General features: G+C 67.8%; 36 protein-coding genes and 1 pseudogene (1 of these 37 only partly in view). 21 read left to right on the top strand and 16 right to left on the bottom strand.

Annotated features, from left to right (window positions below):
• From ACZYX4_RS07300 to ACZYX4_RS07280, 5 genes are all read right to left on the bottom strand, one after another.
• The coding region (locus tag ACZYX4_RS07300; RefSeq protein WP_463874832.1) for a hypothetical protein at positions 1-238 on the bottom strand (238 nt) is incomplete at its 3' end.
• A gap of 172 nt (positions 239-410) precedes the next feature.
• The gene (locus ACZYX4_RS07295) at positions 411-1757 is read right to left on the bottom strand and encodes an adenylate/guanylate cyclase domain-containing protein (protein ID WP_463874817.1); all 1347 of its coding nucleotides are present in this window, start codon (positions 1755-1757) and stop codon (positions 411-413) included.
• Entirely contained in the window at positions 1747-2355 is a 609-nt protein-coding gene (locus tag ACZYX4_RS07290) for a PH domain-containing protein (protein ID WP_463874816.1), read from the bottom strand. Before ACZYX4_RS07290 ends, ACZYX4_RS07295 begins: the two co-directional genes overlap by 11 nt.
• Positions 2348-3268, bottom strand: coding sequence for a biotin--[acetyl-CoA-carboxylase] ligase (locus tag ACZYX4_RS07285; RefSeq protein WP_463874815.1), 921 nt, complete (start codon positions 3266-3268; stop codon positions 2348-2350). The genes ACZYX4_RS07290 and ACZYX4_RS07285 overlap by 8 nt, the downstream gene beginning before the upstream one ends.
• Positions 3269-3453: 185 nt before the next feature.
• On the bottom strand, positions 3454-4344 hold the full coding sequence (locus ACZYX4_RS07280; protein ID WP_463874814.1) for an SDR family oxidoreductase: 891 nt from the start codon (positions 4342-4344) through the stop codon (positions 3454-3456).
• Between the two features lie 283 nt (positions 4345-4627).
• Between ACZYX4_RS07280 and ACZYX4_RS07275 the strand changes: the two genes are divergently transcribed.
• The 4 genes from ACZYX4_RS07275 (at position 4628) to ACZYX4_RS07260 (ending at position 10001) form a co-directional block, all read left to right on the top strand.
• Positions 4628-6211, top strand: coding sequence for an acyl-CoA carboxylase subunit beta (locus ACZYX4_RS07275; RefSeq protein ID WP_463874813.1), 1584 nt, complete (start codon positions 4628-4630; stop codon positions 6209-6211).
• Positions 6211-6453, top strand: a complete 243-nt coding sequence (locus tag ACZYX4_RS07270; RefSeq protein WP_463874812.1) for an acyl-CoA carboxylase subunit epsilon — start codon at positions 6211-6213, stop codon at positions 6451-6453. Before ACZYX4_RS07275 ends, ACZYX4_RS07270 begins: the two co-directional genes overlap by 1 nt.
• An 84-nt stretch (positions 6454-6537) precedes the next feature.
• Entirely contained in the window at positions 6538-8247 is a 1710-nt protein-coding gene (locus tag ACZYX4_RS07265) for a DUF885 domain-containing protein (RefSeq protein WP_463874810.1), read from the top strand.
• Positions 8248-8516: 269 nt separating this feature from the next.
• Positions 8517-10001 (top strand): dicarboxylate/amino acid:cation symporter, encoded by a 1485-nt coding sequence (locus ACZYX4_RS07260; RefSeq protein WP_463874809.1) that lies wholly within the window; start codon positions 8517-8519, stop codon positions 9999-10001.
• Positions 10002-10095: 94 nt separating this feature from the next.
• Here the strand turns inward: ACZYX4_RS07260 and ACZYX4_RS07255 are convergent, their stop codons facing one another.
• Complete coding sequence (locus ACZYX4_RS07255) at positions 10096-10668, bottom strand: hypothetical protein (RefSeq protein ID WP_463874808.1); 573 nt, start codon at positions 10666-10668, stop codon at positions 10096-10098.
• Between the two features lie 213 nt (positions 10669-10881).
• Here ACZYX4_RS07255 and ACZYX4_RS07250 point away from each other — a divergent pair, with 213 nt between their 5' ends.
• From ACZYX4_RS07250 to ACZYX4_RS07225, 6 genes are all read left to right on the top strand, one after another.
• On the top strand, positions 10882-11274 hold the full coding sequence (locus ACZYX4_RS07250) for a YbjQ family protein (RefSeq protein WP_463874807.1): 393 nt from the start codon (positions 10882-10884) through the stop codon (positions 11272-11274).
• A 27-nt stretch (positions 11275-11301) separates the two neighbouring features.
• Entirely contained in the window at positions 11302-12039 is a 738-nt protein-coding gene (locus tag ACZYX4_RS07245) for a TetR/AcrR family transcriptional regulator (RefSeq protein ID WP_463874806.1), read from the top strand.
• A gap of 1 nt (position 12040) precedes the next feature.
• Positions 12041-14581 carry an MMPL family transporter gene (locus tag ACZYX4_RS07240; RefSeq protein ID WP_463874805.1) on the top strand — a complete coding sequence of 847 codons (2541 nt, stop codon included), beginning with the start codon at positions 12041-12043 and terminating at the stop codon, positions 14579-14581.
• A gap of 114 nt (positions 14582-14695) precedes the next feature.
• Positions 14696-15373 (top strand): Maf family protein, encoded by a 678-nt coding sequence (locus ACZYX4_RS07235; protein ID WP_463874804.1) that lies wholly within the window; start codon positions 14696-14698, stop codon positions 15371-15373.
• A 124-nt stretch (positions 15374-15497) separates the two neighbouring features.
• Positions 15498-17348, top strand: coding sequence for an acetyl/propionyl/methylcrotonyl-CoA carboxylase subunit alpha (locus ACZYX4_RS07230; RefSeq protein ID WP_463874803.1), 1851 nt, complete (start codon positions 15498-15500; stop codon positions 17346-17348).
• A 67-nt stretch (positions 17349-17415) separates the two neighbouring features.
• Positions 17416-18147: a glutamine amidotransferase gene (locus ACZYX4_RS07225; RefSeq protein WP_463874802.1), complete on the top strand. Its 732-nt coding sequence runs from the start codon at positions 17416-17418 to the stop codon at positions 18145-18147.
• A 156-nt stretch (positions 18148-18303) separates the two neighbouring features.
• Here the strand turns inward: ACZYX4_RS07225 and ACZYX4_RS07220 are convergent, their stop codons facing one another.
• The 3 genes from ACZYX4_RS07220 to ACZYX4_RS07210 form a co-directional block, all read right to left on the bottom strand.
• Positions 18304-19716: an MFS transporter gene (locus ACZYX4_RS07220; protein WP_463874801.1), complete on the bottom strand. Its 1413-nt coding sequence runs from the start codon at positions 19714-19716 to the stop codon at positions 18304-18306.
• Between the two features lie 249 nt (positions 19717-19965).
• The gene (locus ACZYX4_RS07215; protein WP_463874800.1) at positions 19966-21042 is read right to left on the bottom strand and encodes a hypothetical protein; all 1077 of its coding nucleotides are present in this window, start codon (positions 21040-21042) and stop codon (positions 19966-19968) included.
• Complete coding sequence (locus tag ACZYX4_RS07210) at positions 21035-21751, bottom strand: Pr6Pr family membrane protein (protein WP_463874799.1); 717 nt, start codon at positions 21749-21751, stop codon at positions 21035-21037. The genes ACZYX4_RS07215 and ACZYX4_RS07210 overlap by 8 nt, the downstream gene beginning before the upstream one ends.
• Before the next feature lie 145 nt (positions 21752-21896).
• Here ACZYX4_RS07210 and ACZYX4_RS07205 point away from each other — a divergent pair, with 145 nt between their 5' ends.
• Together ACZYX4_RS07205 and ACZYX4_RS07200 are read left to right on the top strand one after the other, a co-directional pair.
• The gene (locus ACZYX4_RS07205; protein WP_463874798.1) at positions 21897-22535 is read left to right on the top strand and encodes a hypothetical protein; all 639 of its coding nucleotides are present in this window, start codon (positions 21897-21899) and stop codon (positions 22533-22535) included.
• Between the two features lie 66 nt (positions 22536-22601).
• Entirely contained in the window at positions 22602-23294 is a 693-nt protein-coding gene (locus tag ACZYX4_RS07200) for a hypothetical protein (RefSeq protein WP_463874797.1), read from the top strand.
• Between the two features lie 14 nt (positions 23295-23308).
• Here the strand turns inward: ACZYX4_RS07200 and ACZYX4_RS07195 are convergent, their stop codons facing one another.
• The gene (locus tag ACZYX4_RS07195) at positions 23309-23848 is read right to left on the bottom strand and encodes a flavodoxin domain-containing protein (protein WP_463874796.1); all 540 of its coding nucleotides are present in this window, start codon (positions 23846-23848) and stop codon (positions 23309-23311) included.
• 8 nt (positions 23849-23856) lie between these two features.
• Here ACZYX4_RS07195 and ACZYX4_RS07190 point away from each other — a divergent pair, with 8 nt between their 5' ends.
• Entirely contained in the window at positions 23857-24849 is a 993-nt protein-coding gene (locus tag ACZYX4_RS07190) for an aldehyde dehydrogenase family protein (RefSeq protein WP_463874795.1), read from the top strand.
• Positions 24850-25041: 192 nt separating this feature from the next.
• Here ACZYX4_RS07190 and ACZYX4_RS07185 read toward each other — a convergent pair whose 3' ends face one another.
• Entirely contained in the window at positions 25042-26457 is a 1416-nt protein-coding gene (locus ACZYX4_RS07185) for an NAD(P)H-quinone dehydrogenase (RefSeq protein ID WP_463874793.1), read from the bottom strand.
• A 142-nt stretch (positions 26458-26599) separates the two neighbouring features.
• Here ACZYX4_RS07185 and ACZYX4_RS07180 point away from each other — a divergent pair, with 142 nt between their 5' ends.
• Positions 26600-27418, top strand: a complete 819-nt coding sequence (locus ACZYX4_RS07180) for a purine-nucleoside phosphorylase (protein WP_463874792.1) — start codon at positions 26600-26602, stop codon at positions 27416-27418.
• Between the two features lie 4 nt (positions 27419-27422).
• Here the strand turns inward: ACZYX4_RS07180 and ACZYX4_RS07175 are convergent, their stop codons facing one another.
• Positions 27423-27905: an RrF2 family transcriptional regulator gene (locus ACZYX4_RS07175; protein ID WP_463874791.1), complete on the bottom strand. Its 483-nt coding sequence runs from the start codon at positions 27903-27905 to the stop codon at positions 27423-27425.
• A 131-nt stretch (positions 27906-28036) separates the two neighbouring features.
• Between ACZYX4_RS07175 and ACZYX4_RS07170 the strand changes: the two genes are divergently transcribed.
• The 4 genes from ACZYX4_RS07170 to ACZYX4_RS07155 all read left to right on the top strand — a co-directional run bounded on the left by ACZYX4_RS07170 (position 28037) and on the right by ACZYX4_RS07155 (position 32005).
• Positions 28037-29791 (top strand): phospho-sugar mutase, encoded by a 1755-nt coding sequence (locus tag ACZYX4_RS07170; RefSeq protein ID WP_463874790.1) that lies wholly within the window; start codon positions 28037-28039, stop codon positions 29789-29791.
• A 250-nt stretch (positions 29792-30041) separates the two neighbouring features.
• A complete protein-coding gene (locus tag ACZYX4_RS07165; RefSeq protein ID WP_463874788.1) occupies positions 30042-30902 on the top strand; it encodes an FAD-dependent oxidoreductase in 861 nt (286 codons plus the stop codon).
• A 75-nt stretch (positions 30903-30977) separates the two neighbouring features.
• Entirely contained in the window at positions 30978-31712 is a 735-nt protein-coding gene (gene deoC, locus ACZYX4_RS07160) for a deoxyribose-phosphate aldolase (RefSeq protein ID WP_463874786.1), read from the top strand.
• Positions 31713-31774: 62 nt separating this feature from the next.
• On the top strand, positions 31775-32005 hold the full coding sequence (locus tag ACZYX4_RS07155) for a hypothetical protein (RefSeq protein WP_463874785.1): 231 nt from the start codon (positions 31775-31777) through the stop codon (positions 32003-32005).
• 52 nt (positions 32006-32057) lie between these two features.
• Here the strand turns inward: ACZYX4_RS07155 and ACZYX4_RS07150 are convergent, their stop codons facing one another.
• The 3 genes from ACZYX4_RS07150 to ACZYX4_RS07140 all read right to left on the bottom strand — a co-directional run bounded on the left by ACZYX4_RS07150 (position 32058) and on the right by ACZYX4_RS07140 (position 41436).
• Positions 32058-32891 carry a metal-dependent hydrolase gene (locus ACZYX4_RS07150; protein WP_463874784.1) on the bottom strand — a complete coding sequence of 278 codons (834 nt, stop codon included), beginning with the start codon at positions 32889-32891 and terminating at the stop codon, positions 32058-32060.
• Between the two features lie 3 nt (positions 32892-32894).
• Positions 32895-36611, bottom strand: a complete 3717-nt coding sequence (mfd, locus tag ACZYX4_RS07145) for a transcription-repair coupling factor (RefSeq protein ID WP_463874783.1) — start codon at positions 36609-36611, stop codon at positions 32895-32897.
• A 160-nt stretch (positions 36612-36771) separates the two neighbouring features.
• A complete protein-coding gene (locus ACZYX4_RS07140) occupies positions 36772-41436 on the bottom strand; it encodes a peroxidase family protein (RefSeq protein ID WP_463874782.1) in 4665 nt (1554 codons plus the stop codon).
• 536 nt (positions 41437-41972) lie between these two features.
• Between ACZYX4_RS07140 and ACZYX4_RS07135 the strand changes: the two genes are divergently transcribed.
• Genes ACZYX4_RS07135 through ACZYX4_RS07125 form a run of 3 tightly spaced genes read left to right on the top strand, consistent with a single transcriptional unit; the run spans position 41973 to position 44279 of the window.
• The gene (locus ACZYX4_RS07135; protein WP_463874781.1) at positions 41973-43508 is read left to right on the top strand and encodes an SDR family oxidoreductase; all 1536 of its coding nucleotides are present in this window, start codon (positions 41973-41975) and stop codon (positions 43506-43508) included.
• Between the two features lie 48 nt (positions 43509-43556).
• Positions 43557-44054 carry a DUF2505 domain-containing protein gene (locus tag ACZYX4_RS07130; protein WP_463874779.1) on the top strand — a complete coding sequence of 166 codons (498 nt, stop codon included), beginning with the start codon at positions 43557-43559 and terminating at the stop codon, positions 44052-44054.
• A gap of 3 nt (positions 44055-44057) precedes the next feature.
• A complete protein-coding gene (locus ACZYX4_RS07125; protein WP_463874778.1) occupies positions 44058-44279 on the top strand; it encodes an SCO4848 family membrane protein in 222 nt (73 codons plus the stop codon).
• Positions 44280-44437: 158 nt separating this feature from the next.
• Here ACZYX4_RS07125 and ACZYX4_RS07120 read toward each other — a convergent pair.
• A pseudogene (locus ACZYX4_RS07120) lies at positions 44438-45041 on the bottom strand (IS1380 family transposase) (it continues 605 nt past the right edge of the window).

Genomic DNA, 45041 nt, shown 5'->3' with positions numbered 1-45041 from the left:
CCGCCCCGTCCAGAACACGCGACGGATAATTCAACCGCCCCACCGCATTCTTCGACTTCGACACCACCCACACCCCACCATCATTCAACTCCACCTCAGTGGTCTTAAAACCCGGATAGATGATGGCGCCCGTAATGAGGACGGCGGAGGCAGCGGCAAGGCCGGTTCCAGCCATCAAACGTCGTCGGCGGTCAGTGAGAGGGCGTGCCGCACCCGGTCGGCGGGTTTTTGGCCGCAGGGCGTCCAGAAAGGTCTTCACGTGCGCGGTGTCCCCCAGAGTCACGGCATCCAGGCATGGGGCACGGGCCCCGGCTGGTGCCGGATAGCTTTGACTATCGCATATTAGCTATCGATTAGAGAAACCGCGGGATCACACCCGGCAGGAACGGTGTCGACGCAGCTGAGGGCGCCTAATCCAGGACCAGTCCGCGGCCGCTGCCGCGTTGCAGCTGCACCGGGTGGATTTCGCCGAAGCCCCGGACATCCTCCGCCGGCCGAGGGTGCAGGACGAACCGGTCGTCCTGTTCCAGCGCGGCCGCGGTCATGGAATCCACCAGCACCGTTCCCGGGTCCGCCAGCGCGGTGAGCCGCGCCGCCAGGTTCACCGTCGGACCATAGATGTCGCCCAGCCGGGAGAGGATCCGGCCCCACACCATGGCGACCCGGGCCTGCGGCAGGATCTCGTCGTCGGTGAAGGCCTGGCACAGGGCCAGGGAGATTTCGGCGCCGGCCGCGGGTGTCTCGGCGATGTACAGGACTTCGTCGCCGACCGTCTTCACCAGGCGCCCGCCGCCCACCGAGATGATCTCCGCGCACTTGTTCTCAAAGCGCTGCACCAGCTGCGCGAGGGTCTTTTCGTTCATCCGGCGGGACAGGCTCGTGTAGGAAACCAGGTCCGCGAATCCGACGGCCCGCGCCAGCGGCAGCGGGGCGTCATCCTCGTCGCCTTCGCGGCCTTCCTCGCTGGACGCCAGCCCGGCTTCGGCGCGCACGGCCAGGCGCTGGACGCCGGCGTTGAGCTGGCGGCGCCAGGAGTAGAGCAGCATTTCCTCGAGCGTGTCCACGAGGGACGGCAGTTCGCTGACCAGCCGCTTGCGGGCCACGGCGTCGGTGAGGCCCTGGTTCTGGACCATGTCCTCGACGAGGGCCTCGACCTGCCAGACCACCATGCGGTCGGTCATCTGGCCGATGGCGCGGGTCACGGAGATGGCGGCTTCCTCGGTGAGCTTGCCGGCGCGGACCAGGTCCACGATGGTGTTCAGCGCGGTCTGGTCGCGCTCGGTGAAGGCAACGTCCTCGTCACCGATGTTGGGGAAGCCCAGGGCCCGCCAGAGTTTCCGGGCGGAGAGCAGGGACAGTCCTGCGCCGGACGCGACTTCACGGCGCCGGAGCTTGCGTTCCCCGCCGAGCAGCCGCTGCTCGAGGGCTTTCAAGGCAAGGCGTTCGTCGGACATGGTTGCGGTGGGCGGCGTGGCGGCATCGGTCCCTGCGTCGCTTTCGGGTCCGGCGCCGGCCCCGGTATCGGGCTCGGCTTCCGCCTCGGACCCGGAGTCGGACGCGTCCGGGTCCACGGAGTCGGACGCGTCCGGGCCCACGGAGTCGGCGTCGTCGCGTTCAGCGGGTGCGTCACCGGCGTCGTCGGCGATGGAGTCGAGGACGGCTGCTTCGAGGCCGCCGGTCTCAACGAAAGCGTCCGAGACGTGCGACGGCTCCTCGGCCAGCAGTCCCGTTTCGCGGTGTACGTTCTCAGCGCTCATCTCTTCCTCCTTCTCTCGTCTTGTCGGGCCAGGCCCCGTAGGCGTCGTACGGGCTTCCCCCGGCCCCCGGAACCCCGCCCTGCGGCAGGTCATGGATGGCGTCGAGGATGAAGTTGCGAAATGTCGCCGCTTCCGGAACGTCGGGGACCAACGTGCTGTAGGGGTGCCCGGTATCCAAGGATATATTCCCGGACCGCACTACACGCTGGAACAACGACTGATGGATGACCACATTACGAATGGTGGCCAGGGAGACCTGCTGGTCCCGCCGCCGCAGCATGCCGTACCGGGCCACCAGCCGCTGGCTTGTCAGGATGTATTTGGTGGCCTGCCAGCTCATGACCCTCGGCAGGCAGTAGCCCACCAGCACCCAGGCCGCCAGGGTGATGCACGCCCCGATCAGCCACGGCGTCCACTCCCTGGTGGACTCCTTGATCAGCGGCGCCAGCCGGGCCGGCCCGCCCTTCAGAATCCAGGCGCTGGCATAGGCGGCCAGCGCCGGAACCAGGATAAACAGCAGCGCCGGGACAATCAGGGTCCTGGGCTGCGGCCGGGTCACCACAATGACTTGCTCGCCCGGGAAGAGCTCTTTACGCATAACCGCTTTCGTGACCCGTATTCTCGCCGGGACGTGTCCAGGGCCGCAGGTGCACCACATCGCCGGCCGTCACCACGTGCTCGTGTCCGCCGGAGTCCACCACCATGAGTGAGCCGTAGTCATCCAGACGTGTGGCGTGGCCAATGATTTCGTGGTCGCCGGGCAGCTGGGCGCGGACCTGTTTGCCCAGCGTCGTCAGCAGGTGCTCAACCCGCTTGTGCAGTGAGGGGCCGCCGGCCATCCCGGCGCCGGGATCGCCGTCGGCGTTGCAGAAGCTGCGGTAGAGCGTGGCGAACCGGGACAGGTAGCTCTTGAGCAGCTCGGTCCGGTCCACCGTGGCCGCGTGTTCCAGCAGGACGGACGTGGCCGTGGGCACCGGGAGTTCGGCCTCGGTGAGGGTGACGTTCAGCCCGGTCCCCAGCACGACCGGCGGCACGGCGCCGCCGGCCATCGGGCCCAGCTGGGCGAGGATGCCGGCAATCTTCCGGCCGCGCACCAGGACGTCGTTGGGCCACTTGAGTTCCGCCGGGATGCCGGCCGTTTCCAGCAGCGCCTCGCGCAGGGCCAGTGCCGCCAGCAGCGAGAGCCAGGAGTAGCTCTGGGTCGGCAGCGGGCGCCCCTCGGCGTTGACCGGGCGCAGCACCATCGAGACGGAGACGGAGCTGCTGGCCGGCGCTTCCCAGCGGCGGTCCAGCCGGCCGCGGGCGGCGCTCTGGTATTCGGCGGTGAGCACCGTGAGATCCGGATACGCGGCGGGATCCTCGGTGACACCGCGCAACAGGTCCGCGTTGGTGGAGCCGGTGGAGTCCACCACCGTGAGCCGCGGAATGCCGTTGGCGGAAAGGAATGCCTCATCACTGAGGGCATTCACATCAAGGGGCGGACGGTCCGGGGCTTCCTGCGCGGCTTCCATGCTTTGAATCCTACCGAGTTACGCCGCTGCCGGCTCCGGCACTGGCCCGATGGACGTCCCCACCTTTCAGTGCCACCAGCGGCGGGTTGGGCCGAAACGCCGCGGATTTCCGGCGTTGACCCCGCAATAGTGGGGAATTTCGGCGGTGCCGGCTGTTCACTGGACCATCTGAAGCCGCAGGAAACTCAGAGGAAGATGTCAGGAATCAGCTTCTCTTCCGGGGCGCCCAGGCTGTACGGGGTGAAGTCCGTGACGCCAGCGGCGGCGAGGACCTGCTCGTCGGTGTAGAAGTTCCCGCTCCAGCTGCCCGATTCCGGGATCGCGTTGCTGTTGGTCAGGACGGCGTGGGCCGCGTCCGCCATAATCTCGGCGCCTCGGGCGCCCTGGACGATCTTTTCGCCGCCCGGCATGTTGCGGATGGCGGCCGTGTTGATCAGGGTGCAGGGCCACAGCGAGTTCACGCTGATGCCGTCGACCTTCAGTTCCTCCGCGAGGCCCAGGGTGGTCAGGCTCATGCCGTACTTCGCCATGGTGTACGCCAGGTGCATGCCGGCCCATTTCGGGTCCAGGTTCAGCGGCGGGGAGAGCGTCAGGATCTGTCCGGCGTCGGATGCGCGCAGCGCGGGCAGGGCGAGCTTGGAGAGCAGGAAGGTGCCGCGGACGTTGATGTCGTGCATCAGGTCGTAGCGCTTCATGTCGACGTCGTCGGTTTTGGACAGGTCGATCGCGGAGGCGTTGTTGATGACGATGTCGATCCCGCCGAAGCGTTCGACGGCGGCGGCCACCGCACCGGCGACGTCGGCGTCGTTGCGCACATCCCCGACCAGCGGCAGGGCCTGGCCGCCGGCTTCCTCGATCTGTTCGGCGGCGGAGTAGACCGTGCCTTCCAGCTTGGCGTGCGGCTGGCCGGTCTTGGCCATCAGAACGATGTTGGCGCCGTCGCGCGCGGCGCGGGTCGCGATGGCCAGGCCGATGCCGCGGCTTCCCCCGGAGATGAGGATGGTGCGGCCTTGGAGGGAACCGGCGGCCTGGTAGGGCCCTGCGGCGGTGCCCGAAGCGTCGTTGCTCAAAGTCATGAGGACACTCTAACCGACACAAGTTACTGGTGAGTAACATTGACGCGCCGGGCCCATCCGGACAGCAGCCGCCCGCGCCCACGTGGTGGTTCCGGTGACAGCGGGGGCGAATCTTGTAGGTTTTCTACAGCGGCATGGGCCAATAGCGTCACTAGACTTGCCATCAAGGCCCGGCTTTTGTGGATACCAGCTAAAGCGCCACGCGGGACAGGGCCGTCGCACCACAGCACCGCCAGCACCTTACGATTCAGCAGAACATCAGCTACAGAGCCGGAGACACTTGATGAGCCACGATCTGACCACGACCGCGGGAAAGATTGCCGATTTCCGCGACCGCCAGGCCCGTGCTGAGCAGCCCTCCGGCCCGGAAGCGATCGAGAAGCAGCACGCCCGCGGCAAGAACACCGCCCGCGAGCGCATCGACCTGCTGCTGGACGCCGGCTCCTTCGTCGAGTTCGACGCACTCGCCGTGCACCGCTCCACCGCCTTCGGCATGGAGAAGAAGAAGCCGCTGGGCGACGGGCTGGTGTCCGGCTACGGCACCGTGGACGGCCGCCCCGTGGCCGTGTACAGCCAGGACTTTTCGGTCTACGGCGGTTCGCTGAGCCAGGTCAACGGCGAGAAAATTGTCAAGGTCCAGGAATTCGCGCTGCGCAACGGCTGCCCCGTGGTCGGCATCCTCGACGGCGGCGGCGCCCGCATCCAGGAAGGCGTCGCTTCGCTGGCGATGTTCGCGGACATCTTCCGCAACAACGTCCATGCCTCCGGCGTGGTCCCGCAGATCTCCCTCATCATGGGCCCCTCCGCCGGCGGCGCGGCCTACTCCCCGGCGCTCACCGACTATGTGGTCATGGTGGACAAGACATCGCACATGTTCATCACCGGCCCGGACGTGATCAAGACCGTCACGGGCGAAGACGTCGATATGGAAACCCTCGGCGGCGCCCGGCAGCACAACGCCAACACGGGCACCTCCACCTACCTCGCCTCCGACGAGGCCGACGCCATCGAGTTCGTCCGCGAACTCCTGGACTTCCTGCCCTCCAACAACCTCGCCGAAGCCCCCGTGCTGGAGCACACCCAGGAGCTGGAGCCCGACGACGACGACCTCGCCCTGGACGCGCTGATCCCGGACTCGGCGAACCAGCCGTACGACATGCGTAAGGTCATCGAACAGATCGTGGATGACGCGCATTTCCTGGAGATGCAGTCCCTCTACGCCCCGAACGTGATGATCGGCTACGGCCGGGTCGAGGGCCACACCGTGGGCATTGTGGCCAACCAGCCGATGCAGTTCGCCGGCACCCTGGACATCGCCGCTTCGGAGAAGGCCGCTCGCTTTGTCCGGCACTGCGACGCCTTCAACGTCCCCATCATCACGCTCGTGGACGTCCCGGGCTTCCTGCCGGGCAAGGACCAGGAGTTCCAGGGCATCATCCGCCGCGGCGCAAAGCTGCTCTACGCCTACGCCGAGGCCACCGTGCCGAAGCTGACGGTCATCACCCGCAAGGCCTACGGCGGGGCGTACATCGTGATGGGCTCCAAGAAGCTCGGCGCGGACCTCAACCTGGCCTGGCCCACCGCGCAGATCGGCGTGATGGGCGCCCAGGGTGCCGTCAACATCCTGTACCGCCGCGAACTCGCCGCCGTCGCGGCGGACGGCGGCGACGTCGAGGCCAAGCGCGCCGAGGTCATCCGGCAGTATGAGGAAGAGCTGCTCAACCCCTACCAGGCCGCCCAGCTCGGCTATGTGGACGCGGTCATTGCCCCGTCCGAAACCCGGGTGCAGATCATCAAGGGCCTGCGTGCCCTCCGGGACAAGCGCGCCAGCCTGCCGGCCAAGAAGCACGGGAACATCCCGCTGTGATGCCCACCCACCCCGTGGTTGAGCCTGGGGACACCCCACCGGCCGGGCAGCCGCTGTTCGCCGTCGTCAAGGGCGAGCCGACGCCGGAGGAGCTCGCGGCGCTGGCCGCCGTCGTGCTGTCCATGGGCAGCGGCGAACCGGCCGGGCAGCAGAAGCCGGGCGCCCGGCACTGGATCCGCCGGCAGCAGCTGCAGCTGGCACCGCGGCCGGGGCCCGGTTCCTGGAAGCGCAGCCGCGGCTAAGTGGTCCGGGCCGCCGGGCCCAAGTCCGCAGAAAAAGTGCAACAACCCTTTCATAACAGCCCCGGCCCGGCTAGTGTTTTTCGGGTGACTACCGAACCCACTGAAACCACTGCCGCCAACAACACGGTTCCCGCGCGCCCGCATACCGCCATCGATGCCGTCGCCGATGCGTTCACGGACACCCTGATCCGGCTTAATCCGAGTTTCGCCACCGAGCTCGGGATCCCCGGACACGAGACCGAATACCAGGACTTCTCCCCCGCCGGGCACGAGGAGTTCGCGGTGGCCGCGCGCGGGGCCCTGGCGGCGCTGGCCAACCTGGAGCCGGCGGACGACGTCGACGCCGTCACCCTGGATGCCATGCGCGAACGCCTGGGCCTGCAGCTGGAACTCCACGAATCCGGCTGGGATCTGGCCGAGCTGAACAACATCGCCTCCGCGCCGCAGGAAATCCGCGCGATCTTCGATCTGATGCCGACGGACACCGCGGCGCAGTGGGAGCACATCGCGGGCCGTGCACACAACGTCCCCGCCGCGCTGGACGGTTACGTCGTGTCGCTGCGCACCGCCCAGGCGGCCGGCAAAGTTGCCGCCGCGCGCCAGGTGAAGATTGTGATCGAACAGAGCACCAAGCATGCCGCGGAGGACGGCTTCTTCGCGAAGCTGGCCGCCAACGCCAAAACCGCGGAGGGCCCGCTGCCCGAGGACGTGCAGTCCAGGCTCGACGCCGGCGCTGCCTCCGCGCGCGTGGCCTACTCCCGGCTGGCCGGCTTCCTGGAGTCCGAACTGCTGCCCGTCGCGCCGGAGAAGGACGCCGTGGGCCGCGAGCGCTATGCACTGGCCTCCCGTGCGTTCCTTGGCGCCGCCGTGGACCTGGCGGAAACCTACGCTTGGGGCGTGCAGGAACTCGACCGCCTGATCGCTGAACAGGAGCGGGTGGCCGGGGAAATCCGCCCCGGCGCCACGATCGAGGAAGCCAAGGAAATCCTGGACAAGGACCCCGCCCGGCAGCTCAAGGGCACCGAGGCGCTCCGGGTGTGGATGCAGGAGCTCTCCGACAGGGCCGTGGCCGACCTTGCCGGTGTGCACTTCGACATCCCCGACGTCATGAAGACCCTGGAGTGCAAGATTGCCCCGACCGATGAGGGCGGCATCTACTACACCGGCCCCTCGGACGACTTCAGCCGCCCGGGCCGCATGTGGTGGTCCGTGCCGCCGGGCGAGGACACCTTCACCACCTGGGCCGAGACCACCACGGTCTTCCACGAGGGCGTCCCGGGCCACCACCTGCAGGTGGCGACCGCCACGTACCGCCGCGAGCTGCTCAACAAGTGGCGCCGGAATGTCTGCTGGACCTCCGGGCACGGCGAAGGCTGGGCACTCTACGCCGAGAAGCTGATGCAGGAACTGGGCTACCTCAAGGATCCCGGTGACCACATGGGCATGCTGGACATGCAGCGGATGCGGGCTGCCCGTGTGGTGTTCGACATCGGCGTACACCTGGAGCTGGAGGTGCCCGAACGGTGGGGCTCGGGCACCTGGACTCCGGACAAGGGGTACGGGTTCCTCAAGCAGAACCTTGCGATCAGCGAAGGCCAGCTGAATTTCGAGTTCACCCGCTACCTCGGCTGGCCGGGCCAGGCGCCGTCGTACAAGGTGGGCCAGCGGCTCTGGGAGCAGATCCGCGCCGAGCTCGAATCCCGCCCCGGCTTCGAACTGAAGGCCTTCCACACCAAGGCCCTCAACATCGGCTCGGTGGGCCTCGACACCCTCAAGCGCGCCCTGCTGGGATAGCACCGCCGATAAGCGCGCTGCGGGGATAGCAACGCCGAGGTGAGAGTTCGCGCCCATGATGGTCCAGCCCACGGGCGCGAACTCTCACCTCGGGCCCGTGTCCCGGCACCCTGCGAGACAATTGCCACACCGGGGGCTGGAATAACTTTACCAACGGGCAGTTTTCCGGCGTCTTCCCGCTGAGGCAGCGGCCGCGGCCAAAAAGGTGCCGCGTCATATTTCTCAACATCGGTTCGCCGTGCTAGGCGCCGCGGACCTAGCGTGATCCGGTGAGCACTCAGACAACCACCCCCGCACCCGCCGGAAAGACCGGCTTCCAGCTGCCCAGATGGGCCGGCTCGTTCGGCTTCCAGATCATCGCCGCCCTGATCGTGGGCCTGGGCCTTGGCCTGCTGGCCAAGTACACAGGCAGCACCAAGGCGAGCCCGAACGCCCTCGGTGCCACACTGCAGACCATCGGCTCGAGCTACGTCTCGCTGCTGCAGACCGCCGTCGTGCCCCTCATCTTCACCGCCGTCGTCAGCTCCATCTCCAACCTGCGCGCCGTCTCCAACGCCGCCCGGCTGGCCTGGAACACGCTGCTCTGGTTCGCCATCACCGCGCTGATCTCCGTGCTGATCGGCATCGGCCTGGGCGTGTTCCTGCAGCCCGGCGCCAACACCGGCATCACCCAGGAAGCCAAGTACGCCGGCAGGTCCGGTGACTGGTGGGCGTTCCTGACCGGGCTGTTCCCGAAGAACTTCCTGGGCCTCGGCGCCAGCACCACCGTCACCGATGGCGTCGCCACCACCGCGGTGAGCTTCAACGTCCTGCAGATCCTGGTGATCGCGATCGCCGTCGGCATCGCAGCACTCAAGGTGGGCAAGGCGGCCGAGCCGTTCCTGAACCTTAACGCCTCCGCTCTCGCCGTGATCCAGAAGGTCCTCTGGTGGATCATCCGGATCGCCCCGATCGGCACCGTCGGTCTGATCGGCAACGCTGTGGCGATCTACGGCTGGGACACCATCGGTTCCCTGGGCAAGTTCACCTTCGCCATCTACGTGGGCCTGGCCCTCGTGCTCTTCGTCGTCTACCCGGTCCTGGTCCGCGCCCATGGCCTGTCCATCAAGCAGTATTTCTCCGGCGTCTGGCCGGCCGTGCAGCTGGGCTTTGTCTCCCGTTCCTCGGTGGGCACCCTGCCGCTGACCCAGCGCGTGACCGAACGCAGCCTGGGTGTCCCCCGCGCCTACGCCTCCTTCGCCGTCCCGCTGGGCGCCACCACCAAGATGGACGGCTGCGCCGCGATCTACCCCGCCATCTCGGCAATCTTTGTGGCCCAGTTCTTCGGCATCCAGCTGGACTTCACCCAGTACCTGCTGATCGCCCTCGTCTCGGTCCTCGGCTCCGCCGCGACCGCCGGCACCACCGGCGCCGTCGTGATGCTGACCCTGACGCTCTCCACGCTGGGACTGCCGCTGGCCGGCGTCGGGCTGCTGCTGGCGATCGACCCGATCCTGGACATGGGCCGCACCGCGGTCAACGTGGCCGGGCAGGCCCTGATCCCCACGATCGTGGCCAAGCGCCAGGGCATCCTCGACGAGTCGCTGTATAACGCACCGCGCACCGGTGACCCGTTCACCGACGAAGTCGACAACACAGTCGACAACACAGCCGACAACACAGACGACGCCGGGGCCACCGCCGTCGACCCCTCCGCTGCCGCCGCTCCCGCGGCGTCGCCGGACGGGCGCGAGTTGTCCAGCGCCAGGGCGTAAGCGCCGCCGGCCCGGCTTTAACAGGAGAAGTCCCCGGGAGGTTCCCGGGGACTTCTCCTGTTAAAGCCGCATCAATGACGGCTGCGCGGCGGGCCTAGTGTCCTCGTCCGCCTCCGCCGATCACGCCCTTCTCGACGGCTTTGGCGACGGCGTCCGCCTCGGCCTGGGTCAGGGTGCCGTCGCTGACCGCCGCATCCAGCCTGGTCTTCAGCGCCCCGGAACGGCCAGCCTGGGCCGCGGTCCGCAGCTCCGCCAGGGCCGCGGTGACCTTGGATTCCTCAAGGCCCAACGACTCCGCCAGCGACTTCGCCAATGCCGCTTCCCTGATGGCGCGGTCCGGCCTGGTGCCCTCGGCCGGCGGGGTGGTCGGCCTGTTGGCTTCGCGGAAGGCCCGCAGGGCCTCGGTCACCTTGGCCTCATCAACGCCGAGCTTCGCGGCCAGCCCGGCAGCCTGGGCGGCGCCGCGCTCTCCGCCCCGGCCGTGTCCATGGCCGCCGCGCATGCCGTGACCGTCGGTGGTTCCGGGCGTTGCCTCTGCCGAGGCGCTGGGGCTGGGGGTGGGGCGCGGAGTAGTGGCTGCTGACGCCATCCCGGTCACTCCGAGGCCGGCGCCCAGAGCCAGTGCCCCCGCGGAGACGGCGAGCGTCATTCTCTTCATACGTGACATGTGCTGTCTCCTGGTCTGCAGCCGGGTGACGGCTGCGGTTGGTGGTTGTCTCTGCCAAGACGTGGTTCAAGTCTCCGCCGGACCCTTCTGCGGGAGCTGTTCGGAACCTTTCATCTTCCTGTGAAGGCTGGCAAAGGGGCCCCCGGGTCGACATGGGGCCGGGTTTCGGCAGCTTGTCCGGTCCGTGCGTCCCGGAGTGGGTAGGCTCAGGTCATGCTGATCGTGACCTCCAATGACATCCCCGGCCACCGGATCGACGCTGTTTTTGGCGAGGTGATGGGGCTTACCGTCCGCGCCCGGGATATCGGCAACCAAATGTTGGCCGGTTTCCGTTCAATCGGCGGCGGAGAGCTGCCCGAGATGACGCGCATGCTCTCCGAGAGCAGGCAGCAGGTCATGGCCAGGATGGTTACCGAGGCAGAGCAACGCGGGGCCAACGCCATCGTCGCCATGCGCTTTGACAATTCGCAGCTGGGGACCACCTGGACCGAGGTCTGCGCCTACGGCACGGCCGTGTTCGCGATTCCCATCCCCGCGGGCGAACCAGGCGCCACCGGACAGTCCGTTTACCTGGCGAAGCCCGACGCGGACAAAAACTTGCCCTGAGTGCAAACATGCACGTAGTGTAATTGCGTGCCCCCTTCCCCGCTCCCCAGCGCAGCCGCCCCGCCGGCGGCCCGTCCGCCCTCCGAGGGACCGTCGCGCCGCGAACTGAACAAAGCAGCCACACGCCAGGCCATTACGGCGGCCGCTCTGGCGCTGCTCCGGTCCAACGGGCCCGGCAACTTCACGGTCGAGGACATTGCCGACGCCGCCGGCATCTCCCGCCGTACCTTCTTCAACTACTTCGGCAGCACCGAAGCCGCCATTGCCGCCGTCACCTTCGGCTTCCTCGACACGGCGCTTCAGCAGTTCCGGCTGCGGCCGGTCGGGGAACCCTTCCTGGAATCGGCCCGCGCCTCCCTCGTGGAACTCGCAGATCCGATGACCGTAGCTCCGCTGGCCGAGCTGTACAGCCTTGGCCAGGCCCATCCGCAACTCAGCAGGTCCGAGCTGGAAGCCTGGGACCACTGCACCGCCCAGATCATTTCCGCGGCCCGCGAGCGCTTCAGTGCCGGCGGCGGCGTCGAACTCGACGAACTGTACCTCCGCGCCCTGGCCGGCTCCGTCATCTCCTGCGGCAAAGCCGCGATGGACGTGTGGTTCGCCCAATGCGGCGGATCCCTCACCCCGGAATCCCTCTCCACCCTCCGGCAACTCCTGATCGATTCCATGATCCTGCTGGGCTCCGGATTCGCCCGCGCCGGCACTGCCCCTTCAACCACCCCGGCCGGCAACTCCACCGCCACCCCTTCCCCAGATCGGCACTGACATGGCCCTAATGCTCTACCGCCTCGGCAAGTTCTCCTACCGCCACCGCTGGCTCGTCATCTCCGTGTGGCTCGCCGTTATGGTGGCCGTCGGTGGAGCAGCAGCCGCCTTCCACGGCACCCTGTCGAATAACTTCCAGATCCCCGGCACCGAAACCCAGCAAATGGCGGACAAACTCAAGAACGAGCTTCCCTCGTCCTCCGGCGGCTCCGCCAGTGTGGTGTTTGAAGCCAACGACGCCCAGTTCAGCCAGGCGGGCAAAGACGCCGTCACGGCCGCGCTGGCCAAGCTCGAAACCCTCCCGGACGTTCAGGGCACGGTTGACCCGTTCGCCACCCAGGCGCAGCTGGAGGCGGCCGTCACCGATCTCGCCGCCGGCAAGGAGCAGTCCGCTACCGGCAAGGCCAAGCTGGAGGCGGCCGCTGCCGAACTCGCCGCCGGAAAGGCCCAGCTGGACGCAGCCGAACAGCAGATGGCGGCCGCCGGCATGCCGGCCACCGCGATCGAGGCACGGCTCGGCCAGCAGAAGGCCGCCCTCACCGAAGGCCAGGCAAAGCTCGACGCCGGCACCAGGGAACTGGACGCCGGCGAGGCCAAGCTGGCCCTCGGCGCCCGCCAGCTGGAAGCCTCGCAGGGCCTCCGCTTCGTCTCCGAGGACGGCAAGGCCGCGATCGCCCGGGTCCAGTTCAAGACCTCCATCAACGGTCTCGAACCGGAGGTCCGCCAGGAAGTCCAGGACATCGTCAAGGAGGTGTCCGCCGCCAACGTCACCGCGCTGCCCAGCAAGGAAATCAGCGAGGACATCTCCGAGCTCTTCGGCACCGCCGAGATTATCGGCATCGCGGTTGCAGCCCTGGTCCTGATCATCATGCTCGGGACCCTGATCGCCGCCGGACTTCCGCTGCTGATGGCACTCGTCGGCGTCGCCGTCGGTGTGGGCGGCACGTTCGCCCTCAGCGGCGCCGTGGACATGAGCTCCATCTCCCCGATGCTGGCACTGATGCTCGGCCTCGCCGTCGGCATCGATTACTCCCTGTTCATCGTCAACCGGCACCGCGGCCAGCTGCTCTCCGGCATGGACCCCGAGGAGTCCGTGGCGCTGGCCACCGGAACGTCCGGCAACGCTGTGCTCTTCGCCGGCCTGACCGTCATCATCGCCCTCGCCGCCCTCGTGGTCCCGGGCCTTCCGTTCCTCGCCGTCATGGGCCTCTCGGCCGCCGCCACGGTGGCCGTCGCCGTCGTCGTGGCGCTGACGCTGACGCCGGCCGTACTCTCCCTGATCGGCCGGAAACTGATCTCCAGGCGCGCCTGGGCAAAAGCGGAGCAGCACAACGCCGCGCCCGGCCACGAAACCGAGGACCGCGCCAAGGACGAATACCGCAGCAGCCACGGCTGGGGCGGCATTGTCACCAACCACCCGTGGCTGGCCCTGCTGGCCGGAGTGGTCCTGCTCGGTGTCGTGGCCCTGCCCGCCAGCCAGCTCCGGCTCGCCCTGCCGGACGCCAGCTCCGAGCCGGTCGCCTCGCAGGCCTTCAAGGCCTACGACGTCACCAAACGGAGTTTCGGCGAGGGCATGACCGGCCCGATCATCGTGGTCGGCGACCTCCCCGGGGGACTGAGCGAAGCCGAGGCGCAGGCCACACAGTTCGACGTCGCGGACATCCTGCGCGAGACCGAAAATGTCACCGCCGCCGTGCCGCTGGCCCTGAGCGATGACCGCCGCACCGCGGTGTTCCAGGTCATCCCGAACGAGGGCCCGGCCAGCGCCAGCACCGTCCGGGTGGTCTCCGAACTCCGCGCCGAAAAGGGCCAGATCCAGGACACCACCGGCGTGAGCATCGGGCTCACCGGCCAGACCGCCGGCAACGTCGATGTGTCCACCAAGCTCGGTGACGCACTGCCTCCGTACCTGGCGATCGTGGTGGGCCTCTCGCTGATCCTGCTGCTGCTCGTGTTCCGCTCCATCTGGGTGCCGCTGCTGGCAACCGGCGGGTTCCTGCTCTCACTCGCCGCCGCCTTCGGAGCCGTCGTCGCTGTCTACCAGTGGGGCTGGCTCGGTCCCGTCTTCGGCGTCGAGAACCCGGGCGCCGTGCTGAGCTTCCTGCCGATCATCCTGATCGGTGTGCTGTTCGGCCTGGCCATGGACTACCAGGTGTTCATTGCGTCCGGCATGCGCGAGTCGTACATGCACGGCGAATCGGCCAAACACGCGGTCCGCTCGGGCTTCAGCCACGCAGCTGCCGTGGTCACCGCGGCCGCGATCATCATGGTCAGCGTGTTCTCGGGCTTCATTTTCTCGCACCTGAACATGGTCCGGCCGCTCGGCTTCGCCATGGCCTTCGGTGTGCTGATTGACGCCTTTGTGGTCCGGATGACGATCGTCCCGGCCGTGATGTACCTGCTGGGCGACAAGGCCTGGTGGCTGCCGCGCTGGCTGGACCGCATCCTGCCCGACGTGGACGTTGAAGGCGCCAAACTGCGTAAGCCCGCGGCTGGTGTCCCGGGTCCTGTTGCGGAAACCGCGGAGGCTGCCGCGCGGTAGCCGTCACCGGCCGCCCCCCACAGCAACGCGGGGTCACCTAGCGCCCATAATCCCCCGCCGGATGGGCCGGAGGTGACCCCGCGTTGCTTCTCTGCGGTGAACTAGGCTGGAGCGGTGACCCGCCTTATTCTTGCCTCCCAGTCCCCCGCCCGCACCAAGCTGCTCACCGACGCCGGCATCCGGCACGAGATCCTCGTTTCGGATGTCGACGAGGACGCCGTGCAGGCCCGCTACGGCGTCACCGACCCGCACGACACCGCCCTGCTGCTCGCCCGGGCCAAGGCCGAGGCCGTCGCTTCCCTGCCCGAAGCCGACGGCGCGCTGGTGATCGGCTGCGATTCGGTCTTCGAGTTCGACGGCGAGGCGCACGGCAAGCCGTACACGGCCGAGCTCGCCAAGGAGCGGATGCTCCGGATGAGCGGCAGCAAGGGCGTGCTGCACACCGGCCACTGGCTCGTCGACTGCCGCGACACCGAGGACTCCGATGGGTCCGGGGCGGCCGGCTCCGGTGCAACCCTCGGGCACGTCACGTCCGCCGAGGTGCACTTCATGGAGATGAGCGTTGAGGAAATCGACGCCTACATCGCCACCGGTGAGCCGCTGCAGTGCGCCGGCTCCTTCACGATCGACGGCTACGGCGGGGCTTTCATCCGCAAGGTCGACGGCGACCCGCACACCGTCGTCGGGCTGTCGATTTCCACCCTCCGCGGACTGCTGGGCCAGGCGCAGGTGGGCATCACGGAACTGTGGACCACCGGCGCCGCCGATCCCGCCCTGCTCCGGGCCGAGTGAGCTAATTCGCGGGACTTTGTAGCAACCCTACAAAGGTGGGGCGCTTTACCCGCGGAATCCGCAAGTAATATCGGCGGAACCCTCAAAACCGCGCTAGGCTCCCTGAAGGAAAGAAGGAGACGCCTTGTCAGCAAATTCGGAGCAGTCCGCAAATCCCGTGCAGCGATCAGCCCCAGAAGGCACCGCCGCAGTCACCCCTCCGCTGAGCAAGGTGCTGATCGCCAACCGTGGCGAAATCGCCGTGCGCATCATCCGTGCCGCACGCGATGAAGGCATCTCCTCCGTGGCGGTCTACGCGGACCCGGACCGCGACGCCCTGCACGTCAAGCTCGCTGACGAGGCCTACGCCCTGGGCGGCAACACCGCCGCCGAGTCCTACCTCGTGATGGACAAGCTCATCGAGGTGGCCCACCGCTCCGGCGCCGACGCCATCCACCCCGGCTACGGCTTCCTGGCCGAGAACGCCGAGTTCGCCGCCAGGGTGATCGACGCTGGCATCACCTGGATCGGTCCCTCGCCCGCCGCGATCTCCGCCTTGGGCGACAAGGTCCAGGCCCGCCACATCGCCGAGAAGGTCGGCGCACCGCAGGTACCCGGCACCGCCGACCCGGTGGAATCCGCCGAGGAAATCCTGGACTTCGTGGACAAGTTCGGCCTGCCGGTCGCCATCAAGGCAGCCTTCGGCGGCGGCGGACGCGGCATCAAGGTGGCCCGCACCCGCGAGGAAATCCCCGAACTGTTCGAATCCGCCGTGCGTGAAGCCGTCGCCGCCTTCGGCCGCGGCGAGTGCTTCATCGAGCGGTTCCTGGACGCCCCGCGCCACGTCGAGACCCAGTGCCTCGCCGACGCCTACGGCAACGTCGTGGTCGTCTCCACCCGCGACTGCTCGCTGCAGCGCCGCAACCAGAAGCTCGTCGAAGAAGCACCCGCCCCGTTCCTCACCGAGGAGCAGAACCGCCGGCTCTACGAATCCTCCAAAGCCATCCTCAAGGAAGCCGGCTACCTCGGCGCCGGTACCTGCGAGTTCCTCGTGGGCCAGGACGGCACCATCTCCTTCCTCGAGGTCAACACCCGTCTCCAGGTGGAGCACTGCGTCTCCGAGGAAGTCACCGGAATCGACCTCGTCCGCGAGCAGTTCAGGCTGGCCCGCGGCGAAGAACTCGGCTACGGGGACCCGGAAGTCCGCGGCCACTCGATCGAATTCCGCATCACCGGCGAGGACCCGGGCCGGAACTTTATGCCCGCCCCGGGCACCATCACCCGGCTGTTGAACCCCACCGGCCCCGGCGTCCGGATCGACTCCGGCGTGGAGCAGGGCGACGTCATCAGCGGCAACTTCGACTCGATGCTCTCCAAGCTGATCGTCACCGGCGCCACCCGCGCCCAGGCCCTGCAGCGCGCCCGCCGCGCCCTCGAGGAGATGGTGGTGGAGGGCCTCCCCACCGTCATCCCGTTCGACCTCGCTGTCGTCACCAACCCCGATTTTGCCCCCGCCGAGGGCCCGTTCAAGGTCCACACCCGCTGGATCGAGACGGTTTTCGTCAACGACATCCCCGCCTGGACGCCGACCGGCACCGAAGCTGAAACGCCCGACGCCGGCGAACGCCAGCGCGTCGTCGTCGAGGTCGGCGGCAAGCGCCTTGAGGTCGTCCTCCCGGCATCGTTGGGCACCGGAGGCGGCGCGGGCGCCGTCAAGCCGGCCAAGGCCAAGAAGCGGTCCCGCGGCGGCGCCGCCGCGGCGGCCAGCGGCAATGCCCTGACCTCACCGATGCAGGGCACCATCGTGAAGGTGGCCGTCGTCGAGGGTGCCTTCGTTGCCGAAGGCGACCTTGTGGTGGTGCTTGAGGCGATGAAGATGGAGCAGCCCCTCACCGCGCACCGGGCCGGAATCGTGATCGGACTGTCCGCTTCGGCCGGTGAGACCGTCTCCGCAGGTGCCATCATCGCGCTGATCGAGGACGAGGCCGCCGAATAACTGCTCAAGCGGCGGGACACAGGCGCGCCTCTGGCGCCACCGTGTCCTGCCCGTGCAGACTTGGTCTGTGAAGCCATTTCTGCTCCTCGCCTCCCGGGCCGAGGACGCCGCCGCCGAGGACGAATACAAAGCCTACCTGCGCTACGGCGGGCTTGAACCCCCGCAGCTGAGGCGGATCCGGATGGAAGCCGCTCCGCTGCCCCGGCTGGACCTCTCCGAGTACTCCGGTGTGATTGTGGGCGGGAGCCCGTTCACCTCCAGCGACCCCGCGGAGCAGAAAAGCGACGTCCAGCACCGGGTGGAGCATGAGCTCGCGGCACTGCTCGACCGGATCGTGCCTGAGGATTTCCCCTTCCTCGGCGCCTGCTACGGGGTCGGCACGCTGGGCCGGCACCAGGGCGCGGTCATCGACCGGACCTACGGCGAGGGCCTGGGCGGCGTGACCATCACACTGACGGACGAAGGCCTGGCGGATCCCATGCTCCGGGGACTGCCGGAGAGTTTCACGGCGTTCACCGGCCACAAGGAAGCCTGCACCCTGCTGCCCCCGCACGCGGTGCTCCTGGCCAGCTCCGCTGCCTGCCCGGTGCACATGTTCCGGATCAAGACCAACCTGTACGCCACCCAGTTCCACCCTGAGCTCGATGCGCAAGGGTTGGTCACCAGGATCGACATCTACCGCCACGCCGGCTACTTCCCGCCGGAATCCGCCGAACGGCTGATGGAGGATGCCCGGCGGTTCACGGCCACGGAATCGATGAAGATCCTGCGGAACTTCGTGGAACGGTACGCGCGCTAAAACCCCCGGCTGCCGGGCGCCTGCCGGCGTTCCTGCCCGGTTGCTTTTCCGGCACCCTCCCGCCGACACGGAAATGCCCGGTGTGTTCAGCGAACACACCGGGCATTTTCCGTCAGTAACCGGGCTGGAGCGTCAGCACGGCCCGGGAAGCGAGCCTCAGGCCACGTTGTTGGTGTAGTCCAGGTCGCGGGTTTCCTTGCTGACGAACAGGGCGATCAGCGTCAGCACGGCCATGGAGGCGAGGTAGACGCCGACCAGCGCGGGGCTGCCTTTGCCCATTTCCCAGAGCCAGACGGCGATGAACGGGGCCACGGCCGCTCCGAGGATGCTCGAGACGTTGTAGCTGATGGCGGAGCCGGTGTACCGGACGTTCGTCGGGAACAGCTCCGGCAGCAGCGCACCCATGGGCCCGAAGGTCAGCCCCATCAGGGAGAAGCCGATGATCAGCAGGGCCATCGTGCCGACGAATCCGGCGCTGAACAGCGGGACGAAGAGCATGCCGAAGCCGATGATGCCGAAGGTCACGGCGATCAGCATCTTGCGACGGCCGTACTTTTCAGCCAGCGGGCCGGAGACCAGGGTGAAGATACCGAAGAACACGACGCCGGCAATCAGCATCCAGAGGAAGTCGTTGCGGCTGTAGCCCAGGCCGGGGACGAAAGCGGCGGCCGCGGCCTCGGTCATCGGCTTGCCGGCCTTCTCCGCTGCGGCCTTCGCGGCGTCCAGGCTGGAGGCCCTGGTGCCGTAGGTCAGCGTGAACGTGGTCATCAGGTAGAACAGCACGTAGGTGGCGAGCATGATGAACGTGCCCAGGATCAGCTGGCGCCAGCTGGTGTTGAAGACCCGGGCCAGCGGCAGTTTGGCGACCTCGTTGGACTCCAGGACCTTGGTGAAGGCCGGGGTCTCGATCAGCTTGAGCCGGACGTAGAGGCCGATGATGACCATCACGGCACTGAGCAGGAACGGCACACGCCAGCCCCATTCCATGAAGGCGACTGGCGTCAGGGCGTAGCTGAAGACCAGGAAGATCACGTTGGCGATGATGAAGCCGATCGGCGCACCCAGCTGCGGGAACGTGCCGTAGATGGCACGCTTGTTCGCCGGGGCGTTCTCGGTGGCCAGCAGGGCTGCACCGCTCCATTCGCCGCCGAGGGCCAGGCCCTGGGCGAAGCGCATAACGACCAGCAGCGCCGGAGCCCAGAACTCCCAGCCCGGGACGAGCGCGGTCGGGAGGCAGCCGATGAGGAAGGTGGCAATACCCATGGTCAGCAGCGACGCCACGAGGGTGCCCTTGCGGCCGAACTTGTCACCGAAGTGGCCGAAAATGATGGACCCGAGCGGACGGGCGATGAACGCGACGCCAAACACGGCGAAAGATGCCAGCAGCTGGGTGGTCTCGTTCTGGCCGGGGAAGAAGAGCTTCGGGAAGACCAGCACAGCGGCGGTGGCGTACACGTAGAAGTCGTAGAACTCAACGGTGGTGCCGACCAGGCTGGCGACGATGACGCGGCCGCGGGAGTTCACCGGCTGGGCGGACCCCTGCTCTGCGGAAGTGGCAGTGGATGACATGTAATGGCGCTTTCATGAAGACCGGACTGGGCCTGTTCGGGGGCGTCCGGAAGAGGATACGTATGCTTACATAATAGGTTCCGGCGTCCAGCCAATGGACACATGTTCCACTATATGGACACGGAGATTTGTCTCACGTGACTGTCATCACACTACGCCCCACAGAGCCCCTCACCCGCCATCACCTCGCCGATACGCCGATACGCATTTGTCACGGCACTTTAACAAGGCGGCCGGGTCCGCGCCTCGTCAGAACTCGACGCCCCGCACGAGGGTGATGAGTTGATCCTTCGTCTGCTCGGCTGTGGGCCCCGTCGGGGAGATCAGGACCTGCGCGGTGAATGTCGCGAGGTTCTGGCCCCTGACCACCATGACGGTCAGGATCGTGATCGGCACATCGCCGGCCGGGCGGAGGGATTTCGGGCCCGCGGGTTCGGTTCCCATGCTGAAGGCCGCCTTGTCCCCGACGCCGTCGAGCGGCTCGCCGGGCATGCCCCGGCCGGCCAGCGCCGAGGCTGAACCCTCGAGGACTTCGATCGAGAAGATAAGGGAGTCCGGGCCCGGTGTGCCCAGGTCCCCGAACGTGTAGCGGCAGCTGACCCCGCCCGGGAGGAGCTGCGGTTGGGTCTTCGCCCCGAAGGCCTGCTTGAGCTCATCGGGACTGACCAGGGCGCAGACCGCGTTGTTCGTCGTCGCCGGCGGACCCACGGGCGGAGCGGCGGGGACGCTGAGTGCGGTTCCGTTGCCCCAGCCGGCATCCACGGCTGCCTGTGAGAGCGACCGGGCCATCGCGTCGCCGTCCGGGACGCCGGCCCCGGCCATGGGCGGTGAGGCCACGTAGGGCACCTCCAGGGTCTCGTTGCCCCGGACAGCCGTCAGGACGACATTCGCGGACGCGCCGCCGGCCTCACCGCGGAAGTAGCCCGTCCACTGCAGGCAGGCGAAGTCGCCGATGCCCGTGACAGGTAGACAGTCGGACGTCGACTTCGCTTTGGAGATGTCGGCGGTCGATGCGGGAGAAATGAGGGCCACCGACAGGGCGGTCATACCTGTTTCGGACTTGCTGGAATAGCTGCACAGGTAGGCCTTGCTTCCCGGTGGCCTGGCCGGGATGATCTGGCCCACCGGCACGAGCCCGGGTTCAACCTTCGCCGCAATCTCCGGGGTGATGAGATCGCAGGCCGGGTTGCCCGTGCTGGATGAGGGGGCCTGCGACGACCCCGGCCCGCTCTGGCCCGCGGGCTGGGAGCACGCGGCGAGGAACAGAACGAGCACGGACATGAGCGCGACGCCGGGTCGAACCGGGCAGGACCGGCGGCTAGGCATGGGACTCCTTTCCGGGTCCGCGGGAGAGGCGCACCCGGGCATTGCCGGCGAGGTGCATCAGGACCCCGACCACGAGGAACGCGGCGAGCACCTGCGCGCTCGTGGCGATCACCGCCGGCCAGCCGCCGTCGAGCCTCGGGTCGAGGAAGTCGTAGGGATACCAGCCATCGAGGGCACCGCGCACCCACGAAAAGACCAGGAAAGCGACCGGGTAGCACAGCCAGAGGAGGGGCCTGGGCCACGGGCCGCGGACGGTGCGGGTGACGAGGAGCCAGTCGAGCCCCGCGACCAGCGGTGCGATGCGGTGGGTGATCATCCACGGCCAGTACATGTCCAGCGTCCACCACGGCTCACCAGGCGGGGCCACGAGCACCACGTAGATGATGCCCGTCATCACCAGGTAGAACGCGAGGGCTCCGAACAGGTGATCCCACCACAGGGGCAGCCGCGCACGTCGCCGCGCGGCGGACACGAGGAGCACGAGCCCGAGGACGAGGTTTGACTGGAACGTGAACTGGGAGATGAGCTGGGGGATGTCAACGGAGTTGCCCGGCTGCGTCGCGTCGTAGATCTCCTGGGCGAGGGCGGCGAGCATGGCAAGTCCGGTCCCGGCGCGCACCAGACGGATCCAGGAACAGTCCGGATGCAGCGCCCGGTTGGCGCCCACGTTGCGTTGAACCGGGGGAATCAGCGTCAGCACAGTACTCATGGCATCAGTGTGTCGCTGACCGGCGCCGGGCCCCAGAGGCATAAGTACCGGGCTACCTCCCTCCGCTCCGCCTGCAACGTTCCCGGCCGAGCACGGCGCCCCGGCGTGTACTGAACCCGGAACCGGTCCATGCAGGAGGCACCCCATGAATGTCCCCATCATCCCGGCTGTCGGCGCGATCGTTGTGGTCGGCGTCGTGCTGGGTAGTGTCCTGGCGAGAGAGAAGGATCCCCAGCGGCGGGCCACGGCACTGCAACGCACCGGGGCGGCCATCATGGCGGTGTTCACGGTCCTCGCGGGTATCTTCATCGGCGGGTATGCCATGGCGGACCCGGGCGGCAACGCCGGACTGCTGATGACCCTCGCCTGGGTGCTGCCCATGCTCATCCTCGCAATCTCGGCCTGGTTCTGGCCGGCACCGACCGCGCCCCTCTTGCTCGCCCTCGCATCCGCCTTCATCGCGGCATGCGTGTGGCTCGCATTCGGCCCCGCGGCCCTGCGGGAATTCATCAGCGAGAACGGACCTGTGATAGCCGTCAGCGTCATCGCCCTGTCCTTCCCGGCCGCCGTGCTCGGCCTGAAGCGGACCGCGCTGGCCGGCTGGCTCCTCGTGGCCCTGGGTGTGCTGCCGCTGCTGATCACGATCATCGGAAGGTCCGGCCCGATCACATCGCTCACGGCGGCGAGCGTGGTTCCCCTCATCTGCGGGATCGTCGATCTTGTGTCGGTCAGGATGGCGAGCGGGAGTCCGGCGTCGGGAAATGCGCGGTCAGCAGCGGCATGACGACGCCCGCAAACCTCCGCGTAACAGGAATCGGGCCGGCAACTGATGGCGGGTAGCATCGGGGCCATGAGCGCCGACGACGACGACATCACCGACGAACTCCTGGCCGACGCCGACAAGCTGACCGGGCTGGGCCTGGAACTGCTGGGCCTCGATCCCCACCCGGATGACATGACGCCGGAACAGCGGCTCCTGTTCGACCCCGAGGACCTTCAGGAGATGGCGGCCGTCCCGGCGGAGGACCGCCAGAAAGCGGTGCGCCGGACCCGCCTGCTGGCAGGCCTGCTGTGGAACTCATCGAGCATCCTCATCGACCAGCTCTTCCGCGATCTGGGCACCCTGAGCCGGCTGGATTCCATCACCCCGTCCGACATCGCCGGGACCTCGGTGCTGTCCTCGCTCCCGCCCCAGTTCGCGTCCAGCTATGACTCGAAGTTCACCCGGAAGTTCATCGTGGTCGCTGCCGACGTCACGGCGTGTCTGGTCCGCGGCTGGACCGCCCCCGGCTGCCTTGCCGCCGAACTCGCCGTCCGCTGCCTGCTCGATCAGGCGGAAATCACCGAGGACATCTACGAACTCGACCTCCCGGAGGACTGGCGGGAACAGGTCCAGGAAGTCCTGCTGGAGGACGCGGACAGCGAAGCCCTCTACTCGGACAGCCTCGACGTCCTCGAGGACGACGCCGACCGGCTGGGCTTCGAGCACTGGTTCAAGCCCTACAACGTCTGGGACACGGTCCCGCCCTACGCCCGCTCCTGACCGTTCGCCTGTTCTTAACCGGACGGGGCAGCCAGTCCGGCCAGGAAGTCCTCGGTGAACCGCTGGACGCCGTCCCATTCGGTATAGACGTAATCGCGGGTCGTATCCAGGTCAGCGGACCCCTTGTCCTTGGTGATTTTCTTCATCAGCCGGCGTTTGAGGAAGTTGTAGTGGGTGTACAGCAGCGCCCCGGCGAACAATCCGACATGCGAGGGCCGCCATCCCGTTTCCTCCTCGAACTTCTCCACGTAGCCCTCCGCGTTCTGCTCGTCGCCGTGGGCGGCCAGGCTGACCGAAACCAGGGCTGACGGGAGACGCTCGAGCTCTCCGCGGTTCTTCTTCACAAAGTCCGTGACGTGCCCCTCGTGCTTGCCCATGTGGACCGAGGCCGCAACGATGACGCCGTCGTAGCCTCCCGGAAGGGTGTCCCCGGATTGCTTGAGGTCCGCCGCTTCTACCCGGTGCCCGTGGGTCCGGATCAGCTCTGCGATGTACTCCGCGATCTGGGCTGTCTGCCCCTCCACGGTTCCATAAGCGATATAGATGTTGGCCATGCCCCACTGTGTCCCCGCACCGCGGTGGAGACGTAGGGTCGAACGTCACCGTCGTCCCGAAAGCGCGCCGCACCCTTGACGGCGGCGGCCCCGCGACATGTGATGTACAAAGGCCCCTTGAGCCCGCCACCGGCGCGACGCTGGGCAGCTATGGCCTCGCCTCCGTCGGGGACGTCCGTGACGCCGCCGGCGCAGCGGCGGCTGCCCAGAAGGACCGGGCAAAACTCAACCCCGAGGACCGCGCCGCCGTGCTGCGCCGCGCCGGGCTGCTCTGGGAGGAGCACGCCGCCGAGATCCAGGACTGGATCGTGCGCGAGTCCGGCAGCATTGCGCCCAAGGCAGGCCTGGAAACGCACATCGCGGCCAACGAATGCTGCGAGGCCTCGGCGCTGCCGTCCCTCCCGGCCGGGGACGTGCTGACCTCGCACGAAAACCGCTGGTCCTTCGCCCGCCGGCGCCCGGTCGGCGTCGTGTCCGTGATTGCGCCGTTCAACTTCCCGCTGATCCACTCCATCCGCGCGGTCGCCCCCGCGCTGGCCCTCGGCAACGCCGTGCTGCTCAAGCCCGACCCCCGCACGGCGGTCTGCGGCGGGGTGACGCTGGTGCGGATCTTCGAGGAGGCCGGGCTGCCGGCCGGGCGGCTGCTCAAGCGCGCGCACCTGGAACTCGGCGGCAACAACGCGCTGATTGTCCTGCCGGGCGCGGACCTGGCCAGGGCCGCCTCCGCCGCGGCGTTCGGGTCCTTTATGCACCAGGGCCGGATCTGCATGACCGCAGGGCGCCACATCGTGCACGAGGACATCTATGAAGACTATGTCAGTGCTCTCGCGGAGAAAGCCAGGCATCTGCCCGTCGGGGATCCGACGAGCGGGACTGTGGCCCTGGGCCCGATCATCGACGGGAAGCAGCTGCACCGGGTCGACTCGATCGTCCAGGACGCGGTGCAGGGGGGCCCGGCTGGCCGCCGGCGGCACGCACGCAACTCACCGTTTGGGGGATGAAGAACTCGGGCAACGGCTCCCGGATCGGCGGGCACCACGCCAATATGGAGTCTTTCACCGAAATCCAGTGGCTGACCGTCCGTCCGGACATCGCCCCGTACCCCTTCTAGGCCCCGAACCCGACCAGAAAGAAAGCAGAAAGGCAGGACCCGGGGCGGTGGACTCTGCATGGCTACCGACCCCCGGCGTTTGCTACATGTGGACGTGCAGGCGCCGGGCCGCCTCGGAGATCGAACCGCTCAGCGACGGGTATACGGAAAAGGTGCTCGCGACGTCGTCGACGTGCAGTTTCTGCGTCACAGCGAGGGAGATGGCGAAGATCAGCTCGGAGGCGTTCGGGCCCACCACCACACCGCCGATCACGGTGCCGGAGCCCTTCCGGGCGAAGATCTTGACGAAGCCGTCCTTGTGGTTGCGCATCTTGGCGCGGGCGTTGCTGCGCAACGAGAGCTTCACGACGTCGGCCTGGTACTTGCCGGATTCGATCTCCGCCTCGGAGACGCCCACGTTCGCGATTTCGGGCGAGGTGAAGATGTTGGACGCGACCTGGTGCAGCTTGAGCGGGGTCACACTGTCGCCCAGGATGTGCGCGATCGCGATCCGGCCCTGCATGGCGGCCACGGACGCGAGCGCCAGCACGCCGGTGCAGTCGCCGGCGGCGTAGATGTTCGGCGCGGTGGTGCGGGAGACGCCGTCGACCTTGATGTGGCCGCTCTCGGTGAGCGCCACGCCGGCCTCCTCGAGGCCGATGCCGGCGGTGTTCGGGATGGAGCCGACGGCAACCAGGCAGTGGCTGCCGGTGACCTTGGAGCCGTCGCCGAGGGTGACGATGACGCCGTCCCCGGTGCGTTCCACGGTCTCGGCGCGGGCCCGGGACAGCACCTTGACGCCGCGGCGTTCGAAGACGCCCTCGAGGACCTCGGCGGCGTCGGTGTCCGAGCCGGGCAGCACGCGGTCGCGGCTGGAAATCAGGGTGACTTTGGAACCGAGGCCGTTGTAGGCGGAGGCGAACTCGGCGCCGGTCACACCGGAGCCGACCACGATCAGGTCCTCGGGGAGCTCGTCCATGTTGTAGATCTGCGCCCAGTTCAGGATCCGCTCGCCGTCCGGGCGGGCGGTTGGCAGCTCGCGCGGGTGGGCACCGACGGCCAGCAGGATCGCGTCCGCCTCGATGGTTTCCGTGCCCTCGGCGGTGAGGACCTCAATGGTGCGGCTGTCCAGCATTTTGCCGGAGCCGAGCATGATCCGGACTTCCTGGTTTTCGAGCCCGTTCTGGATGTCCGTGGACTGCTGCCGGGCCAGCCGCATCAGCCGGTCGTTGATGTGTTTGAGGTCCGCGCGCATCGTCGGCATGCAGTCGCCGCCGTCGAGGTCGAACTTCACGCCGAGCTCGCCGGCCTCGCCAACGCGGGTCATCAGGTCCGCCGTCGCAATCAGTGTCTTGGACGGCACGACGTCGGTCAGCACCGCGGAGCCGCCGAGCCCCGCCCGTTCGATGATGGTGACCTTCGCGCCCAGGGAGGCGGCGACCATGGCAGCTTCGTAGCCGCCGGGCCCTCCGCCCAGGATTGCGATGCGGGGTGAGCTGAAATCGGGATGCGTAGACACAATCAACCATTGTCCACCATCCGGACCGGCACCACCAAGAATCCGGACCCGCATCACACCCGGCAGACTGCAGGCCCGGATGCAGGCGCAGGTGCCGGACCGGGTGCTGGGCAGCACGCCGCCGGCACGATAACTTGTACCGGTGAGTACAACAGAATTCCTGAACACGGACCCCTTCGACGCCGCCCGCGCCGCCGCCGACTACATCGCCGAAGAGACAGGGATCGACGCGCACGACGTCGCTCTGGTGCTCGGCTCGGGCTGGGCCGACGCCGCCGAACTGATCGGCGAGACCACCGCCATCCTCTCCGCGGACGAGGTCCCCGGCTTCTCCTCCCCTTCGGTGGTGGGCCACGTCGGCACCATCCGTTCCGTGCTGACCAGGGAGGGCAAGCGCGCCCTGGTCCTGGGCGCCCGCACCCACTACTACGAGGGCAAAGGCGTCCGCGCCGTCGTCCATGGCGTCCGCGCCGCTGCCGCGGCGGGCTGCAAGACCCTCGTCCTGACCAACGGTTGCGGCGGCCTCAACGAGGACTGGACGCCCGGGACCCCCGTGCTGATCAGCGACCACATCAACCTCACCGCGACGTCCCCGCTTGAAGGCGCCACCTTCGTGGACCTCACCGACCTGTACTCCGCGCGGATCCGCGCCCTGGCCCGCGAAGTTGATCCCACCCTGGACGAAGGCATCTATGCCCAGTTCACCGGGCCGCACTACGAAACCCCGGCCGAGGTGCAGTACGCCAAGCGGATCGGCGCGAACCTGGTGGGCATGTCCACCGCGCTCGAGGCCATCGCCGGCCGCCACGCGGGCATGGAGGTCTTCGGCATTTCGCTCGTGACCAACCTCGCCGCCGGCATCAGCCCGGTGCCGCTGAGCCATGAGGAAGTCCTCGAAGCCGGACAGTCCGCGGGCCCGCGCATCTCCAAACTGCTGGCGGAGATCATCGCGAAGCTCTGAGGCCCTATCCCCCCGGGGCCAGGCAGCGCAGTGCTTTTTCCCGGTCCTGCGGGAACCGCCGTTCCATCGAATCCGCGATCCCGGCAATAGTCTGCCGCGCCAGCGCCTGCCGCCAGGCAAGTTCGGCCTGGCGCATGGTCTGGGAGATCAGGCAGGTCCGGACGTAGTTGGGCTCCGAGTCGGCGTCGGGGACGTTGGCCAGGATGCCTTCGCAGCGGAACACCGGATCAGTGCCTTCCAGGGCCAGGACGATATCCAGAACCGTAACGTTCTCCGGCCTTCGCGCCAGGTGGAAACCACCGCGCGGGCCGGAGACCGAGGCAAGGATCCCGGCGCGGACCAGCGTCTGGAGTTGCTTGTTGAGATAGGCGCCCGGGAGTTTGTAGTACGCCGCCAGCCGGGCACTGTTGACCGCCTCGCCGGCCGGTGTCCACGCCATATTGACGCAGCTGTGCACTGCCCATTCCACCCCACGGCCCATCTTCATATTGCAGACGTTACGTGTCCGGAAAATTGGCTGTCAAGGGCTGCGGGCCGGTACTCCTGCAATTGACCTGTCCGGCGGCCTCTCGCTTGTCGGGGGAGGGATCCGGGGCGAATGACGCTAGTTTGGTTCCTATGACGTCTTCTGATGCCGAACTCACCCGCCTGCTGAGCGACGCCCGTACCTGGGCCGCCCAGGACCCGGATCCCGCCACCGCCGCCACCCTGACCGAACTGGTCCGGCTCGCCGGCGGCGGGGCCGCTGCGGCCCGCCAGGAGCTCGCCGACAGTTTCGGCGGCACCCTGCAGTTCGGCACCGCAGGCCTGCGGGCAGCCCTCGGCCCCGGGCCGAACCGGATGAACCGCGTTGTGGTGCGCCGCGCCGCCGCGGGATTCACCGCGTTCCTGACCGGCGCCGTCACCCAGGCCTCCCCCGGCACCCGGCCGCGCGCCGTCGTCGGCTACGACGCCCGGCACAACTCGGACATCTTCGCGGAAGAAACCGCGGCGGTCCTCACCGCCGCCGGCGTCGAGACCTTCCTGATGCCGGGCCCGCTGCCCACCCCGCTGCTCGCCTATGCGGTGCGGGCCCTGGAGTGCGACGGCGGCGTGATGGTCACCGCCAGCCACAACCCGCCGCAGGACAACGGCTACAAGGTCTACCTGGGCCGCCACGCCGTCGAGGAGAGCGGACGCGGCGCGCAGATCGTGGCGCCGTACGATGCCCTGATCGCGGCGGAAATCGACGCCGTCGGTGAGCTCTCCGGCGTTGCCCTGGCCACGGAGGGCTGGACCGTGCTGGATCCGTCCGTCGCCGCCGGCTACGAGGCCGCCGTCGCCGCCCTGGCCCAACCCGAGCGCTTCCCGGCCCGCGAGCTCCGGATTGTCCTCACTCCGATGCACGGTGTGGGCGGCGGGACCGCCGTGGCGGTGCTGCACGCAGCCGGTTTTGCCGACGTCACTTTGGTCCGCGAGCAGGCCGAACCGGACCCCGACTTCCCCACTGTGAACTTCCCCAACCCCGAAGAGCCCGGCGCCCTGGACCTGGCCCTGGAAACCGCGGCCCGGGTGGACGCAGACATCGTGATCGCCAACGACCCCGACGCGGACCGCGCCGCGGTGGCCGCGAAGGATCCGGACACCGGCGCCTGGCGGATGCTGCGCGGGGACGAGGTCGGAGCCCTGCTCGGCGCGCATATCGTGGCGCGGCTGGCGGCCGGCGGCGGCAGCCGCAGCGGAGAACCCACAGCAGGAGTGTTCGCGAATTCGATCGTGTCCTCCCGGCTGCTCGCCCGGATCGCTGCCGCGGCGGGCTTCGCCCATGAGGAAACGCTCACCGGCTTCAAGTGGATTGCCCGTGTCCCCGGGCTGCTGTACGGCTACGAGGAGGCACTGGGTTACTGCGTCGCGCCCTCCCTGGTCCGGGACAAGGACGGGATCTCCGCGGCGGTGCTGATCGCGGAATTCGCGGCGGCGGCGAAGGCCGACGGCAGGACCATCTTCGATACGCTCGACGAGCTGTACCTGGTGCACGGGCTGCATGCGAGCGACCAGCTCAGCATCCGGGTCGCGGACCTGGGCCTGCTGGACGCCATGATGAACCGGCTGCGCGTCAGCCCGCCGGAATCGTTCGGCGGCTCCGCCGTCGAAACCGTCACGGACCTCGCCGAGGGCAGCGCACAGCTGCCGCCCACCGACGGCCTGCTGTACCTGACGAAGGATTCCAGCCGCATCATCATCCGCCCCAGCGGGACCGAGCCCAAACTCAAGTGCTACCTGGAGGTCATCCGCAGCGTTGGCTCGGCCGCCGAACTGCCCGAGGCGCGGCACGAGGCACGCGCCGCACTCGACGCCGTCCTGGTGGACGTCCGCGAGGCGCTGGGGCTGTAGCCCCTCCCGGCCAGCCCCCAGAGCTCGACCTCAGCCTGGCGCCCCCGACCAGGGCGGCCCGCGGAAACCGTGGTTAAGCGCGGCTACCGGATCCGGGCGTGACCCACGCCATTACCGGCGGGTAAACATTGGCGAACGGGCGTCGGACATCCCGCAACACAGCGGAAACACGCCGGAAAAACCACCCGCCTACGCTGGGTTCATCAAGCAGTCAGGCCACACCACGGGCCACCAGCGAAAGGGCCTCACCATGTCCGCCACCCCCACCGTTTCCGCCGATTCCCAGGCTTGGCCCCGGATCGTCATCGCCGGGGCCGGCCCTGCCGCGCAGGCCCTCGTCCGCCAGCTCACCCGGACCCCGTTTGCCGGCGGCATCACGGTGCTCAGCAACCGGGATGATGCCCCCGGGGAGCTGCTGGAACTCGCCGGGCTCCCGCAGGTTTCCGTCCGCTTCGGCCAGCCGGCGAGCTACATCGACCCGGACAGCCGCTACGTCACGACGGCGGACGGCCTGGAGTTCAGCTACGACCAGCTGGTCATCGCGACCGGGTCCTCCCCCTCCGGCGCACCCCTGGCAGGGGAAGGCCGGTGCGTGAATTACACCAGCATCGACGACGCCGCCCGGCTGGGCGAGGCCGTCAAGAACGTCACCCGGGTCCTGGGCCGGCGGCCCCTGGGCATCCTGGTCGGCACGGGGACGGCCGCGGGGCAGGCCGAGGCCGTGCTGCGCGCCCGCGGCGTCCGCCCTGTCCGCACCACCCGGCGGCCGGCCTCCGTTGTCCCCACCCTCGCGGGTTCGACGCTCGCGGCCGCGGGGATTGTGTTCGAGGACGGTTCCAGCATGGCCGGGGACCTTGTGGTCCTGGCCGAGGAGCCGGTTGCCCGCGACGCCCTCGCGGTCAGCGCCGGCCTGAAGACGGCGCGCCAGGGCGGGATTGTGATCGGCCGGAACTTCCGCACGTCCGTCCCGGGAATCTGGGCCATCGGGGATGCCGCGGTGTTCGACGGCGTCCGCCTGGGACTGCTGGTGGCCGCCTCCTCCGCCGCCTCCGTCTGCGCCTCCCAGCTGCTCCGGGCCGGCCTGGCGGAACCCCTCGCCGACGCTGCCTGAACCCGGCACGGACGCCCTCCCCAGGGCGTCCCGTTGTGGCAAGATGGACAACTGAGAAGCCACGAAGGGACCACCATGAGCAACGAAGCCGCCGCAACTGCCGGAAGCACCACCCCCGCTGCCGGCGAAGCCGGAAACGCCCGGAATATTGCCTCCTACATCGACCACACCCTGCTCAAGCCGGAGGCCAGCGAGGCCGAGATCCTCAAGATCTGTGCCGAGGCCGCTGAGTACCGGTTCAAGTCCGTATGCGTCAACCCGGTGTGGGTCAAGACGGTCAAGAAGGCACTGAAGGGCTCCGGCGTGCTGACGTGCTCCGTCGTTGGCTTCCCGCTGGGCGCCACTCCCAGCGACGTCAAGGCCTTTGAGGCCCGCGGCGCGGTGCTGGACGGTGCCGAGGAAGTCGACATGGTGATTAACATCGCCGCGGCCCGGGCCAACGACAAGGGCGCCCTGGTCGATGACATCACGGCCGTTGCCGGGGCCGTGCACGACGGCGGCGCCATCCTGAAGGTCATCATCGAAACGTCGCTGCTGGACGACGCCCAGAAGGTGCTGGCCTGCGAGGCGGCCGTTGCGGCGGGCGCCGACTTCGTGAAGACGTCCACCGGATTCAACGGCGGCGGAGCCACCGCCGGGGACGTCGCGCTGATGCGCCGCACCGTGGGCCCGGACCTGGGTGTCAAGGCCTCCGGCGGGGTGCGATCGCTCGCCGATGCACAGGCTATGATAGCTGCAGGTGCAACACGAATTGGCGCCAGCTCGGGCATCGCGATCGTCAAGGGTGAACAGGGTTCCTCCGCGTACTGACTGCTATCCGATAACAACCGCAGCCGCCACAGTTTGAGCCCCACGGGGCCGAGGAGGAACGAATGTCCAGCAAGACCACCACCGCCACGACGCCGCAGAACGAGAACAGCCTCGGCTCCAGCATCATCCTCTTCGTCCTGATGATGGTCCTCTTCGGCGCGTCCCTGTACTCCCTGAGCTTCCTGACGCTGGGCAACCCGTTGCCGATGGTCGCCTGCCTCGTGCTGTTCGCCCTGGCGTTCTGGATTCCGCAGACCGTCACCGGCCGCTCGGATTCCGCGGGCGAATTCTAGACACCACGTCCCTCAATGACTGAAGCTCCGGATTTTGCGGAGCTTCAGTCATTTAAGCGCCGTCGGGCACCCCGAAGAGGCTTTGGACAAGACCGGTCCCCAGGGCGACGGCGTCCGGCCAGTGCAGCCTGGCCAGGGCCAGCACCGCGCCGAACATGCCGATCATGGCGTAGGCACTGACCGGGATCAGCACGAACCATTCCCGCCGCGAGCCGGCACGGCCCAGCAGGGGGATGGAGAACGCCCCGTTGGACCTCCAGAGGTTTCGGAGCAGCGGCAGTTTCCGCAGGAGCTTCGGCGGCCTGATCACGATGGGCCAGAGCAGCGGCACTCCCCCGGTGGTGATCATGTCCCCGACGATGTGGACCAGCACCCCGGTCAGCATCGAGACCGGCAGCCAGGTCCACTGGTGCGGAGCGAACCACGTCACCAGTCCGGCCATGGCGAGGGCGAAGACCCAGTTGCTGATCCAGCCGTACTTCGGGAAGAGTTTGAGGGCTTTGGCTGCGATGTTGATCATAAACATGCACAGCAGCCCGGCGCCCACCGACAGCAGGCCCCAGTCCGTCTGCAGCTGGAGCTGCCCGGCCAGGGCCGCGAGCAGCACAAAGAAGGCCGCCCCAAGCACGGAATGCGTGCCCTGCCGGTGACCGCCGGAGACGTTTTCGATGCCGACGGCGATCACGTTGGACAGCGGCGGCAGCGAATGCGCCACCGTGCTGGAGCGGTGGTCCCAGTCGCAGACCAGGGCAGTCCCCGCCGTCGCCATCCCGCCGATCACGATCCCGGTGGCGTCCAGCGGGTACCAGCCCAGCGCGTAGGGACCCGTCGAGGCAATGGCCACCCACGCCGCGGCTCCCGACGCGGCGTGGTGTCCTCCCATCATTCTTCAGTTCACCGACGGTGCTGCAGGTGCGGCGGAGCCGGAGAAGATGTTGCGGATGACGCCGTTGGCCCACTGGAGGATCTCGGCGTCCTGCAGGTCCCGGCCGCCGATCCGGGCGGTCTTGGGTTTGGGGATGAGCACCGCGTCCAGGGCCGGCTTGGACTGCGCCCCGGGGTACATCCGGGTGAGCCGCATGAGCCTGGACTCCGGCAGCTGCGCCGGCGAGAACTTGACGAAGTTCCCCTGCAGGGCAACGTCGGACAGCCCGGCCTCGCGGGCGCCCACCCGGAAGCGGGCGACGTCGATCAGGTTCGTCGCGGGCAGCGGCAGCTCGCCGTAGCGGTCCACGAGCTCCGCGAGCACCTCCTCGATCGCCTCATAGGTGATGGCCGAGGCGAGCTTGCGGTACGCCTCAAGGCGCAGCCGCTCGCCCGGCACGTAGTCGTGCGGCAGGTGCGCGTTGACCGGCAGCTCGATCTTCATCTCCGCGGCCTTCTCCTCGGCCTCGCCCCGGTACTCCGCGACGGCCTCGCCGACCAGGCGGATGTAGAGGTCGAAGCCGACGCCCTGGATGTGGCCGGACTGCTCCCCGCCGAGCAGATTGCCGGCGCCGCGGATCTCGAGGTCCTTCATGGCCAGCTGCATGCCGGCGCCGAGCTCGTTGTGGGTGGCGACAGCTTTGAGCCGTTCCAGCGCCACCTCGCCCAGCGGCTTCTCCGAGGGGTACAGGAAGTACGCGTAGGCGCGTTCGCGGCCGCGGCCCACGCGTCCGCGCAGCTGGTGCAGCTGGGACAGCCCGTACTTCTCCGCCCCGTCCACGATCAGCGTGTTGGCGTTGGAGATGTCCAGGCCGGTCTCAATGATGGTGGTGCAGACCAGCACGTCGAAGCGCTTCTCCCAGAAATCAACGATGATCTGCTCGAGCCGGCTCTCGGACATCTGCCCGTGCGCCACCTCCACGCGGGCCTCCGGGACCAGTTCGCGGATCTTCGCCGCGGTGCGGTCGATCGTGGACACCCGGTTGTGCACAAAGAACACCTGGCCTTCGCGCATGAGTTCGCGGCGGATCGCCGCGGAGGTCTGCTTGTCCGTGTACGGGCCCACGTACGTCAGCACCGGGTGGCGTTCCTCCGGCGGGGTGGCCAGGGTGGAGGTCTCACGGATGCCGGTGAGTGACATTTCCAGGGTCCGGGGAATCGGGGTGGCGCTCATTGCCAGGACGTCCACGTTGGTGCGCATCTTCTTGAGCGCTTCCTTGTGCTCGACGCCGAAGCGCTGCTCCTCGTCGACGATCACGAGGCCGAGGTCCTTGAAGGCGAAGTCCTTGGACAGCAGCCGGTGGGTGCCGATCACGACGTCCACGGAACCGCCCTTGACTCCTTCGGCGGTCTCCTTGGCCTCCTTGCCGCTCTGGAAGCGGGACAGCGGCTTGACCACCAGCGGGAAGCCGGAGAAGCGTTCGGTGAAGGTCTCGTAGTGCTGCTGGGCGAGCAGCGTGGTGGGCACCAGCACGGCGACCTGTTTGCCGTCCTGGACGGCTTTGAACGCGGCACGGACCGCGATCTCGGTCTTGCCGTAGCCGACGTCGCCGGAGATCAGCCGGTCCATCGGGATCTCCCGCTCCATGTCCGCCTTGACCTCGTTGATGGTGGTCAGCTGGTCCGGGGTCTCCACATACGGGAAGGCTTCCTCGAGTTCGCGCTGCCACGGGGTGTCGGGGCCGAAGGCGTAGCCCCGGGAGGCCATCCGGGCCGAGTAGAGCCGGATCAGCTCGCCGGCGATTTCCTTGACGGCCTTGCGGGCCCTGGACTTGGTGCTGGCCCAGTCCGCGCCGCCCATCTTGCTCAGCGCCGGGGTGTCCCCGCCGACATAACGGGTCACCTGGTCCAGCTGGTCGGTGGGCACAAAGAGCCGGTCGCCCGGGGCGCCGCGCTTGGACGGCGCGTACTCCAGCACCAGGTATTCGCGCACCCCGTCCCCTCCCCCCGCGACCCTGCGCTGGATCAGTTCCACGAACCGGCCGATCCCGTGCTGTTCGTGCACCACGGAGTCGCCGGCGACGAGCTGCAGCGGGTCCACGGCGTTCCGCCGCTTCGACGGCATCCGGCGCATGTCCTTCGTGGAACCGGCGGAGGTCCGTCCCAGCAGGTCGGCCTCGGTCAGCAGGGCGAGCTTGAGCGGTTCCAGGACAAAACCGCGACCGACGGCGGCCGTTGTCACCTCGATCAGCCCGGCCTGCGGGTCGTCGTCGAGGGAGTCGACCCGGGCGCAGGGGATGTCGTTGTCGTGGAAGAGTTCGGCGAGACGCTGGGCCGGGCCGGGGCCCCCGGTGACGACGACGATGCGCCACTGCTCGCGCACGCGGGAGCCGATGAAGGCCATCATTTCGGCGACGTCGCCCTGGTAGCCGCGGGGTTCGCGGGCGTGCAGGTTCAGGACGTCGACGTCGGGCAGCAGTTCCTCGTCGGTGGCCAGTGAGGTGATCGACCACCAGGACACCTCGTGGTCCAGTGCAGCGGAGCGCGTTTCGGTGAGGGAACGGAAGCTGGCGGAGTGCAGTGCTTCAGAGGCCTGGGAGTTCAGGTCCAGAGGTGCCGTGCCGCCGTCGGACGCCGTCGACCATGCCGCCTCGAGGAATTCCTCGTTCGTGGCGGCGAGGTCGTGGGCGCGGGTCCGGACCTTCTCGGGTTCGATCACGACCGCCATCGAGCCGGCCGGTAACTGCTCCAGGAACGGCACCATCGCGTCCACCAGCACCGGTGCCAGGGACTCCATGCCTTCCACGGCGATGCCGCCGGCGATCTTCTCCAGCATGTCCGCGGCGGCCGGCAGCTGTGCTTTCAGCGTCGCGGCGCGGGACATCACGGAGGGCGTGATCAGGATTTCGCGGCACGGCGGGGCGTGCAGTTCGGTGGGGTGGTGCACGCCGGGCGCGGTCAGCGAGCGCTGGTCGGCGACGGCGAACCAGCGCATCTGGTCCACTTCATCGCCGAAGAACTCCACCCGGAGGGGGTGGTCCTCGGTGGGCGGGAAGACATCCAGCATGCCGCCGCGGACGGCGAACTCGCCGCGCCGGGTCACCATGTCCACCCGGGCGTAGGCGGCGTCGGCGAGGCTCCGGACGACGTCGCTGAACGGGACCTCCTGGCCCACTTTCAGGGTGACCGGGGCCAGTTCGCCCAGTCCCGCCACGAGCGGCTGCACGACCGCGCGCACCGGGGCCACGACAACGCGCAGCGCGCCGCTTGTGGAGGTTTCGGGGTGCGCGAGCCTGCGCAGCACCGACAGGCGCCGGCCCACGGTGTCCGAGCGCGGGGAGAGCCGTTCGTGCGGGAGCGTTTCCCAGCTGGGGAACTCGGCGACGGCGTCGGCCGGCAGGAAGGCGCGCAGGGCCTCGGTGAGGTCCTCGGCTTCACGTCCGGTCGCGGTGATGGCCAGGACGACCGGCGCGAGGCCGCGGCCTCCCGCCGTTGTTGTGTTGACAGTTGCGCTGTCCGCTGTGCCTTCCGCTGTGTCTTCTGCTGTCTTTTCCGCTAGCGCGGCCAGCCCATCCGCCATTTCCGCGAGCAGCGCCGAGCGCAGCCCGGCGGGGGCGCTGATCTGGTAGTCCTCGCTGCGGGCGGCGAATCCGCGGGCGGCTTCGGCGCGGACGCGGGCGTAGTTCCGGTCTTCGGCGAGGACGCGGCGCAAACCGGTGAGAGAGGGGCCGTTGAGGCTCATAGCTGTCGCTCCTGAAGGGATCACGGGGGGGTGCAGGCAACACGAATAGCCGGAATTCGTGAGAATCCCGGGGGTTCCCAGCCTACCGCGCCAAGCCGCAGACACAGGAACAGGCCCCGGTTGCCCGGGGCCTGTTCCTGTGTTCGGTGGTGCAGTGTTCCTAGCCGGCGATATTGCTCATCCGGTAGAGGAAGGCTGCCATCTGGTCACGGTTGACGGAGGACGCCGGACGGTAACTCCACGTTCCGTTCGCCTCTGCCCAACCCTTCGAGATGCCCTTCTCTGCCATCCACGAGATCTCCTTGTAGAAGCCATGGCCGGGCGCAACGTCCACGAACCGGGACGCCGCGGGTGCCGTGTAGTCCGGCGAGCCGGCCATCCGGTACAGGAAGGCAGCCATCTGGTCACGGTTGATGGTGGATTCCGGACGGAAAGTCCACGTATTGTTCGGACCCGCCCAACCCTTCGAGATGCCCTTTTCTCCCAGCCAGGAGATTTCCTTGTAGAAGCCGTGGCTGGTGGGCACGTCCGCGAACCGCGACACAGCAGGTGCCGTGTAGTCCGGCGAGCCGGCCATCCGGTACAGGAAGGCAGCCATCTGGTCACGGTTGACGGTGGACGCCGGACGGTAAGTCCACGTCTCATTCGGTCCCGGCCAACCCGCGGAGATACCCTCGCTCGCCATCCACGCAATCTCAGTGTAGAAATCGTGGTTGAGGGCCACATCCACGAATCTGACCGGGGTCACCACATTCGATGCCGCCGACCGCGGACTGGTACCTCCCGCATTGACTGCCTCAACCTGGAAGTTGTAGGCGGTGCCGTTGGTCAGGCCGGCCACCACGCGGCTGGTCTCCGTGGCGGCGATTCCCTCGATGGTGTTGACGACGGTTTCCCCGGTGCGGACCAGGACGTTGAGCGTCTCGGCACCCGCGGGAGCCGCGAAGCTCACCGTAGCGGTCGTATTTCCGGCAACTGCGGCGGGGGTAGCCGGGGCAGCCGGCGCCACCACAACGGCCGGGACAAGGTCGATGGTCTGGTCCGAGAACCGCAGCCTTTCAACGTTGGTGATCCGGTCCGTGCCGTCGTTGGTGTTGCCGTTGCCGCCGGTGCGGGTCACCGTGGTGACGGCGCCGACGGTGCTGATGTCGTACTCGTCCATTGCCCCGGAGAACGCTGCCGTGTCGACGTCGGTTTCGCCCGGGCTGGAAAGGATTTCCCGGACGATCTTCACGGTGCCGGGATCGATCTTTCCGGCCATGATGTCGGCCTGGAGTTCGGTCAGTGAGTTGGCACTCCTCTCGGTACCGTCGCTGTTGAGAACGCTGAGCCGGACGTTGAGCCACTTGTCGCCGTCGATGATGTCATCGGCGCCGTGGCCCCAGATCTCGTCGCTGCCGGAGCCGCCGATGATGATGTTGCCGGCACCGAAGGTGGTGGCGCCTGCTGGCAGCAGGTCGGCCAGTCCGTTGATCCGCGCGATGCCTGCCGCGTCCAACTCGTTCGTCAGGCCTTCGACGTTGACTTCGTTATTCGGAACCGAGGGCACCAGGTCGTCGCCGTGGAGCACGTCATCCTTGTCCCAGCCCGAGAGGGCCTCGACCAGGAGGAAGCGGTCCTTGAGGGCGTTGGGCCCGTCGACGATGATCTGGCGCATGTCGGATTCGGCCGGTTCGACCGAGCGGGCGTGCGTGACCCAGTCGAAGCCGAAGACCCCGTGGTTGCGTTCGATGCCGGGGCCGGCGACCATAACGTCGTCGCCGCCTTCGGCGTCGTAGTCGTCTTCGCCGGAATCGCCGATCATGACGTCATGGCCCGGGGCGTTGATGTCGTCGAAGAACGGTGCGCCGCTGTCGCCCTGCAGCAGGTCGTTGGCGTTTCCGCCTTCCATCCAGTCATCGCCGCCGCCGCCGAACACGGTGTCCGGACCGTCGCCGGCAAGGACCAGGTCGTTGCCTTCCCCTGCGAACGTTTCGTTGCCGTTGAGGCCGCCGTTGGAGAAGTCGTGGCCTTCACCGGACATGATGATGTCCAGGCCGGGTCCGGCGTCGATCGCGTCGTTGCCGGGTCCGCCCTTGAGGACGTCGTCACCGTGCGAATCGGTGATGCGGTCGTTTCCGTCGCCGCCGAGGACGGTGTCGGCTCCATCGTTGCCTTCGATGATGTCGTTGCCGTTGTTGCCCCAGATGGTGTCGTTGTCGATGCCGCCCCAGATCCTGTCGACCGCAAGGTCGGGGTTCACGTTGTCCAGGCCGTTGAATGTGGACTGGGCATTGAGCCCGGGACGGTCGACGGTGTTGCTGACGCGGTACCGGATGGTGCCGTCCGCCATCCGCATGAGGAGTGCGGATTCGTCGCAGGCCGAGGCCGGATCGTCCGCCACCGAGTTGCCGGTGGTTGCGGTGATGTTGCCCATCTCGAACTCGCAGTCCGCGACGCCGAACACGTCAGCCTTGAGGGCCGATGCGTCGGTGTTGCGCATGATGAGCTCGGACAGTGAGTTGCCTTCCAGCTGGGTCCGCAGGTTCAGGCCCGAGGTGCGGGAAAGGTAGTACAGGCGGTCCCCGTCCTGGAGGTCCGTCATCTGGCGTTCAAAGATGTAGTTGAACGTCGAGCCCAGCAGTCCGCCGAAGAGGTTCTGGCGTTCCGCAAGGCCTCCGACCCAGAGGTCGACGCTGCCCAGGCCGGTGGCCCCGTTAGCCCAGGCGCCCGTGCTGTTGACGAACTCGAAGGAGTCGATGGGTGTCAGCGCATCCTGCGTGTCCATGTCGAAGAGCCGCTGGGCGGCCGCCCGCTTGTCAGTGATCGACGCCGCGTCCGTGATGGTCGGGTGGGTGCCGTAGGCGGCCATGAAGTTCACCACGGAATCCGGGTGCTTGAGGTTCTGACCAAAATCCACCCAGCTGGTGTAGGGCTTCAGCGAGGACTCGCCGGTGCTTGCGTACAGCTGGGAGCGGAAGTTGTTCAGGGGCGGAACGCCGGTTTCGCGGCCGCGGGCCAGGTTCAGCGAGGCAAGGTCCAGGGGCAGGCCCAGGACGTTGTTCCGCAGGGTGTCCGTGACGAACTCGTCGAGCTCGGCACCGACCTGGTCCGTCATACCCATGGCGATGGCGCCGGCAGCCTGCTTCGGGCTCAGAGTGCCTGCCGTGCTGTTGTAGTACGCCGTGGGATTGAGGAAGGCGTCCAGCAGCGGCATTCCGATGTCGGTACCGTTGCTGGTCTTCCGGTCGATTGTCTCGGTCAGCATCGAGTGCCCGAACCGGTAGGTGGCGTGGGCGAACTCTGCACTGATGGCGGGATCGATCCCGGTGTCCGACTGCGTGAACACATTGAAGGGGTTGATGCCGGGCTGGATCTTGCGGGCAAAGTCCTCGAAGACGATGTGCTGGTATTCCATCTCCGTGACGTACCGTGCGGCCTGGAACAGACGTTCACCGTTCCATTGGCCGTTCGGGAGCTTCCACTCGTTCAGGTCGATGTTCTGCGTGGTGACGAGCTCCTGCATGTAGCCGACCAGCCGGTTGTGCTCCGAGTGGAACACCTGGTGGATGGCCGTCAGGCCGATGTTCTCGTTGACCCGTCCGTCACCGGCGACGAAGTGCGCGTCCAGCTGCTCGTTGTCGTAGCTTGCCGGGTTGGCGAGGGGCTGGGTGACCGGGTTGAGATCGGGGTCGCCGTCGGCTTGCAGCGGCAGTCCGGTCCGGGAGCTGAACGGCGCCGCGTTGTGCGCGATGTCGTCCAGGAAGGCGATGCCGATGCGCTCGACGTTGGCCGGCGGTGCGACCGGGTTGGCCAGGTTGCCTTCAACCCGGCCGGTGGCGGTCTCGTACTGCGGGAGTCCGTTGGGCCCGCGCAGGAAGCGGCCGTACTGGTCGGTCGCGATCTTGGGGATGTCCGCGACGTCATAGTCCGACAGTGCCAGTCCTAGAAGGTCATCTGCCTGCGTCTTGATGTCCGCCCAGGTGGCCATGCCGCCCGGTTGGCCCTCAATCAGCTCGCCGTTGGCCACCGGCTTGTTGTTCCCGTCCAGGGTGTATTCGCGCAGGAACACCTGGTGGGACGGGTGGGACGCGTAGGTCTGGCTCTGGTCCACCCAGGGCGAGTCAGTGTTGGTGGCGTCCTGCACATCATCCGCGGTGCCGAGTTCGCCATCCGGACCGGCCTGGTTCTCCGCCCGGCTCAGCAGCATGAAGTTCGTGCGACCGCCCGGAACGTAGAGCGGATCGTCCGCTGCGAGCGGCATCATCACGTGGTTCTTGGTCTTCTTGGTGAAATCCACGCCGTGATCGAAGAACTGTCCGAACAGGGCGAACATGCCGTTGTACGGCGGCGAGAGCCCGAAGTCAGTGGTGACGTTCGGAATGTCAAGCGTCTCTCCCTCCGCGACGCAGTTTTCCGGCAGCCCGTTGCCGTCGCAGGGGACCGCCGTCGGGCTGTCATTGACCGTGCGGTGGGCCTGGCCCGCAGCCGCAACGGCCGCCGGGTTGGTGGCCGTCTGGTCCACGATCACGTTGCTGACAAAGCGCGGACTGCTGTCCGTGACGTTGGCGTTGACGGACTTGTAGCTCTGGCCGCCGGACGTGGTGCGCCACTCCGGATCCGAAAGCCTGGGGAATGCCTTGCTGGCCGAACCGAAATCGTTCTGGCCAGCCACCAGGTTGTTCTCCGTGCCGTCCACCGTGCGGAGACCGTAGGGCAGCAGCGGGTTGGCAATCTGGTTGGGTCCGGAGCCCATGAGCGGCTGGCCGGCCACATCCTTGCCCTGGGCGTCCTCCTTGGTGGCGTGGTTTTCGGCGATCTTGATCTGCTTCAGAATGAACCGCATGTCGCCTGCATTGAGCGTGAATCCCTGACCCGTCGGCGCCGCGGAAACCGCCGGCGCCAGCACGGACGGCACGACCCCGGCACTGAGCAGGAGAGCGAGCGCACCGGCAGCGACTTTACGCGTGACGCCTGGTGCCGTCCCTCGAGCCTGGGGGTTGCCATCCCTCCCTCGGATCTTGCGATGTTTCGCCATGATTTGTCCTCCATCGAGTCGCACCGGCTCCCCCCTCAATGTGGTCGCTCGGCTCACTGGATAGCGTCAGCATGGCCCTGTGGCCTTGGGAAATTCTTGGGACCCGTGAGACGGGAGATACAGGAGGAGCAAAAGAGAGAAGTGGGTGGTGGGTGCAGAAGGAATCAGGTAGGACCTGATCAAGGCAACGCGGGGTCACTTCCCGCCCATCCGGAGGGTGGCTATGGGCGGGAAGTGACCCCGCGTTGCCTGCCGGGAGGCGGCCGCCGGTCTAGGCTGGCAGGATACACGGCCGTCCAAACGGCCTGGCGCTCCGAATGCTACACAGACCAGAAGGAGTCACCATGACCGGCACCACCGAATCCGCACAGACCACCCCCGCACCGGGGGGCACTCCACGAACGGTGCTTGTCACCGGCGCGACCGGCTACATCGGCGGCCGGCTGGTCCCCCGGCTGCTGGAGGCCGGGCACACCGTGAAGGTCCTGGTCCGCACGCCGGCCAAGATCGCCGGGGTTCCGTGGCTGGCCGACGTCGAGGTCGTCCAGAGCAGCCTCGACGACGGCGATGCCCTGCGCGCGGCCCTTGAAGGCGTCGACGTGCTCTACTACCTGGTCCATTCCATGGCAGCCGGGTCGGGCTTCGAATCCAAGGAAAAGGCGATGGCCGAGACCGCGGCGCGGGCCGCGGCCGACGCCGGCGTGGACCGGATCGTCTACCTGGGCGGTCTGCACCCCGCCGGCGCCGAACTTTCCACCCATATGAGGTCCCGCGAAGCGGTGGGCAACGTCTTCCTCGACAGTCCGGTCGACGCCATCGTTTTCCAGGCCGGCGTCGTGATTGGCTCCGGTTCTGCGTCCTTTGAGATGATCCGGCATCTGTCCGAGACGCTGCCCCTGATGCCCGCGCCCAGCTGGGTGCGCAACAAGATCGAAGCGATCGCCGTGCGCGACGTGTTGCACTACCTCGTCGGGGCCGCGGTCCTGGATGGCCCGATCAACCGCACTTTCGACATCGGCTGCCGCCAGGTCCTCAGCTACGCGGGCATGATGCAGGAATACGCAGCGGAGGCCGGGCTTCCGCACCGGGTGGTGCTGGCGCTCCCCATTCCCGCGCCCAAGCTCGCGGGTATGTGGGTCGCATTGACCACGCCGATTCCGCTGTCGATGTCCCTGCCGCTTGTGGAGTCCCTCCAGCACGACGCCGTCACCCGGGAACACGACATCGACGCGTACATCCCCCCGCCGGAAGAAGGTCTCACGACGTACCGCCAGGCAGTGGGCCACGCCCTGGGCAAGGAGCGCGACGGCCAGGTGCAGACCACCTGGGCCAGCGCGGGCGCCGACGCCGATCCGCTGCCGTCCGATCCCGAGTGGGCCGGCTACCTCGTGTACCTGGATGAGCGCAGCTACTCCAGCGACGTCGATCCCAAGTACGTCTGGACCATCATCGAGGGGATCGGGGGCCAGAACGGCTGGTATTCCATGCCCCTGGCCTGGCGTATCCGCGGCTTGCTGGACAAGCTCACCGGCGGAGCCGGGCTGCTGCGCGGCCGGCGGCACCCGCACCTGCTGGCCGAAGGCGAAGTGGTGGACTGGTGGCGGGCGGAGCGGATCGAGCGCGGCCGGCTGCTCCGGCTGCGCGCCGAAATGCGGGCGCCAGGCCGGGCCTGGCTGGAGCTGTCGGTGGAGCCGGAGGGAACCGGCAGCCGTTACCGCCAGCGGGCAATCTTCTTCCCGAAGGGCCTCAGCGGGCGCCTGTACTGGCTGGCGGTGCTGCCGTTCCACAGCCTGATCTTTCCTGCCATGTCGCGGAATATCACGGCCGCGGCGAAGGCGCTCCAGGATCAGGAATCGGAGCCGGCCGGGCACACCGCGTAGGATGTTTGGAGCCCGAAACGACCAGTTCGACCCACACGGAGGACCCCCATGGCATTGAGTGCATCTACCAGCCTTCCCCACCACGTTGGCCGCGTCACTGCCGTTTTCGTGAATGAGGACTTCCTGCGCCACACGAGCGAACTTGTCGGCGGCACCCTTGAATCCTTCTCCGTCGACGGCGACACGGCCGGCGCCTTCAGCACCACGACGGTGCGGACGATCCCGACCAACCGGATGCCGGACATGGCCCGGAAGTTCGTCGGCGAGAGCCTGTTGGTGACGCAGCTTGAGAGCTGGGACGCCCCGGCTGCCGACGGCTCCCGGCTGAGCAACATCACCATGACAGTTTCCGGCGCGCCGCTGGACGTCAATGCCGTCCAGCGCCTCGTCTCCAACGGCAACAGCACCCGGATCGAACTCGAGGGCACTGTGACGTCCTCGGTCCCGTTCCTGGGCGGCAAGATTGCCGAAGCGGCCGAGCCGATGGTGGGCAAGGCCCTGAACATTCAGTCCGCCCAGGCCCAGGCCTGGCTCGAAAGCCACTAGCACATGGAGTTGCCGGCAGTCCTTGCCGTCGTCCTGATCGTGGCGGGCCTCTGGTCCCTGGTTGTCTGGCCGCAGTTCCTGCGCCGGGTCATAAAGGATCCAAGGTCCCGCGACACTAACGGCAAAGCCACCCGCTTCCTCACCGTCCACATCATCCTGGTCAGCATCTCCATGCTCCTCGGGGCGGCGACAGCGGCAATCGGCATTGCCGCCCTGCTCGGCTAAGCCTTGATCCACCGATCCGCCTGGGCAGATGATCTGGATCCGGTTTCGGCGGTTTTGCGGGCTGAGGGCGTGGTGGGTTGCCGGGCCTCGCTGCCCTTCGGTGTTCCACTGGTGGTCCTGGTTGCGCCGTTTGGCTGGGTTGCCGGGGTTCAGGCGGGTTACGGCGGCGGGTGGAGGTGGTCGGACAGGCTCTGCCATGGTGTTTGCCAGGGCCAGGCTTCGGGGAGATGAAGGCGTATGTTCCGTGCGCTGGAGGCTATTCTGGCCGGGACGTGGATGAGTTCGCGGCGGATCGTGCCGGTCCTGGCCTTGCCGAACCGGCCGGAGGCGAGGATCCCGGCGGTGCGGGTGAGGTTGTAGGCCATGACCGCGGCGACCAGCCAGGCCGAGTTCGCCGCGAAAACACCGGAGGGCATGTGCGCCAGTGCACTGTCCTTCAGATCGGCATTCACCTGCTCGATGAGCGCGTGTTTGCGGTGGGTTTTGTCCGCTGCGACGGTGTCCAGGACTTCGGCGGGGACGGTGGTGAAGAACGCGTGGTGCCGGCGCGTCTCAAACAGGGTGGGTTGTCCGTCACTGGCTTTCGGGTTCAGCTCCGGGATGCGGCCCACGACCAGCCTGCCGGTGATCTGCTCGTCCTTTTTGCGGGAGCTGAATGCGGTGAACACGGTTTCGGCGACTTCCGCCCGGGAGACCCAGATGTTGGTGGTCTCGCCGAAAACCGCGTCGGTGTATTCAATGGTTTCCCACGCCGTTTCAGGG

The organism is Pseudarthrobacter leeuwenhoeki, assembly GCF_055412885.1.
Note: the sequence above shows the minus strand (reverse complement) of the source record. Positions and strands in the feature narration are given on the sequence as shown.

Excerpts from the sequence above, each read along its gene's own strand:
- ACZYX4_RS07295 (WP_463874817.1), bottom strand. The coding sequence starts at position 1,757 with ATGAGCGCTGAGAACGTACACCGCGAAACGGGACTGCTGGCCGAGGAG.
- ACZYX4_RS07290 (WP_463874816.1), bottom strand. The coding sequence starts at position 2,355 with ATGCGTAAAGAGCTCTTCCCGGGCGAGCAAGTCATTGTGGTGACCCGG.
- ACZYX4_RS07285 (WP_463874815.1), bottom strand. The coding sequence starts at position 3,268 with ATGGAAGCCGCGCAGGAAGCCCCGGACCGTCCGCCCCTTGATGTGAAT.
- ACZYX4_RS07280 (WP_463874814.1), bottom strand. The coding sequence starts at position 4,344 with ATGACTTTGAGCAACGACGCTTCGGGCACCGCCGCAGGGCCCTACCAG.
- ACZYX4_RS07275 (WP_463874813.1), top strand. The coding sequence starts at position 4,628 with ATGAGCCACGATCTGACCACGACCGCGGGAAAGATTGCCGATTTCCGC.
- ACZYX4_RS07270 (WP_463874812.1), top strand. The coding sequence starts at position 6,211 with ATGCCCACCCACCCCGTGGTTGAGCCTGGGGACACCCCACCGGCCGGG.
- ACZYX4_RS07255 (WP_463874808.1), bottom strand. The coding sequence starts at position 10,668 with ATGTCACGTATGAAGAGAATGACGCTCGCCGTCTCCGCGGGGGCACTG.
- ACZYX4_RS07250 (WP_463874807.1), top strand. The coding sequence starts at position 10,882 with ATGCTGATCGTGACCTCCAATGACATCCCCGGCCACCGGATCGACGCT.
- ACZYX4_RS07240 (WP_463874805.1), top strand. The coding sequence starts at position 12,041 with ATGGCCCTAATGCTCTACCGCCTCGGCAAGTTCTCCTACCGCCACCGC.
- ACZYX4_RS07220 (WP_463874801.1), bottom strand. The coding sequence starts at position 19,716 with ATGTCATCCACTGCCACTTCCGCAGAGCAGGGGTCCGCCCAGCCGGTG.
- ACZYX4_RS07215 (WP_463874800.1), bottom strand. The coding sequence starts at position 21,042 with ATGCCTAGCCGCCGGTCCTGCCCGGTTCGACCCGGCGTCGCGCTCATG.
- ACZYX4_RS07210 (WP_463874799.1), bottom strand. The coding sequence starts at position 21,751 with ATGAGTACTGTGCTGACGCTGATTCCCCCGGTTCAACGCAACGTGGGC.
- ACZYX4_RS07205 (WP_463874798.1), top strand. The coding sequence starts at position 21,897 with ATGAATGTCCCCATCATCCCGGCTGTCGGCGCGATCGTTGTGGTCGGC.
- ACZYX4_RS07200 (WP_463874797.1), top strand. The coding sequence starts at position 22,602 with ATGAGCGCCGACGACGACGACATCACCGACGAACTCCTGGCCGACGCC.
- ACZYX4_RS07195 (WP_463874796.1), bottom strand. The coding sequence starts at position 23,848 with ATGGCCAACATCTATATCGCTTATGGAACCGTGGAGGGGCAGACAGCC.
- ACZYX4_RS07175 (WP_463874791.1), bottom strand. The coding sequence starts at position 27,905 with ATGAAGATGGGCCGTGGGGTGGAATGGGCAGTGCACAGCTGCGTCAAT.
- ACZYX4_RS07170 (WP_463874790.1), top strand. The coding sequence starts at position 28,037 with ATGACGTCTTCTGATGCCGAACTCACCCGCCTGCTGAGCGACGCCCGT.
- ACZYX4_RS07165 (WP_463874788.1), top strand. The coding sequence starts at position 30,042 with ATGTCCGCCACCCCCACCGTTTCCGCCGATTCCCAGGCTTGGCCCCGG.
- deoC (WP_463874786.1), top strand. The coding sequence starts at position 30,978 with ATGAGCAACGAAGCCGCCGCAACTGCCGGAAGCACCACCCCCGCTGCC.
- ACZYX4_RS07155 (WP_463874785.1), top strand. The coding sequence starts at position 31,775 with ATGTCCAGCAAGACCACCACCGCCACGACGCCGCAGAACGAGAACAGC.
- ACZYX4_RS07150 (WP_463874784.1), bottom strand. The coding sequence starts at position 32,891 with ATGATGGGAGGACACCACGCCGCGTCGGGAGCCGCGGCGTGGGTGGCC.
- mfd (WP_463874783.1), bottom strand. The coding sequence starts at position 36,611 with ATGAGCCTCAACGGCCCCTCTCTCACCGGTTTGCGCCGCGTCCTCGCC.
- ACZYX4_RS07140 (WP_463874782.1), bottom strand. The coding sequence starts at position 41,436 with ATGCGGTTCATTCTGAAGCAGATCAAGATCGCCGAAAACCACGCCACC.
- ACZYX4_RS07135 (WP_463874781.1), top strand. The coding sequence starts at position 41,973 with ATGACCGGCACCACCGAATCCGCACAGACCACCCCCGCACCGGGGGGC.
- ACZYX4_RS07130 (WP_463874779.1), top strand. The coding sequence starts at position 43,557 with ATGGCATTGAGTGCATCTACCAGCCTTCCCCACCACGTTGGCCGCGTC.
- ACZYX4_RS07125 (WP_463874778.1), top strand. The coding sequence starts at position 44,058 with ATGGAGTTGCCGGCAGTCCTTGCCGTCGTCCTGATCGTGGCGGGCCTC.